General features: G+C 68.6%; 59 protein-coding genes and 6 pseudogenes (1 of these 65 running past the window's edge). 28 read left to right on the top strand and 37 right to left on the bottom strand.

What is annotated here, in order from left to right; all coding sequences use genetic code 11:
- The coding region (locus tag ACGFNV_RS35195) for an aldehyde dehydrogenase family protein (protein ID WP_393628201.1) at positions 1–980 on the bottom strand (980 nt) is incomplete at its 3' end.
- A 170-nt stretch (positions 981–1,150) separates the two neighbouring features.
- Between ACGFNV_RS35195 and ACGFNV_RS35200 the strand changes: the two genes are divergently transcribed.
- On the top strand, positions 1,151–1,504 hold the full coding sequence (locus ACGFNV_RS35200; RefSeq protein ID WP_389148599.1) for an ArsR/SmtB family transcription factor: 354 nt from the start codon (positions 1,151–1,153) through the stop codon (positions 1,502–1,504).
- 223 nt (positions 1,505–1,727) lie between these two features.
- On the opposite strand, the gene ACGFNV_RS35205 is transcribed toward ACGFNV_RS35200, so the two are convergent.
- A complete protein-coding gene (locus tag ACGFNV_RS35205) occupies positions 1,728–1,895 on the bottom strand; it encodes a hypothetical protein (RefSeq protein WP_393628203.1) in 168 nt (55 codons plus the stop codon).
- Positions 1,896–2,059: 164 nt separating this feature from the next.
- The gene (locus ACGFNV_RS35210) at positions 2,060–3,100 is read right to left on the bottom strand and encodes an NAD(P)-dependent alcohol dehydrogenase (RefSeq protein WP_393628205.1); all 1,041 of its coding nucleotides are present in this window, start codon (positions 3,098–3,100) and stop codon (positions 2,060–2,062) included.
- A 289-nt stretch (positions 3,101–3,389) separates the two neighbouring features.
- Between ACGFNV_RS35210 and ACGFNV_RS35215 the strand changes: the two genes are divergently transcribed.
- From ACGFNV_RS35215 to ACGFNV_RS35245, 7 genes are all read left to right on the top strand, one after another.
- Complete coding sequence (locus ACGFNV_RS35215) at positions 3,390–5,138, top strand: CocE/NonD family hydrolase (protein WP_393628206.1); 1,749 nt, start codon at positions 3,390–3,392, stop codon at positions 5,136–5,138.
- The gene (locus ACGFNV_RS35220) at positions 5,135–6,778 is read left to right on the top strand and encodes an AMP-binding protein (RefSeq protein ID WP_393628208.1); all 1,644 of its coding nucleotides are present in this window, start codon (positions 5,135–5,137) and stop codon (positions 6,776–6,778) included. Before ACGFNV_RS35215 ends, ACGFNV_RS35220 begins: the two co-directional genes overlap by 4 nt.
- Positions 6,779–6,783: 5 nt before the next feature.
- Entirely contained in the window at positions 6,784–7,563 is a 780-nt protein-coding gene (locus ACGFNV_RS35225) for an enoyl-CoA hydratase/isomerase family protein (RefSeq protein ID WP_393628561.1), read from the top strand.
- Positions 7,560–8,318 carry an SDR family oxidoreductase gene (locus ACGFNV_RS35230; RefSeq protein ID WP_393628210.1) on the top strand — a complete coding sequence of 253 codons (759 nt, stop codon included), beginning with the start codon at positions 7,560–7,562 and terminating at the stop codon, positions 8,316–8,318. The genes ACGFNV_RS35225 and ACGFNV_RS35230 overlap by 4 nt, the downstream gene beginning before the upstream one ends.
- Before the next feature lie 126 nt (positions 8,319–8,444).
- On the top strand, positions 8,445–9,413 hold the full coding sequence (locus ACGFNV_RS35235; protein WP_393628212.1) for an NADPH:quinone oxidoreductase family protein: 969 nt from the start codon (positions 8,445–8,447) through the stop codon (positions 9,411–9,413).
- Positions 9,414–9,619: 206 nt separating this feature from the next.
- A complete protein-coding gene (locus ACGFNV_RS35240) occupies positions 9,620–10,309 on the top strand; it encodes a TetR/AcrR family transcriptional regulator (protein WP_393628214.1) in 690 nt (229 codons plus the stop codon).
- Positions 10,310–10,403: 94 nt separating this feature from the next.
- Positions 10,404–10,592 (top strand): hypothetical protein, encoded by a 189-nt coding sequence (locus ACGFNV_RS35245; RefSeq protein WP_393628215.1) that lies wholly within the window; start codon positions 10,404–10,406, stop codon positions 10,590–10,592.
- 209 nt (positions 10,593–10,801) lie between these two features.
- On the opposite strand, the gene ACGFNV_RS35250 is transcribed toward ACGFNV_RS35245, so the two are convergent.
- The gene (locus ACGFNV_RS35250; protein ID WP_393628217.1) at positions 10,802–11,425 is read right to left on the bottom strand and encodes a TetR family transcriptional regulator; all 624 of its coding nucleotides are present in this window, start codon (positions 11,423–11,425) and stop codon (positions 10,802–10,804) included.
- Between the two features lie 220 nt (positions 11,426–11,645).
- Here ACGFNV_RS35250 and ACGFNV_RS35255 point away from each other — a divergent pair, with 220 nt between their 5' ends.
- From ACGFNV_RS35255 to ACGFNV_RS35275, 5 genes are all read left to right on the top strand, one after another.
- Entirely contained in the window at positions 11,646–12,734 is a 1,089-nt protein-coding gene (locus ACGFNV_RS35255; protein WP_393628219.1) for an alkene reductase, read from the top strand.
- 143 nt (positions 12,735–12,877) lie between these two features.
- Complete coding sequence (locus ACGFNV_RS35260; protein WP_393628220.1) at positions 12,878–13,363, top strand: (2Fe-2S)-binding protein; 486 nt, start codon at positions 12,878–12,880, stop codon at positions 13,361–13,363.
- The gene (locus ACGFNV_RS35265; protein ID WP_393628222.1) at positions 13,360–14,352 is read left to right on the top strand and encodes an FAD binding domain-containing protein; all 993 of its coding nucleotides are present in this window, start codon (positions 13,360–13,362) and stop codon (positions 14,350–14,352) included. Before ACGFNV_RS35260 ends, ACGFNV_RS35265 begins: the two co-directional genes overlap by 4 nt.
- Before the next feature lie 169 nt (positions 14,353–14,521).
- On the top strand, positions 14,522–16,705 hold the full coding sequence (locus tag ACGFNV_RS35270) for a xanthine dehydrogenase family protein molybdopterin-binding subunit (RefSeq protein ID WP_393628224.1): 2,184 nt from the start codon (positions 14,522–14,524) through the stop codon (positions 16,703–16,705).
- Positions 16,706–16,825: 120 nt separating this feature from the next.
- On the top strand, positions 16,826–18,016 hold the full coding sequence (locus ACGFNV_RS35275; protein WP_393628226.1) for an XdhC family protein: 1,191 nt from the start codon (positions 16,826–16,828) through the stop codon (positions 18,014–18,016).
- A 369-nt stretch (positions 18,017–18,385) separates the two neighbouring features.
- On the opposite strand, the gene ACGFNV_RS35280 is transcribed toward ACGFNV_RS35275, so the two are convergent.
- Positions 18,386–18,571, bottom strand: a complete 186-nt coding sequence (locus tag ACGFNV_RS35280) for a hypothetical protein (protein WP_393628228.1) — start codon at positions 18,569–18,571, stop codon at positions 18,386–18,388.
- Positions 18,572–18,694: 123 nt separating this feature from the next.
- Between ACGFNV_RS35280 and ACGFNV_RS35285 the strand changes: the two genes are divergently transcribed.
- The 3 genes and pseudogenes from ACGFNV_RS35285 (at position 18,695) to ACGFNV_RS35295 (ending at position 20,965) form a co-directional block, all read left to right on the top strand.
- Positions 18,695–18,892, top strand: a complete 198-nt coding sequence (locus ACGFNV_RS35285) for a hypothetical protein (protein ID WP_393628230.1) — start codon at positions 18,695–18,697, stop codon at positions 18,890–18,892.
- 393 nt (positions 18,893–19,285) lie between these two features.
- Positions 19,286–19,505: pseudogene (locus tag ACGFNV_RS35290) on the top strand (hypothetical protein); the annotation flags it as partial.
- A gap of 329 nt (positions 19,506–19,834) precedes the next feature.
- On the top strand, positions 19,835–20,965 hold the full coding sequence (locus tag ACGFNV_RS35295; RefSeq protein WP_393628563.1) for an amidase domain-containing protein: 1,131 nt from the start codon (positions 19,835–19,837) through the stop codon (positions 20,963–20,965).
- 690 nt (positions 20,966–21,655) lie between these two features.
- Here ACGFNV_RS35295 and ACGFNV_RS35300 read toward each other — a convergent pair.
- The gene (locus ACGFNV_RS35300; protein WP_393628232.1) at positions 21,656–22,537 is read right to left on the bottom strand and encodes a GNAT family N-acetyltransferase; all 882 of its coding nucleotides are present in this window, start codon (positions 22,535–22,537) and stop codon (positions 21,656–21,658) included.
- A 182-nt stretch (positions 22,538–22,719) separates the two neighbouring features.
- On the opposite strand from ACGFNV_RS35300, the pseudogene ACGFNV_RS35305 reads away from it, so the two are divergent.
- Positions 22,720–23,039 (top strand): annotated as a pseudogene (locus tag ACGFNV_RS35305) (hypothetical protein).
- Positions 23,040–23,262: 223 nt separating this feature from the next.
- On the opposite strand, the gene ACGFNV_RS35310 reads toward ACGFNV_RS35305, so the two are convergent.
- From ACGFNV_RS35310 to ACGFNV_RS35340, 7 genes and pseudogenes are all read right to left on the bottom strand, one after another.
- Positions 23,263–23,607: a hypothetical protein gene (locus tag ACGFNV_RS35310; RefSeq protein WP_393628234.1), complete on the bottom strand. Its 345-nt coding sequence runs from the start codon at positions 23,605–23,607 to the stop codon at positions 23,263–23,265.
- A 34-nt stretch (positions 23,608–23,641) separates the two neighbouring features.
- The gene (locus ACGFNV_RS35315) at positions 23,642–25,168 is read right to left on the bottom strand and encodes a hypothetical protein (protein ID WP_393628236.1); all 1,527 of its coding nucleotides are present in this window, start codon (positions 25,166–25,168) and stop codon (positions 23,642–23,644) included.
- A 251-nt stretch (positions 25,169–25,419) separates the two neighbouring features.
- Positions 25,420–25,833 (bottom strand): VOC family protein, encoded by a 414-nt coding sequence (locus ACGFNV_RS35320; protein WP_393628239.1) that lies wholly within the window; start codon positions 25,831–25,833, stop codon positions 25,420–25,422.
- A complete protein-coding gene (locus ACGFNV_RS35325) occupies positions 25,830–26,417 on the bottom strand; it encodes a dihydrofolate reductase family protein (RefSeq protein WP_393628565.1) in 588 nt (195 codons plus the stop codon). The genes ACGFNV_RS35320 and ACGFNV_RS35325 overlap by 4 nt, the downstream gene beginning before the upstream one ends.
- A gap of 175 nt (positions 26,418–26,592) precedes the next feature.
- Positions 26,593–26,766 (bottom strand): annotated as a pseudogene (locus tag ACGFNV_RS35330) (IS256 family transposase); the annotation flags it as partial.
- A 45-nt stretch (positions 26,767–26,811) separates the two neighbouring features.
- Entirely contained in the window at positions 26,812–26,904 is a 93-nt protein-coding gene (locus ACGFNV_RS35335; RefSeq protein WP_393628241.1) for a DUF6207 family protein, read from the bottom strand.
- 302 nt (positions 26,905–27,206) lie between these two features.
- Complete coding sequence (locus ACGFNV_RS35340) at positions 27,207–27,593, bottom strand: ArsR/SmtB family transcription factor (protein ID WP_393628243.1); 387 nt, start codon at positions 27,591–27,593, stop codon at positions 27,207–27,209.
- A gap of 93 nt (positions 27,594–27,686) precedes the next feature.
- Here ACGFNV_RS35340 and ACGFNV_RS35345 point away from each other — a divergent pair, with 93 nt between their 5' ends.
- On the top strand, positions 27,687–29,654 hold the full coding sequence (locus ACGFNV_RS35345) for a heavy metal translocating P-type ATPase (RefSeq protein ID WP_393628245.1): 1,968 nt from the start codon (positions 27,687–27,689) through the stop codon (positions 29,652–29,654).
- 384 nt (positions 29,655–30,038) lie between these two features.
- On the opposite strand, the gene ACGFNV_RS35350 is transcribed toward ACGFNV_RS35345, so the two are convergent.
- Positions 30,039–30,956 carry a hypothetical protein gene (locus ACGFNV_RS35350; protein WP_393628247.1) on the bottom strand — a complete coding sequence of 306 codons (918 nt, stop codon included), beginning with the start codon at positions 30,954–30,956 and terminating at the stop codon, positions 30,039–30,041.
- 102 nt (positions 30,957–31,058) lie between these two features.
- A complete protein-coding gene (locus ACGFNV_RS35355) occupies positions 31,059–31,418 on the bottom strand; it encodes a hypothetical protein (RefSeq protein ID WP_393628249.1) in 360 nt (119 codons plus the stop codon).
- Here ACGFNV_RS35355 and ACGFNV_RS35360 point away from each other — a divergent pair.
- Complete coding sequence (locus ACGFNV_RS35360; RefSeq protein WP_393628251.1) at positions 31,413–31,658, top strand: hypothetical protein; 246 nt, start codon at positions 31,413–31,415, stop codon at positions 31,656–31,658. The genes ACGFNV_RS35355 and ACGFNV_RS35360 overlap by 6 nt on opposite strands.
- Positions 31,659–31,745: 87 nt before the next feature.
- Here ACGFNV_RS35360 and ACGFNV_RS35365 read toward each other — a convergent pair whose 3' ends face one another.
- The 6 genes and pseudogenes from ACGFNV_RS35365 to ACGFNV_RS35390 all read right to left on the bottom strand — a co-directional run bounded on the left by ACGFNV_RS35365 (position 31,746) and on the right by ACGFNV_RS35390 (position 37,863).
- A complete protein-coding gene (locus tag ACGFNV_RS35365) occupies positions 31,746–32,261 on the bottom strand; it encodes a DUF302 domain-containing protein (protein WP_393628253.1) in 516 nt (171 codons plus the stop codon).
- A 52-nt stretch (positions 32,262–32,313) separates the two neighbouring features.
- Positions 32,314–33,192, bottom strand: coding sequence for an alpha/beta fold hydrolase (locus tag ACGFNV_RS35370; RefSeq protein WP_393628255.1), 879 nt, complete (start codon positions 33,190–33,192; stop codon positions 32,314–32,316).
- Between the two features lie 280 nt (positions 33,193–33,472).
- Complete coding sequence (locus tag ACGFNV_RS35375; protein ID WP_393628257.1) at positions 33,473–33,823, bottom strand: UBP-type zinc finger domain-containing protein; 351 nt, start codon at positions 33,821–33,823, stop codon at positions 33,473–33,475.
- Positions 33,820–35,298 carry an ATP-binding protein gene (locus tag ACGFNV_RS35380; protein WP_393628259.1) on the bottom strand — a complete coding sequence of 493 codons (1,479 nt, stop codon included), beginning with the start codon at positions 35,296–35,298 and terminating at the stop codon, positions 33,820–33,822. The genes ACGFNV_RS35375 and ACGFNV_RS35380 overlap by 4 nt, the downstream gene beginning before the upstream one ends.
- Positions 35,295–36,935: an FAD-dependent oxidoreductase gene (locus ACGFNV_RS35385; protein WP_393628261.1), complete on the bottom strand. Its 1,641-nt coding sequence runs from the start codon at positions 36,933–36,935 to the stop codon at positions 35,295–35,297. Before ACGFNV_RS35385 ends, ACGFNV_RS35380 begins: the two co-directional genes overlap by 4 nt.
- Before the next feature lie 113 nt (positions 36,936–37,048).
- Positions 37,049–37,863, bottom strand: a pseudogene (locus tag ACGFNV_RS35390) (oxidoreductase).
- Between the two features lie 203 nt (positions 37,864–38,066).
- Here ACGFNV_RS35390 and ACGFNV_RS35395 point away from each other — a divergent pair.
- Entirely contained in the window at positions 38,067–38,642 is a 576-nt protein-coding gene (locus ACGFNV_RS35395) for a TetR/AcrR family transcriptional regulator (RefSeq protein ID WP_393628263.1), read from the top strand.
- Between the two features lie 150 nt (positions 38,643–38,792).
- On the opposite strand, the gene ACGFNV_RS35400 is transcribed toward ACGFNV_RS35395, so the two are convergent.
- Positions 38,793–39,620, bottom strand: a complete 828-nt coding sequence (locus ACGFNV_RS35400) for a hypothetical protein (protein ID WP_393628265.1) — start codon at positions 39,618–39,620, stop codon at positions 38,793–38,795.
- A 398-nt stretch (positions 39,621–40,018) separates the two neighbouring features.
- Here ACGFNV_RS35400 and ACGFNV_RS35405 point away from each other — a divergent pair, with 398 nt between their 5' ends.
- On the top strand, positions 40,019–40,357 hold the full coding sequence (locus tag ACGFNV_RS35405) for a hypothetical protein (RefSeq protein WP_393628267.1): 339 nt from the start codon (positions 40,019–40,021) through the stop codon (positions 40,355–40,357).
- A gap of 28 nt (positions 40,358–40,385) precedes the next feature.
- Here the strand turns inward: ACGFNV_RS35405 and ACGFNV_RS35410 are convergent, their stop codons facing one another.
- The gene (locus ACGFNV_RS35410) at positions 40,386–40,559 is read right to left on the bottom strand and encodes a CsbD family protein (protein WP_393628270.1); all 174 of its coding nucleotides are present in this window, start codon (positions 40,557–40,559) and stop codon (positions 40,386–40,388) included.
- A 246-nt stretch (positions 40,560–40,805) separates the two neighbouring features.
- On the opposite strand from ACGFNV_RS35410, the gene ACGFNV_RS35415 reads away from it, so the two are divergent.
- Positions 40,806–40,976: a hydrophobic protein gene (locus ACGFNV_RS35415; protein ID WP_190177074.1), complete on the top strand. Its 171-nt coding sequence runs from the start codon at positions 40,806–40,808 to the stop codon at positions 40,974–40,976.
- A gap of 306 nt (positions 40,977–41,282) precedes the next feature.
- Here ACGFNV_RS35415 and ACGFNV_RS35420 read toward each other — a convergent pair.
- From ACGFNV_RS35420 to ACGFNV_RS35440, 5 genes and pseudogenes are all read right to left on the bottom strand, one after another.
- Positions 41,283–41,366, bottom strand: a pseudogene (locus tag ACGFNV_RS35420) (DUF3761 domain-containing protein); the annotation flags it as partial.
- A 230-nt stretch (positions 41,367–41,596) separates the two neighbouring features.
- Positions 41,597–42,226 (bottom strand): hypothetical protein, encoded by a 630-nt coding sequence (locus ACGFNV_RS35425; RefSeq protein WP_393628272.1) that lies wholly within the window; start codon positions 42,224–42,226, stop codon positions 41,597–41,599.
- Between the two features lie 93 nt (positions 42,227–42,319).
- A complete protein-coding gene (locus tag ACGFNV_RS35430; protein ID WP_393628274.1) occupies positions 42,320–43,948 on the bottom strand; it encodes an ISL3 family transposase in 1,629 nt (542 codons plus the stop codon).
- Positions 43,949–44,272: 324 nt separating this feature from the next.
- Entirely contained in the window at positions 44,273–44,413 is a 141-nt protein-coding gene (locus ACGFNV_RS35435; protein WP_393628276.1) for a hypothetical protein, read from the bottom strand.
- A gap of 12 nt (positions 44,414–44,425) precedes the next feature.
- Positions 44,426–45,205 carry an NAD(P)H-dependent oxidoreductase gene (locus tag ACGFNV_RS35440; protein WP_393628277.1) on the bottom strand — a complete coding sequence of 260 codons (780 nt, stop codon included), beginning with the start codon at positions 45,203–45,205 and terminating at the stop codon, positions 44,426–44,428.
- 139 nt (positions 45,206–45,344) lie between these two features.
- On the opposite strand from ACGFNV_RS35440, the gene ACGFNV_RS35445 reads away from it, so the two are divergent.
- Entirely contained in the window at positions 45,345–46,193 is an 849-nt protein-coding gene (locus ACGFNV_RS35445; protein WP_393628278.1) for a helix-turn-helix transcriptional regulator, read from the top strand.
- A 208-nt stretch (positions 46,194–46,401) separates the two neighbouring features.
- Here the strand turns inward: ACGFNV_RS35445 and ACGFNV_RS35450 are convergent, their stop codons facing one another.
- The 9 genes and pseudogenes from ACGFNV_RS35450 to ACGFNV_RS35490 form a co-directional block, all read right to left on the bottom strand.
- Positions 46,402–47,241 carry a class I SAM-dependent methyltransferase gene (locus ACGFNV_RS35450; protein WP_393628279.1) on the bottom strand — a complete coding sequence of 280 codons (840 nt, stop codon included), beginning with the start codon at positions 47,239–47,241 and terminating at the stop codon, positions 46,402–46,404.
- 43 nt (positions 47,242–47,284) lie between these two features.
- Complete coding sequence (locus ACGFNV_RS35455) at positions 47,285–47,593, bottom strand: hypothetical protein (RefSeq protein ID WP_393628281.1); 309 nt, start codon at positions 47,591–47,593, stop codon at positions 47,285–47,287.
- Between the two features lie 55 nt (positions 47,594–47,648).
- Positions 47,649–48,167: a hypothetical protein gene (locus ACGFNV_RS35460; RefSeq protein WP_393628283.1), complete on the bottom strand. Its 519-nt coding sequence runs from the start codon at positions 48,165–48,167 to the stop codon at positions 47,649–47,651.
- A 5-nt stretch (positions 48,168–48,172) separates the two neighbouring features.
- Complete coding sequence (locus ACGFNV_RS35465) at positions 48,173–48,496, bottom strand: helix-turn-helix domain-containing protein (protein ID WP_393628284.1); 324 nt, start codon at positions 48,494–48,496, stop codon at positions 48,173–48,175.
- Positions 48,493–48,684, bottom strand: a complete 192-nt coding sequence (locus ACGFNV_RS35470; RefSeq protein ID WP_393628286.1) for a tyrosine-type recombinase/integrase — start codon at positions 48,682–48,684, stop codon at positions 48,493–48,495. The genes ACGFNV_RS35465 and ACGFNV_RS35470 overlap by 4 nt, the downstream gene beginning before the upstream one ends.
- A complete protein-coding gene (locus tag ACGFNV_RS35475) occupies positions 48,639–49,568 on the bottom strand; it encodes a tyrosine-type recombinase/integrase (RefSeq protein WP_393628288.1) in 930 nt (309 codons plus the stop codon). The genes ACGFNV_RS35470 and ACGFNV_RS35475 overlap by 46 nt, the downstream gene beginning before the upstream one ends.
- Positions 49,569–49,645: 77 nt before the next feature.
- Complete coding sequence (locus tag ACGFNV_RS35480; RefSeq protein ID WP_393628289.1) at positions 49,646–50,233, bottom strand: transposase; 588 nt, start codon at positions 50,231–50,233, stop codon at positions 49,646–49,648.
- A gap of 296 nt (positions 50,234–50,529) precedes the next feature.
- Positions 50,530–50,715: pseudogene (locus ACGFNV_RS35485) on the bottom strand (transposase); the annotation flags it as partial.
- Positions 50,682–51,242, bottom strand: a complete 561-nt coding sequence (locus tag ACGFNV_RS35490) for a transposase family protein (protein WP_393628291.1) — start codon at positions 51,240–51,242, stop codon at positions 50,682–50,684. The gene ACGFNV_RS35490 and the pseudogene ACGFNV_RS35485, both read right to left, overlap by 34 nt.
- 296 nt (positions 51,243–51,538) lie before the next feature.
- Here ACGFNV_RS35490 and ACGFNV_RS35495 point away from each other — a divergent pair, with 296 nt between their 5' ends.
- From ACGFNV_RS35495 to ACGFNV_RS35515, 5 genes are all read left to right on the top strand, one after another.
- The gene (locus ACGFNV_RS35495; protein WP_393628293.1) at positions 51,539–52,624 is read left to right on the top strand and encodes a helix-turn-helix domain-containing protein; all 1,086 of its coding nucleotides are present in this window, start codon (positions 51,539–51,541) and stop codon (positions 52,622–52,624) included.
- 80 nt (positions 52,625–52,704) lie between these two features.
- Entirely contained in the window at positions 52,705–52,830 is a 126-nt protein-coding gene (locus ACGFNV_RS35500) for a DUF6233 domain-containing protein (RefSeq protein ID WP_393628566.1), read from the top strand.
- 97 nt (positions 52,831–52,927) lie between these two features.
- Positions 52,928–53,407 carry a hypothetical protein gene (locus tag ACGFNV_RS35505; protein ID WP_393628295.1) on the top strand — a complete coding sequence of 160 codons (480 nt, stop codon included), beginning with the start codon at positions 52,928–52,930 and terminating at the stop codon, positions 53,405–53,407.
- 103 nt (positions 53,408–53,510) lie between these two features.
- Positions 53,511–53,822: a hypothetical protein gene (locus tag ACGFNV_RS35510; protein ID WP_393628296.1), complete on the top strand. Its 312-nt coding sequence runs from the start codon at positions 53,511–53,513 to the stop codon at positions 53,820–53,822.
- A gap of 679 nt (positions 53,823–54,501) precedes the next feature.
- On the top strand, positions 54,502–54,926 hold the 5' portion of the coding sequence (locus tag ACGFNV_RS35515) for a transposase family protein (RefSeq protein WP_393628298.1). 325 nt of this gene lie beyond the right edge of the window; 425 of the gene's 750 nt are visible here — the first part of the coding sequence; it begins with the start codon at positions 54,502–54,504; the stop codon falls past the right edge of the window.

The raw sequence follows: 54,926 nt of genomic DNA on the forward strand, positions 1-54,926 counted from the left end.
TCGTCGCGGTCGTGCTGGCCTCCCACCGCCGCCCGGCCGGAATCCAGCAGACGCGTGAGTCGGTCGAAGTGCCGCTCGTTGATGATCCGGCCGAAGCCGGCCGAGGTCTGCGGGCTGGTGCCGAACTGAGCTTCGATGGCCGCACGCAGGGCGGGAACCAGCGCGGCGGCGGTGACAGGATCGGCCAGCACATAGTCGGGGGCTATGCACTGCTGCCCCGCGTTGCCGAACTTGGCGCCGACCAGCCTCTTCGCGGTCTCCTCCACGTCGGCGTCGGGCGCCACGAAGACCGGTGACTTGCCTCCGAGTTCGAGCGTGACGGGGGTGAGGTGCTGGGCGGCTGCGGCCATGACGATCCGGCCGACCGTGCCATTGCCGGTGTAGAAGATGTGGTCGAAACGCTGCGCCAGGAGGGCCGTCGTCTCCTCGGCGCCCCCCTCGACCACGGTGAGCACGTCGGCATCGAAGTACTCACGCAGGAGGCGTGAAGCGACCGCCGATGTGTGCACCGAGATCTCGCTCGGCTTGGCCACCACGGTGTTTCCGGCGGCCAGTGCGCCGATGATGGGGTCGATGAGAAGGTGCAGCGGGAAGTTCCACGGGGCGATCACCAGGACGACCCCGAGCGGGTCGTACGTGGTGTAGGCCGTGGTCGTGGGACCGAAGTGGGCGGGAACCTCCACCGGGCGAGGCTGAAGCCAGCTCTCCAGATTCGCCAGCGTCTCGTCGATGTCAGCGACGGTGAAGTCGATCTCCTGCGTCTTCGCCTCGGCGGCGTTCTTCCTCAGATCCGCCCAGAGCGCTTCGATCAGCTCCTGCTCGTTCTCGACCAGCAGCGCCCGCAGCCGCCGCAGTTGGTCGACGCGCCAGTCCAGTGGGCGGGTGACGCCGGTGTTGAACGTCGCACGAAGGCGGCCGACCACCTCCGCGGCCGTTTCGCTCCGGTGCGTCCTCGACTCGGTCCCCTGTGTTGCGGTCATGGGGTGTACTCCGTTCCTGATGCAGGCCGCGCCGTCAAAGGCGTTGGTGGCATGCCGTGGTACCGGTGATGGGCAACCCGGTGGATGACGGATGAAGGGTCGATCCGTGCCTTCACTGTAGCCCTATGTACGCGCTAACGCGAACATGGGGCGGGGGTTATTCTTTCCTCATGGCCAGTCGCACCTCGTCACCCCTCGTCCACCCCGACACGGACGACCTCGACCTCTTCAAGATCATGAGCGCGCTGACCGACGAAACCCGGCTCACCATCGTCGTCACCCTCTCCGTCTCCCCTGGCCTGGCCTGCAGCGGCTTCACGCAGGACGTCACCGCGTCCGTACTCACCCGCCACTTCCGCGTCCTGCGCGAGGCCGGCCTCATCCGGCAGCACGACGTCGGCACCCGCCGCATCAACACTCTGCGCAAGGAAGATCTGGACCAGCGGTTCCCCGGACTGCTCGACCTCGTCCTCAAGGAGAGCGTCGGCCGCGTGGAGCCCTACGTGAACGCCGAGTGCGCCTGACGCTCCGGGGCACCCCTCCGTGGCCGCGATGAACCGGACCCACCGCAGCCAGGCATCCAGCTTGCGGTCGGCTTCGATCACGTCGAACGACACCCCGGACACAACGCCGACCAGGCCACGGCCGAGTTGGGTGAGGGGGGCCTCCCGCCCGCCGAGTGACCGTAACCCGTGCACCAGCAAGGCGACAGGCCACCCACCCCGCCGTACCACCTACACAGACCGGTCACTGACCGCCTAAACGCACATGCGGATCGGACCGGATCGACTCCACCGGCACGAAGACCTGGATCTCGAGGGCCTTCGCCGTGTGCAGCGGCAGCTCCCGCAGCAGGTGGCGCGGCGCTTTCGAGGATGGCGAGCTGAGCGGGGCGGCGAAAATCGTCAGCCCCACTGCCTACCTACGGCAGCTTCGGGAGAACAGGGCCGTGTTCTCACGCGTCGTCGATCACCACCACCGCGGCGACAACCCGGTGTCCCAGACGCTCACCTGGACGGTGCCCACGGTCGAGGGCCCCGGCGGATGATCCGCCGGGGCCTTTGTGCGTGCGACGGGTCTCAGATGGTCGCGTTGTCGATCACGAAGCGGTAGCGCACGTCGCTCGCCAGCACCCGCTCGTACGCCTCGTTGATCTCGGAGGCGGCGATCCGCTCGATCTCCGCGCCGATGCCGTGCTCGGCGCAGAAGTCGAGCATCTCCTGGGTCTCGGGGATGCCGCCGATCATCGATCCGGCGAGGATCTTGTTGCCGCCGATGAGGGAGAACGGGTGGAAGGTGATGGGCTCTTCCGGGACGCCCACGTTCACCAGTGCGCCGCCCGTCTTCAGCAGGCTGAGGTAGGCGCTCAAGTCCAGTGGCGCCGACACTGTGGAGACGATGAGGTCGAAGGAGCCGGCGAGTTCTTCGAACGTCTTCGGGTCGCTGGTCGCGTAGTAGTGGTCGGCGCCCAGCTTCAGGCCGTCGTCCTTCTTGCGCAGCGACTGGGAGAGGACAGTGACCTCGGCGCCGAGCGCGTGCGCGATCTTGACGCCCACGTGGCCGAGACCGCCCAGACCGACCACGGCGACCTTCTTGCCGGGGCCAGCGCCCCACTGCTTGAGCGGCGCGTACGTGGTGATGCCCGCGCACAGCAGCGGCGCGGCGGCGTCCAGGGACAACCCGTCGGGGATACGGACGACGAAGTTCTCGTCGACGACGACGTGCGTGGCGTAGCCGCCGTAGGTGGGCTCGCCGTCACGGCCGATGGCGTTGTACGTCTGGACGGCCCCTCGTACACAGTGGTGTTCCTGGCCGGCCTTGCAGTTGTCGCACTCGCGGCAGGAGTCGACCATGCAGCCGACGCCCACGCGGTCGCCGACCTTGTACTTGGTGACGCCGGGGCCGACCTCGGAGACGACGCCCGCGATCTCATGGCCGGGGACCATCGGGAAGATCGCCTCACCCCAGCCCTCGCGGACCAGGTGGATGTCGGTGTGACAGATGCCGGCGAACTTGATGTCGATCAGCACGTCGAACTCGCGGACCGCACGACGTTCGATGGTGGTGCGCTCCAGTGGAGCCTTGGGGGCGGGGGCGGCGTAGGCAGCAACAGTGGTCATGCCGTGGTTCTCCTAGCGGGGGTTGCGTGCCCGGCTGTCTTCTTCCGGCCGGGTGCGGTTTCACAGTAACCCATGTTCGCGTCAGTGCGAACATGGGCCCATCACCCCTTCATCACCCCTTCCCTCGCAGACAGGGGGCGACGTCGGCAGCGACCGGCCCCGTCGCCGACACCGTTGCCTACGGCGAATCACCAGAGGTCGGCCTTCGCCTGGTAATTGACAGGGTACGAACGTACCTCATAACGTACCCGCATCCTGGGCAACCCAGCCAGCTCGACGAGGAGCACCGATGCAGCACCTGTACGAGATAGATGTCCGAGTTCCGATGCGTGACGGCGTAGCCCTCGCCGCCAACGTGTGGCATCCAGTCGATGGGAAGGCTCCGACGCTGCTCGTACGCATGCCCTACGGCAAAGACGTGTTCGGCATCACCCTGGGCGGGGTCATGCCCGACCTCATGGCTTTGCTGGAGGCCGGCTACGCGGTGGTGGTGCAGGACTGCCGGGGCACCCACCGCTCGGAAGGCGAGTTCGTTCCTCATATGGCCGACCGGGCAGACGGCGAGGACACCGTCGCCTGGATCGCCGATCAGCCGTGGTCGGACGGCACGGTGGGCATGTACGGGGCGTCCTACCTCGGAATGGTCCAGTGGGAGACCGCCGTGACCGACGCCCCCGGTCTCAAGGCGATCGCGCCGGCCTTCACCTCGATCGACAACTACGAGGCGCCCTGGTACGGCCCGGGCGGTGCGCTCTCACTGAGCCTGGTCACGCTGTGGAACGCCATGATGTACATGGCCGACGCCCAGCGGTCCCTGGCGGCCGGCGAGGGCTCCGTGCCCCAGCTGCAGCAGCTCGGTCAGGCTCTCCTGTTCCCGGAGCCGCTGAACGACGTGCTGCCGACGGCCGAGGTTCCGGTCCTGGCGGAGTACGGGAAGTGGTGGGACGACTGGATGGCCCACCCCTCCCACGACGCCTACTGGGACGCCATGGAGCTCACGCCCGAGCTCAAGAACGTCACCGCCCCGGCGCTCAACATCGGCGGCTGGTACGACCTCTACATCGGGCAGACCGTACGCACGTACACCACCGCCCGCCAGAAGGCAGGAAGTGCGCAAGCACGCGAGGGGCAACGGCTGATCATTGGTCCGTGGGACCACATATCCCAGACCGGCGTCTATCCCGACCGCTCCTTCGGTCCGCTGGCCAGTGCCCAGATGCTGGGCCTGACCGGCCTGCACGTGAAGTTCTTCGACCGCTGGCTCCGCGACGACATCGCCGCACTGGACGACGTGGCACCGGTGAAGATCTTCGTCATGGGCATCGACCAGTGGCGCGACGAGCAGGAGTGGCCGCTGCCCGACACGCAGTGGACCGACTACCACCTCACCAGCGCCGGCCATGCCAACACCGCGGACGGCGACGGTGTGTTGACGACCGAGCCACCGACCGGGTCCGGGCGCGACACCTACCTCTACGACCCGCGCCGCCCGGTTCCCACGGCCGGCGGGGCGTCCATGCCGGTGACACTGGAACTCTGCGGCCCGGTCGACCAGCGGACCGTCGCCGCCCGCGAGGACGTCCTGTGCTTCGCCGGGCCGGTGCTCGAGGAGCCCGTCGAGGTCACCGGCCCGGTCAGCCTGACCCTGTTCGTCTCCTCGTCGGCGGTGGACACCGACTTCACCGCCAAGCTCGTCGACGTCTTCCCCGACGGCAAAGCGATCAACCTGTGCGACGGCATCCTGCGCGTCCGCTACCGGGGCGGCCTGGCCACGGAGGAACTGATGGAGCCCGGCACGGTCTACGAGATCACCGTCGACATGACCGCCACCTCGAACGTGTTCCTCCCGGGCCACCGCATCCGCGTGGACGTCTCCAGCAGCAACTTCCCCCGCTACGACCGCAACACGAACACTGGCGGCGTCATCGCCCGCGAGAGCGAGGAGCAGATGATTCCGGCGATCAACCACATCCATCACGGGCCCAACCACCCCAGCCGTCTGATCCTGCCGGTCATCGACCGGAAGGACCAGCGATGAGCGCCGCCGACCGGGTCGCCGAACTGACCGCGACCTTCACGGCTCCGTCCCTGGACGTGGCGCGGCTGCTGTGCGACCGGCACCCCACCGACCGCGTCGCGTTCACCGTGCTCGACGGCGCCGGGACGGCTTCCACGCTGTCCTTCGGCGAGCTCGCCGCCAACTCGCACCGCTGTGCGCGGGCGCTCCAGGGACTCGGCGTCGGTCCGGGTGACCGGGTGGCGACCCTGATGGGCAAGGGCACCGACCTGGTCACCGTCATCCTGGCGATCTGGCGGCTGGGCGCGGTCTACGTCCCGCTGTTCACCGCGTTCGCACCTCAGGCCATCGCCCTGCGCCTGGAGGGCGCGGGTGCGCACGTCGTGGTCGTCGACCCGGACCAGCGCCACAAACTCGACCCGGGCCCTGACATGCCGGACGACCCCCAGCGCCGGATCGTCGTCACCGGACCCGGCACGTCGCGCGGTGACCTGTCGCTGGCCGACCTCGTCGCGGCCGCGTCGCCCGAGCCGGCGCCCGCCGTCACCACCAGCGGGGACGGGCCCCTGGTCCACATGTTCACCTCCGGCACCACCGGCAAGCCCAAGGGCGTCATCCACCCCGTCTCCTACATCGCGGGATGGCAGATCTACCTGGAGTACGCCCTGGGCGTCACCCTGGACAGCAGCTACTGGTGCGCGGCCGACCCCGGCTGGGCCTACGGGCTGTACTCCGCGATCGTCGCCCCGATGGCCGCCGGCATCCCCAGCCTGCTGCTGTCCGGCGGGTTCTCCGCCGAGAGCACCTGGTACACCCTCGTCGACCACCGGGTCACCGACTTCACCGCCGCCCCCACCGTGTACCGGGGACTGCGCTCCTCGTCGGTGCCGGTGCCACAGGGGCTGCGCCTGGAACGGGCGTCCAGCGCGGGCGAGCCCCTGACGCCTGAGGTCAACGAGTGGGCCGGAGCCGCGCTCGGCCTGGCCGTGCACGATCACTTCGGCCAGACCGAGGTCGGCATGCCCCTGGCCAACCACCACCATCCCGAACTCGCCCGCCCCCTCAAGACGGGATCGATGGGCCGGCCGGTGCCGGGCTGGAGCCTGACCGTCCTGGCCGACGAGAAGGACGAGCCGGCCGGAGAGGGCGTGCTCGGCCGGGTCGCGATCGATGTCGCGGCGAGCCCGTTGATGACCTTCCACGACTACCAGGTCCCCGGGCAGAGCGCTTCCAAGTTCACTCCCGACGGCCGCTGGTACCTCACGGGCGACGCCGGGCGCGTCGACGCCGACGGCGACTTCTTCTTCTCCTCCCGCGACGACGACGTCATCATCATGGCCGGTTACCGGATCGGGCCGTTCGAGATCGAGAGCGTGCTCGCCCAGCACCCCGCGGTCGCCGAGTGCAGCGTGATCGGCGCACCCGACGACGTCCGCGGCGAGGTCATCGAGGCGTACGTCGTCCTGCGCGACGGCGGCGACGGCTCGCCTGAACTGGCCACCGAGCTCCAGCAGTTGGTCAAAACCCGCTACGCCGCCCACGCCTACCCGCGCACGATCCACTTCATCGACAGCCTGCCCAAGACACCCAGCGGCAAGACGCAGCGCTACCTGCTGCGCAAACGCCGACGCACCGAACTCACCACCCCGGAGTCACCTTGACCGGCATGGAACCGCTGCTCGTCGAGCAACGCGGCCCCGTCCGATGGCTGCTGCTCAACCGACCCGAGCGACGCAACGCCCTCGACGCCACCCTCGTAGAAGCCCTGGACAAGCAGATCACCAGCGCCGAGGCCGACCCCGGCACCGCGGTCATCGCGGTGGCAGGCAAGGGACCGAGTTTCTGCGCCGGCGGGGACTTCCACCAGTTCCTCCAACTGCACGACCGCGGCGACAACCCGGTCGGTTTCCTGACCGATGTATCGGCCTGCTTCAGCCGTATCGCGGCCAGCCCGAAGCCGTGGGTCGCCGTGCTGCACGGTCACGCCGTCGCCGGGGGTCTCGAACTCGCACTGGCCTGCGATGTCGTCGTCGCCGCCGACACCACGCTCATCGGCGACGGCCACCTCAACCGGCGCCTGGTACCGGCCGGCGGGTCGAGCGTCCGGCTGCCCGACGCGGTCGGACGGGGCCTTTCCCGCTGGCTCCTGCTCACCGGCGAACTGCTGCCCGCGACCGCCTTCGCGAACACCGGTTGGATCCGCGCGATCGTGCCCGAGGCCGACCTCGACGCCACCGCCACGCGTATCTGCCACCAGTTGGCCGACCGCCACAGCCCTGCCCAGGAACAGCTCAAAACGCTGCTGGACCGGATCGACGGCATGGCCCCCGAGCAGGCCCTGCGCGAGGAACTGGCCACCTTCGCCGACAACTGGACGGCGAGCTCGGTGGCCGACGCCCTGCGGGACTTCCTCGCTCCCCACACCACGAAAGCGGACATCAAGTGAATCGCTACCAGGGACGCGTCGTCGCCATCACCGGAGCCGCACAGGGTCTCGGACTCGCTATGGCGACCCGGTTCGCCGCGGAGGGCGCCACGGTCGCGTTGGCCGACGTCAACGAACAGGCCCTCACCGACGCCGCCGGGACCATCACCGACACCCACGACGCGAAACACCGCACCGACGTGGTGGACGTGACCGACTCGGCCCAGGTCAACGCCTGGATCGACAGCGTCGTCGCCGATCTCGGCCGCCTCGACGTGCTGGTCAACAACGCCGGCATCATCCGCGACAACCGCGTCGAGGACATCACCGACGACGACTGGCACGCGGTCATCGACGTCAGCCTCACCGGCGGCTTCCACTGCGCCCGCGCCGCGTTCGGCCCCATGAAACGCCAGGGTTACGGCCGTATCGTCAGCTTCTCCTCCATGTCCTGGCGCGGGAACTTCGGCCAGACCAACTACGTGGCCGCCAAGGCCGGCATCGTCGGCATGACCCGCACCCTCGCGCTCGAGGGCGCCCGCCACGGCATCACCGCCAACGCCATCGCCCCCGGCCTCATCGAGACCCCCATGCTCGCCTCCATGAACGGCCCCGCCCGCGACAAACTCACCAACAAGATCCCCATGCGTCACACCGGCAGGCCCGAGGACATCGCCGAAGCCGCGGCTTTCCTCGCCAGCGAGGCCGCCGGCTACATCACCGGCGTCGTCCTGGACGTGGACGGCGGCATCTCCATCGGATCCTCGATCCGGTGACCGCGAGCCCCGCAAACGAGTGACCCGTAAGAGGAAAACGTTGAGGACAGTCACACAGCCGACCCGGTTTGCAGATGTGCAGGCACCTAGTGGTCACGAAACGGTTCTTGGGACCGGGAGGTACTGATGCGGGGAGCACTCGTCACCGCGTTCGAGGGTCCTGATGCCCTGGTCGTACAAGAGCTTCCGGAGCCGGAGACCCAGGAGGGCCAGGTTCTCATCGACGTCGAATGGGCGGGCGTGGTCTTCCCGGACGTACTGCAGACTCGCGGGGAGTACCAGACACGTCCCGAACTGCCGTTCGTCCCCGGCTGGGAGGTGTCCGGAACGGTCCGCACGGATGGTGCCGGATTTCGCGCCGGTGACCGCGTGGCAGCCCTGCCGGTCACTGGTGGCTTCGCCCAGGCCGTCGCTGTCGACGCAACGATGGTCTTTCCTCTCCCGGACAACGTCGACACCCGCCGTGGTGCGGCCCTGCCCCTGAACTACCTGACCGCGCATTTCGCGCTCGTCCACCGGGGTGCTCTCCGCCCCGGCGAGGTCGTCCTCGTCCACGGAGCCGCGGGCGGAGTCGGGAGCGCGGCCTGCCAACTGGCCGCAGCACACGGCGCCCGCGTCATCGCGGTCGTATCCACTGAGGAGAAGGCCGAACTGGCCAGGTCCGCAGGAGCACATGAGGTCGTACGTGTCGGCGGATTTCTCGACGAAGTCAGGACCCTCACCGACGGCCAGGGCGTCGACCTCGTGGTCGACCCGGTCGGCGGGGATCGCTTCCCGGACTCGCTTCGCGCGCTGCGGCACGGCGGGGGGCGCCTCCTCGTCCTGGGATTCGCGGGCAGGGGCATCCCCACGGTCAAAGTGAATCGTCTGCTGCTGACCAACACCTCCGTGCTCGGAGTGGGGATGGACGAGTACTGGCGACAGGATCCGGACGCCGCCCGTGCCTATTGGCGCGAACTCTGGCCCTTGCTGAAGTCCGGCCGGCTGGACCCGCCCCTCACGTCGGTCTTCCCCCTGGAACAGGCGTCGGCTGCGCTGAAGCACCTGGACCAGCGAAGGGGACTCGGCCGCACACTGCTGCAGATCGGTTCCTGACGACGAGCAAGAAACGCGGCCGCCTCGCGATTACGGTGCCCCGATGCTGCTGCGGACGTCGCTACGGGCCTTAACGTCGCTCACGGGGGGCATTTCCCCGTGGGTACGTTAGGGGGTACGCTGGTACCCCTTTGCAAGGGATCGGCCTTTCGGCCCGGACGACCACTCGCAGCTTCAGGCGGAGATCATCATGGGAGACTGCTGCGGTGACAGCCCCAACTGACTCGCGTGACCGACGCCCGCGCCGAACGGCACGCAGGCGGGTCGTCGACACACGTCGACGCGACGAACTACTGCGGCAGGCCGAGGCGATCATCCTGGCCGAAGGCTTCACCGCGGTGACCATGGACGAGCTCGCCCAGCGACTGGGGTGCTCCAAGGCGACGCTGTACAGCCTGGCCTCTACGAAGGAACAGCTGGTGCTGGCGGTCACCCGCGCCTTCTTCCGTGAAGCCACAGCCGAGATCGAGCAGGCGGTCCAGGCCGAGCCCGACCCCAGGCAGCGAATCCGGGTCTACCTCGCCGGCGTCGGCACGGCCATGCGCCGGCATTCCCACGCCTTCTACGACGACATGGTCGGCTACGAGCCGACGGCACAGATCTACCGCAAGAACTCCGCCGCCGCGGCGCACCGGGTCCACGAACTGATCGAGGAGGGCGTACGGACCGGCGTCTTCCGCGCGCTCAACGGGCACTTCGCCGCCCAGGTCGTGGCGGTGACCATCGACGCGGTCCAGTCGGGGGCCCTCTTGGAGAGCACCGGGCTGACCGCCGGCGACGCCTTCTCCGAACTCGGGGACCTCCTGCTGGACGGGCTCAGTTCGGGTCAGACCGCATCCGAGCCTCCTTCCACAGCGGTCGGCCCGCCCACGGTTCAGGTCTCAGCTCCCAAGTAAAACCCGACTCTTTCGCCGCCCCCGTTCGCGTGACCAGAGGCACTGCTGTCTGTGTGCAGGCTGTGAATTACGTTGGCGATGCCGCACCGGTCGCGTGCACGTCTGCGACACCCTCGTGCGGCTGACGGCCGTGGTGACCGCGCCGTGCCTGTGCCGCACAGCGCGCGGCGCGTCGCCGACCGGCGGGCTGCCAAGGGCGATCTGCCGGCAGATCTTCAAGATCTTCGAGCGCTTCGACCGGAACCGACTCGGCAACGTCGAAGAACTTGCTCAAGCGGCTTGACCGACATAGCAGCCCCCGGGGGATGAAGTGCGGCTGGCATGAGAGCCGCGGCGCCTGTCGTGCACTAGATGATCCGGTTCTTGTCCGGGTGCAGTTCCCGGCGGTCCTGCCCCACGGACCCACCCCCAGGCGACGTGCCACTCGGCACGGAACAGCCGCGGCTCGCTGCCCCGGTCGTCGAGCGCCGGTCGCCCGCCTTGGGCGGGCGGTTACTCGGTCAGCGCGCCCATGGCCCGATCGAGCAGGACAGCGAGGGAAACCGTGCCATCGCAGGCCACCCACCCGCTCGCGGCCGCGTCCAGGCAGGCTAGGGCGGCTGCGACCAGCGCGGTCGGCCTGGGATCCTCTGGTCGGCCAGGACCGGCTTCCAGTCGCCTGGCGATCTCCGGCACCATGTGTTCCTGCCACTGCAACTTCTTCTCGAAGTGCCGGGCGCGCAGTGACGGCGTCTCCTGCAGCAGGCGCAGAAAGCTCAGCGTCTGCTCGGGTTCTGCCTCGTTCACCCGTACCAGGACGTCGAAGGACCGGCGCAGCGCCACCCAGGGCCGCTCCTCGTCGGGGCGTGCGGCGAGGGCTTCCGCAACGTGCTGGCCATCGCCCTCCAGACCGCCCAGCACGATGTCTTCCTTGGTCCCGAAGTACCGGAACAGGCTGGCGCGCGACAGACCCGCTTCGGCGGCGATCTGGTCGGCGGTCGTCCGGTCGAAGCCCTGATCGGTGAAGAGCCGGAGCGCCACTTCGGTGACTTCCGCCCGGACTGTCGCCCGCATGCGTTCACGCAGACCGGGCGGCTTCGGCGGGGTGTGGTTGGCGGTGCTGGCGGAGTCGGTCATACGAGGAATCTTACCGCCACGACTCAACTTGAGACTCCGTCTCGATCGGGAGTCGCATCTCACTTGACCATAACCGGACGGAAAATCATCTTGAGACTTAGTCTCATGCGGGTATAGAGTCTCCAAACGGATGTTCATTGCGAACGGAGTGCTGCGAACCGGCACACACCAGGCTGCCGCCTGCCTCTCTCACCCGACCCATTCTTTGAAGGAAGCTGCTATGACTACCGCGTTCGACCCGATCGATCTGAGCGGCAAGGCGCTGGCCAACCGCGTCGCGATGGCGCCGATGACCCGCAGCCGCGCCGACGCTCCCGCAGCCACGGCGACGGAGCTGATGGCCACCTATTACGCCCAGCGCGCGAGCGCCGGCCTGATCATCACCGAGGGCATTCAGCCGTCGGTCGTCGGCCAGGGCTACACCAACACCCCCGGCCTGCACTCCGCGGCGCAGGTCGACGCCTGGCGGAAGGTGACCGACGCCGTCCACGCCCAGGGCGGCACGATCTTCGCGCAGCTGATGCACACCGGCCGGATCAGCCACCCCAGCCTGCTGCCCGACGGACTCATCCCCGTCGCCCCCTCCGCCGTCGCGGCGACGGGCCAGGTGTTCACCTACCAGGGCCCTCAGGACTACGTCACGCCGAAGGAACTGGACCCCGACGACATCACCCGGACGATCGCCGACTACGCCGACGCAGCGCGCAACGCGATCGCCGCCGGTTTCGACGGCGTGGAGATCCACGGGGCGAACGGCTACCTGATCCACCAGTTCCTCGCCCCCAACACCAACCGGCGCACCGACAGCTGGGGAGGCGGTGCCACGGGCCGGGCGCGCTTCGGTATCGAGGTCGCCACGGCCGTCGCGGAGGCGATCGGCGGCCAACGGACCGGCTTCCGCATCTCCCCCGGCAACCCCTACAACGACATCGCCGAGACCGACCCGGCGGACGTGCTGGAGACCTACACCACCCTGACCGCCGGTCTCGCCCGGCTGGACCTCGCCTACCTGCACCTGGTCGAGAGCCCGGACCGCGACCTGACCGCCCGGCTGCGCAAGGACTGGCCGACGGCGTTCATCCTCAACCCCTTCACCCACCCCGAAACCACCGGCCCTGGCGCTCTCGCCCTCATCGAGGACGGCACCGCGGACATCATCGCCTTCGGCGCGCTGTTCCTGGCCAACCCGGATCTGCCCGCCCGCCTCGCAGCCGGCGGCCCCTACAACACCCCCGATGCGGCCACTTTCTACGGCGGCGACCACCGCGGCTACACCGACTACCCGGCGCTGCCCGCCGACAGCGCGTGACCTGGAAAAAGATCACCATTCGCGAGCATGGCAAGACAGGACGCGGGTTCCAGGCTGCAAGCCAGAGTCCTTCTGATCCAGCCCTGTGCCTGATGGCGCTCTCCTAGAGAACGAGCCCTCGGGTGAACCGGAGGAATGACACGGTGGAGATCGAGCTGCGGATCAACGGATCCGCTCGAAGACTGGACGTCTCGCCGCAGGTGAGCCTGCTCGACGCGCTGCGCGAGTACCTGGGCCTGACCGGCACCAAGAAGGGCTGCGACCAGGGCGCGTGCGGTGCCTGCACGGTGCTGGTCGACGGCCGGCGGATCAACGCGTGCCTGGCGCTGGCGGTGCAGTACCAGGGCCGTGACATCACGACCATCGAAGGGGTCGACCATCCGCTGCAGGCGGCGTTCGTACGCGCGGACGGATTCCAGTGCGGCTACTGCACGCCGGGCCAGATCTGTTCGGCGATCGGCATGCTCGCCGAGCACAAGGAAGGCGCGCCCAGCGCGGCGACCGAGCATCTCGCCGACACCGGCGGGGAGCTGGACGAGACGGAGATCCGGGAGCGGATGAGCGGCAACCTGTGCCGCTGCGGCGCCTACAACGGTATCGTCTCGGCGATCAAGGAGGTCGCGAAGTGAAGTCGTTCTCCTACCTCAGCGCACCGGACACGGCCACAGCGCTGCGCACGATCGCCGGCAGCGACGACGTGAAGTTCCTCGCGGGCGGGACGAACCTCGTCGACCTCATGCGGGAGGGCATCGAACACCCGGCCACGGTCGTCGACATCACCCGCCTGCCGCTGACCGGGATCGAGGAACTCCCGGACGGCACCCTCCGTGTCGGGGCGCTGGTGAGCAACAGCCGGCTCGCCGCGGACCCCCTCATCAGGACCCGTTATCCGGTCCTGGCGCAGGCGATCCTGCTGGGAGCCTCGGCCCAGTTGCGGAACATGGCGACCGTGGGCGGCAACCTCCTGCAGCGCACCCGCTGCATGTACCTCTACGACGAGACCGCAAGCTGCAACAAGCGCGCACCCGGCAGCGGTTGTGACGCGATCGGCGGGTTCTCCCGCGGCAGCGCGGTGCTGGGGGCCAGCGAGCACTGCATCGCGACGCATCCCTCGGACATGGCGGTGGCGCTGGTGATGCTCGACGCGGTCGTCGAGGTGGAGAGCGTGCGCGGCATCCGGCGTATCCCGGTCGCCGACTTCCACAAGCTGCCCAGCGACACGCCCCACATCGAGACAGTGCTGGCCGCCGACGAGCTGATCACGGCCATCGAGCTGCCGCCGCTGCCGGTCGCGGCGCACTCCCGCTACCGCAAGGTCCGCGACCGCGCGTCCTACGCCTTCGCCCTCGTCTCCGTCGCCGCGGCGCTGGCTGTCGAGGACGGCTTGGTCACCGAGGTCCGCCTCGCGCTCGGTGGAGTCGGCACCAAACCCTGGCGCGCCGCCCAAGCCGAACGCGCGCTCCTCGGCCGGCCGGCGACCGAGGAAGCCTTCCGGCAGGCGGCGGAAGCCGAACTCGCCGCCGCAGTGGGCGGACCGCAGAACACGTTCAAGATCGAGCTCGCGCAGCGCACGATCGTGGCGACCCTGCGGCAGCTGACCGACGGGAGCGCCGCCTGATGCCGAGAGGAAGTGGGAAAACGCGGTTGCGGCTGCTTCCGCCCGCGGCGGCGCAGAGGGATCAGTCCCCTGAGCGATCTGGGGCAGTCATCGTGAAACCCATACCTGTCCGGTTCGCGCGACTTCCGCGCGTCGAGCGACTGGTCCGTACGGAAGAGGGCAGTGCGGTATGACCACGATCGGACAACCGCTCGACCGTGTCGACGGCGGCGTCAAGACGACGGGCGCCGCGAAGTTCGCCGCCGAGCACTTCTATCCCGGCCTCACGCACGCCGTACTCGTGCACGCCACCATCAGCCGCGGCCGGATCACCGCCCTGCACACCGCCGAGGCCAGTGCGGTGCCGGGAGTGGTCGCCGTCATCACTCACCTCAACGCGCCCGCTCTGCAACCGGCTCCCAAGCCCAGCATGTTCAACCTCACCACCACGTTCTCCGGCACCTCGGTGAACTACCTGCAGAGCGACGAGGTGCACTGGGAGGGACAGCCGATCGCGGTGGTTGTCGCGGAGACCTCAGCCGCCGCCCGCGAGGCAGCCGCACTGGTGCGCGCCGAGTACATGGTGACCAAGTCCGTGGTGGACTTCGAGGCTGCCGAGAAGGACGCCCGGCCTCAGCCGAACGACTCGTTCTTCCCCCGAGGCGCCGAGAAGGGCGATGCGGAGGCCGCACTCAAGGCCGCCGCGGTGGCGCTGGACCTGCGCTACACGACTCCGCCGCAGAATCACAACGCGCTCGAACTGCACGCCACCACCGCCGTCTGGGACGGCGACCGGCTCACCGTCCACGACGCGACGCAGACCATCGACTGGTTCCGCACCCACCTCGCGCTGCGGTTCTCGGTCCCCATGACCAACGTACGGGTGCTGGCGCCCTTCGTCGGCGGCGCCTTCGGCGGCAAGTCCGCGATCTGGCCCGGCACCATCATCGCCGCGCTGGCAGCGCGCGCGACCAGCCGGCCCGTGCGGCTGGTGCTCTCGCGGGAGGCGGTCTACCGCACGGTCGGTGGGCGCACCCCTTCCGTCCAGCGAGTCGCGCTGGGGGCGGACCGCGACGGCAAGCTGACCTCGCTGGTACACACCAGCATCATCCGAACGGGGCGGATCGGCGGTCCCTTCGAGCAGGTCACCTCCGCGTCCCAGCATCTCTATGCTGCCGACAACATCCTCGCGCGACATGACCTCATACGGCTCGACCTGTTGGCGAACGCCTTCATGCGGGCGCCGGGTGAGGCGATCGGGACCTTCGCGCTGGAGTCCGCGATCGACGAACTGGCCTATGAGCTGGGCATGGACCCGATCGAGTTGCGCCTGCGCAATGAGACCTCGGTCGACCCGGTGGACGGGAAGAAGAAGTTCTCGCACCGCAGGCTGCGAGAGCTGTACGCGCTGGGCGCGGAGCGGTTCGGCTGGCACGAGCGTAGCCCCGAGCCGCGTTCCAGGCGCGAGGGCCGGTGGCTGGTCGGGACGGGTGTGGCAACGGCGTTCCACCCTGCGTTGATGATGCCGGTCAACGTCACGGTCCGCCTGTCGGCCGACGGGAGCGTGCTGGTGCGCTGCGGCTTCAACGAGATGGGCATGGGCGGCGCAACGGCCCAGGCCCAGATCGCGGCCGATGCGCTGGGTGTGCCGTTCGACGCCGTCCGCGTGGAGTACGGCGATTCCGATCTGCCGATGGGGCCGGCCGCCGCCGGATCCGTCCAGACCGCGAGCGTCGCGGCCAGCGTGGTCCAGGCGTGCGAGGAGGTGAAGCAGACGCTCAAAACCCTGGCAGGCAAGACGGGCGGCGTGAGCAACGAGGAGATCCTCCGGCGCTCGAAGGTGCCGCACGTCGAGGCCGTCGTCGGGTCGGAGACGCGGCTCGGCCGGATCGGCGGGCGGGCGCGGTTCCTCCCGGGCTTCCTCCTGGGGGCCCAGCGATGGGTGAAAGCTGCGACGGGTGTGCAGTTCTGCGAGGTGAAGGTCGACGCCGAGACCGGCGAGACGCGGGTGTCGAGGTGGGTCGGGGTGTTCGACATCGGCAGGGTGATCAACGCGAAGACGGCGGCCAGCCAGCTGCGCGGCGGCATCGTGATGGGCTTGGGTCTGGCTATGGCCGAGGAGACTCTCGTCGACCCGCGCAACGGACGCATCATGAACCCGAGCCTGGCCGAGTACCACGTCCCCGTGCACGCGGATGTCCCGCCGATCGACGTGTCCTTCCTGGACGACCCGGATCCGAAGATGCCGCTCGGCATCGTCGGCGCGGGCGAGGTGGGCATCACGGGTGTCGGTGCGGCCGTGGCGAACGCCGTGTATCACGCGACCGGCAAGCGGGTGCGGGACCTGCCGATCACATTGGACAAACTGCTCTGAAGCGACGGCGGTCAAAAGCCCTTGTCGCGCCGGGCCCGTTCGGGCGCCTGCGGCGCGACGAGGGACTGAGCCGCCTCATGGCAGATCCGCGCCATCCGACCACCACAAGAAAGAAACACCATGCTGGACATCGCGGACGAGCTGAACCGGTGGCTCGAGGAAGGCCGGGACTTCGCCGTGGCCACCGTCGTGGCCGTCAGCGGCAGCGCACCGCGCGGGCCGGGCGCCGCGCTCGCCGTCGACGCCGACGGAACGGCCATCGGCTCGGTCTCCGGCGGCTGTGTCGAAGGCGCGGTCTACGACCTGTGCACCCAGGCGCTCGCGGACGGCGAGGCGGTGCGCGAGCGGTTCGGCTACAGCGACGAGGACGCCTTCGCCGTCGGCCTGACCTGCGGCGGTGTCCTGGATATCTTGGTCACCCCGGTGCCCGCCGACGCGCCCGGCAGGAAGACATTCCAGACGGCGCTGTCGGCCGCCGCCCGGGGCGAGGCGGTGGCGCTCGCCCGCGTGGTCCGCGGCCCGGCAGAGCTCCTCGGGCGGGCGCTGGTTGTCCGTCCCGACGGATCTTACGAAGGTGACCTCGGCGGACGTCCCAGCCTGGACCGCGCCGTCGTCGATGAAACCCGCTCCCTGCTGGATGCCGGCCGCACGGGCACCTTGGACATCGCGCGGGACGGATCCCACTGCGAGCCCGGCCTGAGCGTGTTCGTCGAGTCGAGCGTGCCGCCGCCGCGCATGCTCGTCTTCGGCGCCATCGACTTCGCCGCGGCGCTGGTACGCATGGGCAAGTTCCTCGGCTACCACGTCACCGTGTGCGACGCCCGACCCGTCTTCGCCACCCGGTCACGCTTTCCCGAGGCCGACGACATTGTGGTCGACTGGCCGCACCGCTACCTACGCCGTACGCGGACCGACGACCGCACAGTGGTCTGCGTCCTGACCCACGACGCCAAGTTCGACGTACCCCTCCTGAAGACGGCCCTGCGGCTGCCGGCCGCCTACATCGGCGCGATGGGCTCGCGCCGCACCCACGAGGACCGCGACCGCAGACTCCGCGAAATCGGCCTCACCGAAGCCGAACTGACCCGCCTGCACTCACCCATCGGCCTCGATCTCGGCGCCCGCACACCCGAGGAGACCGCTCTGTCCATCGCCGCTGAGATCATCGCCGCCCGCCACGGCGGAACAGGGCGGCCCCTGAGCGGCTCGCACATACCGATCCACCATGACCGAACCGACTTCCAAGTCACCGGGAACACCTCACCCGCCCTGACGGCAGGGGTCGCATCTGCCGGTGCGCTGTCCGGCTGAGGGCCCTGCCGGAACATCCGCCAGGGCTCTCGTTCGCACGGCCGATCTCAGTAGGTTGCGGTGTCGATCACGTACCGGCATCACTGGCGCCCTCGTCGCCTCGTCGAGCCCTACATCGAACGAAGAGGCCCCGGTGTCCACCCCGTCAGACGGCCTGAAGGGTGTGCTGATGCCCGTTCTCATCGTGCTGGTCATCGGCTCCATCTTTGTAAGCGTGCACCTCGCAGCTTTCCATGCACCCGAGCCGCACGACCTGCCGGTGGCCGTCGTCGGCACCACACAGCAGACCCGGCGGACAGCCGCCGCCCTGGAGCGCGGCCTACCGGGCGGCTTCGAAGTGAAGCGGTATGCCGACGAGAGCGCCGCCCGTCACGCCGCACCGCGCTCAACGACTTCGGTGACCAGGTCGGCGAGGCCGAGCAGGTAGACCGTCTCGGTGGTGGCGCGCAGCTCAGCAACGGGCCACCAGCGGTATTCACGGATGGTGGCCGGCTGCGATGCCCGGGCTGGGTCGACGTCGGCCGCTGAAACGCGGGGGAGGAAGTACTTCTCCACCTGGCGGACCTCACGGCCGCCGACCGGGGAGGTCCTTGCTGCGCTCCGCAAGCTGCGCCCCGATTTCGACCGCGCTCGTCGATCCCGAGTCCGGCACGTCGCCTACAGTCCCGCTGTTTACGAATGATCATTCTCAACGCATCCCACCCTTATGCGCCCCGCCTGGACTCGCTGGAGCGCGTTCACGATGGCGGCACGGAGGAGAACCGCACGGCCGCAGCTCTCAATGAGGCGGTGTCCGCCATCGTGCTGGCGCTCGAATCAGAAAACCGCGGCCCCAACAGAGGGCGGCCGAGCCACCACTGGTCCCATTCGCCTTGATAGGGACTGGGGGCATGGCCGCCGATCCGGCCATGCCCTCCCTGCCGCTGGAGCCGGGGGAGTGGGGCATTCTGCGCGTGCCGCTGCGCCGCGACCGCGCCGTCATCGCCAGCACCGTGCGCACCGCCTGGCTGCCTTCCGCGCACCGTACCAACTGCCCCCTGTTACGGCGCGGCCGCGCACCAGCCGACCAGCTACTCCTTTTCGCCCAGAAGCGGCAGCCCACGGTGGCCCGCCCGGCGGTCGACCTCGTGGTGCGCACGGAACGTCGTCTCGCCATCCCGCGCGACGTCAGTGCCGAATCCATCCGCACTGCGCTGGGCCTCGACATCACACTGCCACGCCAGGTACGGCTCGAGTTCCTCGAGCGCGCTGCCCCCAGCCGCCCTCATCCGGCCCCTCTTGGCCAGCGAGGAAGCCGACAACGAGAAGCAGCGCCGGATCCGAGTGCGGATCGAGCATGCCTGCGCCCGCATGAAAGTACTACAAGATCCTTCGTGACTGTCAGCAGCGCGGCGACGGACTCCACCAAGCCGTCGCACACATGCCCAACCTCCCTCGACGTCCCTGGCCGACCCGCTGCGCGGCGAGCCGGAATTGTCGGCGCACCTGACCCAGCGGTGGTCCGGGGCCGCCGCACCGGGACTCGCCACGTTCCTCGCCGACGCCGGAGTCAGGGGCAATGAGTACGCGGACGACCGTACGACCGCGGCCGTTTGGGGGGGCGTGAGGGCGTTCCCTGTGAATGTGCCGCGTCCCTGGCAACCTCAACACGGCGGGGACGGCGGGTTGTCGGCACCCTGGCGCGTGGCGCTTGACGTGCGAGTCTCGTCAACCGGCCGACCGTGGTGGCGTGTTGGCGAAAGTTGAGGAGGACATGTAAAGATGCCCTCGCCCGGTGTCCGACCAACCCGGGCAAGGAGAATCCCAGTGAGATCAAGAATGCTGCGCCGTGGCTGTCCGGCCGCGGTGGCGGTGGCCGTCTCCACAGCGCTGCTGCCTCTGTCGGCCGCGCACGCCGCCGCACCGGCACCCACCGTGAACCGGGCGACCGTCGACGCCTTCGGCCGCGTCGCCGACGCCGTGTTCACGGATCGCACGAACGCCCTGCTGGACCACGTCCGGACGGCGCGCACGGCGGTGAAGCCCGTGGGCGGGGTGCACCTGACCGCAGGCCTGGCCCGCACCGAGTACCGGGCCCTGTCCGCTCTGCACGGCACCCGCTCCCGCCTCGCCGCGCTGGACGAGGCCTACACGGCCGGCGACTCCCGGGTGACGGTCGACTCGACCCGGATACGGGGGCGGAAGGCGACGGTCTCCGTCACGGAGACCACCGTACTGACGTACAAGAGGGTCAGAGGTGACGAGCCGCCGACGACGGGCTTCACGGCGCACCACGACCTCACCTTCACCGCGCAGCCGGACGGCACCTGGCAGTTGTCGGGCATCCGGCTGACGGACAGTGGGCCCCGCCCGGTGAACGAGCCTGCCCCGGCCGCCGCGTCGGTGCCGGTACGGCCGGGCGCCGTCATCGACGCTCCCCGTGCGTCCACCGCCTACCCTGCGCCGGCCAAGCCCAAGAAGCTGACCGGCCGCGCGTACGACTACAAGGCGATGGCCCAGTACGCCGAGAAGTACTGGAAGAACTACAACCGGTCCTACCGGAGCTTCGCCCGGGCCCGGGGAGGCGGCGATTGCACCAACTTCCTGAGCCAGTCCCTGAACGCGGGAGGCTGGAAGAAGATCAACAGCTCTCGCGAGTCCTACGGGACCTGGTGGTACGGCTCGAGGGACCAGTCCGACACCTGGGTGGGCGTCAACGAGTGGTCCTGGTTCGCCCAGACGGCCAAGCGGACGACCGCGCTGAAGTATGCCTACCAGATGGACAAGGGTGACGTCCTCCAGATGGACTTCAACCGGGACGGGGAGAAGGATCACACCCTGATGACCACGTACCGGGGCTCCACCGGTGTCCCGTACCTCACCTACCACTCCCTGGACACCTACCGACGGTCGTTGCCCAGCATCGTGGCGTCCAACCCGAACTCGTTCTACTACGCCTACCGCACCTGAGCGGCACTCGGCCCGGCCGAGGTAGGAGCCGAGGTAGGAGCAGTGGGGGCGGCCGAAGGTGAACGAATGGTTCATCGAACGAAGGGCGCTCGAGGACGTACCTGGCTGGGCTGAACGCCATCGGGAAGCTCGGGGACGACCCGTACGCCGAAACTCTGCTTTACGTTGAGGTACTGGGCTACTGCGCCGAGCCGAACCCGAGAGCGACCGCAGTGCGCAAGGCGGGTCCACGGACTCTCCGCGCACTGCGGTTGACATGCGTTCGGCGACTTCACCCGGGCGCGAACTGGGTCAGCGCCGTATGCCCGACATGCGGGCGGGACGACGGAGCTGGCGTTGACGCTATGCGCGAGCGACCGGGTGCCGGCCTGTCCGACTGCCGGACTGGTGGCGGTTGCCAGATAAATGCTGCTCAATGATGTCCCCGGGTCAGTACATCCAGGCATGACGGGAGCACAACCGGTCGACTCACCGGTGCTGGGGCCATCGGCGCAAAGTGCCTCGGCGCTGGTCGCCCCCTGCAACTCCAGTAGGTGCCTGAGGGTGTCGCCGCGGGCTCTGAACATCGAGACCCAGGCGCTTCCCACCCTCATGGCTCTCCGCACTCACGGGGCGTTCGAATAGGCCGTGTGTCGAAAGCATGGACGGGCCGGACGATGTGATGTCCAGATCCGGCCCGTCCGTCCGCCGCTAAAGGTCGAGTTGGTACTGGTGTGTCGTGTGCGTGGGCGTGTAGCCGAGACTGTCGTTGATCTGTCTCATGTGCGTGTTGCTGTCGGCGGTGTCTGTCAGGAGGCCGCCGAGGTCCGGATAGCGCTCATGGGCGTGTCGGATCGACTCGGCCTTCATCCATCGGCCGAGGCTGTGTCCACGGTGCTCGGGCAACACGCCGGTGCCGTAGTGCTGGCCATCACCTCTGCCGTCGCCGGGGACGACCAGCTCGGTGAACCCGGCGATCGAGCCGTCGGAGGCGTCGACGGCAACGACGGTGTGCAGGTGGTCCCCACGCTGTTCGACAGCCTTCGCCGCGGCCCGGACACGGCCCACGTCCCAGGTCACCGTGCCGTAGTCGGTGTCGTCCATGGGCATGTCGTCCATGGCGCGACGCGAGGCGGCGAACGTCTCGGCGAGGCCGTCGGGCACGGTTCCGTGCCATGACATCAGCCGGTAGCCGGGATGCGGACGCTCGATGATGCGGGCGAGGGTGGTGGTGTCCGCGTCGGCGAGCGGCAAGCGGGAGAACCTCAGGGTGAGGACCTTCCTGAAACCGCGCGCCGGCAGGAAGTGGTCGCCTGGCGATCCGGCCTCGGCCTGCGCGATGACGCAGCGTCGGGCATCGGCCCGGGCAGCGGCCACGGCGGCGTCGACGAGCCGGGAACCGACGCACTTGCGTCGTTCCGCGGGATGGACACCGAGGGTCAGTTCGGCCAGGTGCTCCTGTCCGGGACTGTTGAACAGGCGCAGAAAGGCGGTTCCGATGGGGACGGAATCAGCGTCGGACGCCAGCCATGCAAGACGCCGGCTGTTCGGGCCGTGAACGGGGTCGGTCAGTGGGGTGATGCGAGACGACAAGGTGTCTCCGTCGTGAGGAAGTGGCAGAGGTCAGTACGCGGACTCAACTGCTGGGCACTCCTGCGCATGTGCTCCACACCTCCTTGTCGACAGCGCCGGTCCCGAACAACGTCGGACGGCTGGGAGAACTTAGCTGGCCCATCGGCTCCTCGGCAAAGGGTTAACGAAAATCCGGTGCGAACGTGCGGCCACAGCCACTCGTTGATGGCCGCGACCAGCACGGTTGCCATCCCGGCCCGCGGCCGGGACGGCGCTATGCCGAACTGGTGGGCGGGCCGCTGGACGGACTGCTGCTCGACATCACCGGCTGGAGGCCGGAGGAGATCGACGACGGTGTCTCCTTCCCTCACCGAGCTCGGGCAGTTCGGCCCCGGGGCCCGGGCGCTGTATGACCCGCGCCCCGGCGACCCGGCCCGGGGACTGGGGCGGCGACAGCCCTCGACCGTCCCAGCCTGGCCCGCAGCACGGAGACATACAAAAGTGGCCACCGCGCTGGTGTTGATGCGGTCAGTGTTGCGTGAAACGCCTCATGGACCCCGTGAGGTGCGGAGCACTCCCTGTGGCCGTACGGACGCCAGAGCATCGCAGGCCAGAGGGGGTGCGCTGGAATCTGAGCATCGACGCCACTGAGCGTGCGGCGCTGGCCGAGACGTTGAGCCACTGCTCCGACGTACCCGTCACCGTCACCCTGGCCGCCGCACAGCGGTGTTCACGTACTGCGGGGCTCAGCGGCGGTACATCACGTAAAGCTTGCTGTTGTGGGAGGCCGCTGACGGTTCATCCATGGGCTTCGCCAGCGCTTGCCGGCTGACAGAATTCAAGGCGCCCCAGTGTTGGGATTCTCGGCAGAAGCGCAGCGTGCCCTCCGTATCGCGGTGGAATACCCACAGGTCGTCCTGGTGGACGGCGAGGGCAGGGCCGTGCGTGCCGGGCCACGATTTGATGGTGCCGGCGCTGGTCCAGTGGGGCCGCATCTGAGTCCCGTAGAGCTTGTTCGTCCCGGTGGCCGCGTACATGCGCTGGTCAGTCCCGGTGGCCACTCGCCACAGCTGGCCCTTGTACCTGGTCATGGCAGCGGGCCGGGTGACGATCCAGCCGAGATTGTCAGCCCAGCTGCCACCCCAGGAGGTCCCCGTCTTGTGCAGCCAGTGGGTGTTGAGCCGACCGTCCGGACCGGAGTGGTTCATCCACAGGTACACGTCCAGATCGCCGACGGCCAGGGCCGAGGCCCTCTCCGCTTTCGAAGGCACCGACGTCACCTCGGTCCAGGAGGTGCCGTTGCTGGTGGTCGCCCACCGCAGTACGTCGTCCATACCGGTCAGGGCGAGGTGGAGCTTGCCGCTGAACTCGCACAGCGCGACGGCGTAGAGGGAAGCCCACCCGTGGATCTGTTGGGGCTCGCTCCAGGTCGTTCCGTCCAGGACCGTCCACATCACGGCCCTGTCGGGCCGGACGTACACGCAGTGGAGCTTGCCCTTGAACGACGCCAGCGCGGGCGCGGTCATGCTGTCCCACGGAAGCGTGACCGGCACTGACCAGCTGGCAGTGAGGCCGCTGCCGGTACGCACTGCGTACTCCAGGGCTCCCACGGGGAAGGGCGACCATGTCGCCGCTGTACTTCACGGTCAGCAGGTGGTGGCCATCGCCGTTGAAGTCCCAGGTGCGGAGCTTGCCGCGGGCCATCAGCGCCAGATCGTACTGGTCGAGGAGGATGACCCGAGCGCACGAGAGGTCGTCCTCGTTGCGGACATGGTTGACGACCCAGGCGAACATGCCGGCGATTTCCGCCGCCAGGCCGACAAGCATTTCCGTGTAGCCGCCGGGCAGCATGCCGGCCAGAGCCCACCCCCAGTGGCTGAAGATCCGATCGCTCATCTCGGTCAGCGCGGTTTGCAGGGCCCGGGCCCATGCCGGGGGGCTCTGGTCCGCCTCCCAGCAGGACAGGGACAGCACCAGGCCTTCGCTGACCAGCCCCTCGAAGACGGTCCGGCGCGAGGCGTCGAAGGTGCCGGTCTCATTGACCTTCATCTTGCCGAACTCCTGCGAGATGAAGCCCACGCCCGACTGCTTGTCACTGCCGGTGGAAGAAGCCCAGTAGATTTCGTCCTTGCCGCCCCCCGCCCGCCTGCACCGGAAGCTTTCCAATTCCAGCTTCACCCGGAACGTCGGCGCCGGTGCCCGCTCCGCCCCGAGCTGCGACTGGTCCCCGGGGTCGTGAGCTGCGCTCGACACGCGCCGAGGCCGCTGGAAGACGGTGGCGCCGAACCCGTACGAGGGGAGCGCCTGCACGAACGAGGAGCTGTCAACGTTCTTGCCGGCCGCGATTGCCTCCCGGTCCACAATCGAGGTATTGGGCAGCGCCGCGTGCTCCTGACCCACTGCGGGCAGGACGAGTCCCAGATCGGTGAGAGCGAAGCCGGTGCCCACCGGCCGACCGGAGATGACCGGGGGCACCACGGCCACCTGTTCGCCCAGCGCCTGCACCGCCTCCCGGTACACCCGGCCCCAGTCCTTGATCTCCTGCTCGGGCAGTGCCGCCCTCAGCACATCCAACAGCCACCGCTCCAGGTCGCTGACCGCCTTGCCCTGCCGCAACCGGTCCGCGGCGTGCAACGAGACACCGATCAGCACGTTCCTGTGCCCCTGCGTCGCAAACCGCTCCGCCCGCGCCCTGGTGGATGTTCCCATCAACGAGTTGCGTAGCCGCTCCCGCCACGCGCTTCCCACCAAAGAGGCGGCTCGCAGCCTCTCCGTCAACCTCATCCGCACCGCGCTGGAGAGCGAGTAATCGTCAAGACCTGTGGATGGGGTGGGATGTCGCCTCGCGTTGCGCCGCGGCAGCGCCGAGGAGAAGCTTCGTCACTTTGCAGACCGTGGCCGCCTCAGGCGAAGTCTGCGGCGGTGATGCCGCCGGGATGTCCGGACGGCCACTCCACCAACTCGATCCGGTAACCATCCGGGTCCGTGAGCCACGACGTCTTCGGCCCGTGAGGGCCGCCCGGGTACTGGACAGGTCCCGGCCTCAGGCCGGCTTCGGTCAGCGTCTCCAGGGTGGTGGCGAGCCTCTCCACCTGGATCGCGAGGTGGTCGAAACCGCTGCCCACGTCGACCGGCCCGTCGCCGAGGCGGTGGACCAGTTCGAGCGAGGCCACCGGTTCGTCGGGGAACTTGAGGATCACGAGGCGAGCCCCGTCGCCGCCCTCGACCCTTCCCAACTCGGCGTAGCCCAAGGCGGTGTAGAAACCGAGCGAGCGGTCCAGGTCGGTGACGCGGTAAGAGACGAAGAGCGTCTTCACCCGGCGGCCTCCTCGGGCCGGTGCACCCGGTAACGAAGGTGCGTGACGTCTCGATCCTCGAGCCGTCGGACGAGGTCGAGTTCGATGTGTTCACTACCCAGGTGGTCGAACAGCCGTCGGCCGCCCCCGAGGAGGACCGGAACCAGATGGATCTCCATCTCGTCCACCTGCCCCGCTCGCAGAAGTGCTTGGGCCGCCCCCGCCCCATGAACCATGACCGGCCGGTCCCCTGCGGCTGCGCGAGCCTGACGGGCGCAGTCCTCGACATCGGTGACGAAACGCGCGTGGCCGGGTGGCACGTCCCGGTCATCCACCTGGTGGGTGAGGACGAAGATCGGCACGCCGTCGTGGTGATCGCCCTGCCAGCGCCCGGCGAGTTCGAAGGTCCGACGCCCGGAGATCACCGCGCCGGTGCCCGTCGCTTCGCGGTAGACCTGGCCGCTCGGACCGTCGGACTCCCGGTCGTCGAGCCAGTTGAAGAGCCGTCCACCGTTGCGTCCGAGTGCCTGCCCTGGTCGATCGTCCGGGCCGGCGATATAGCCGTCGAGCGACATCGACATGTACAGCCGAATCGGATTGTTCATCCTGGCCTCCATCTCTCCTCCATGACACCGGATCCGGCGTTTCCTGATCCGCCGACGGGGCGGGCTTGTCACAAGGAAGACTTCAGGCAACCGGCAAACTCATCGGCCCGACGCGCCGGCCCTGCTGCCGGGCTGAAGGGTCAGGGGTCATGACCGGTGGTTCAGCTGCGGTGGTTCAGACCGCGTGGGCCTCGGAGCGTTCGACGAGGTGGCCGCGCTCGAAGCGGGTTCCGGCACGGACCAGGGCGGCGAGGTGGTGTGCGTTCACGGCCCGCCACCGCTGTTGGGCGGACTCGACGAGCTTGGAGATCATGGCCGGGGCGGCGGCCGCGCTGCCCGCGCCCCGTGTGGCACACCTCCAGGGCCCCGAGCGCGGCCGGCGCCCGCCACGGGCCTACGCGCCGGAGTCCTGGTGCAGGTCCAGGAAGAACCGCAGCCGTACGCCGGGCTCGCCGGGTTCCCGGGTCGTCCGGTCCGCTTCCGCCATCCCGTCCGCTTCCCGCGGCTGCGCGACGACCTCACCGTGCAGCAGGTCCCGCCCTTCGGCACCTGACCGAGCGCCGCGTGGCGGTCATGCGGAGGCATGGATACCAAGGTCGCCGAGCGGGCCGCGCACTCGCTGCCGGACGACGTCACGGATCGGCCGGACGGACTCGACCCCCCGGCCTGCGGGGGCGTCCAGCTGCCACATCCGAGGACTGATCCGCCTCCGTGGCGAGGACCTGTGTCGATGCCGATCTCCGGCCACCCGAGGGCACCCCGGACTCTCCCGGCGGCGGCGCGCCGGTCTCACTCTGCGGAGGCGGGCTCAGGTAGTGAGGCCGGGACGTCACGGACGCCCAGGCGCAGGTGCTCGACGTGGTAGAGGGCCTGGTCAAGGAGCTCGGCGACGTGGTTGTCGTAGAGAGCGTAGATGATCGAGCGGCCGTGCCGTTCTCCGGTCACCAGGCCGAGGTTGCGCAGCAGGCGCAGTTGGTGGGAGCAGGCGGAGGCTTCCATGGCGACGGCTTCGGCGAGGTCGCCGACGGAGCAGGGCCCTTCCTGGAGCCGGGCGAGGATGTGCAGCCGGGAGGGGGTGGCGAGGGCCTGGAGGGTGGCGGCGACGTCGGCAGTGCCGACCGCGTCAAGGCGCTCGCGTGTGGTGGCGCTGCGGGTGGCGTCGGTTCCGTGGCCCATGGAGCCATCATACCGACGACACTTGAAGACCTATTCAGATGTTCCTGTATGGTGAGGGTGTTGCCCCCGTCTGCCCGTGAAGGGTTATTTGTCATGTCTTCAGTCCTGGAACAGCGGGCCGCGCCGGCCGCCGCCGGGCCGCGGCCGGCCCTTCCGCGCCGTCGCACGCGCGTCCTGGCGCTGCCGGAAGCCCGGTGGGCGCTCGGGGCGCTGGTGCTGTTCCTGCTCGCTCTGCCGCCGTACCTGCTCGGGTCGCCGGCGTGGCTGTGGGGGACGCTGTTCGCCGCCACCTACATCACCGGCGGCTGGGAGCCGGGCTGGGAGGGCCTGAAGGCCCTGAGGGACAGGACGCTGGACGTCGATCTGCTGATGGTCGTCGCGGCGCTCGGCGCGGCCGCGATCGGCCAGGTCCTCGACGGTGCGCTGCTGATCGTCATCTTCGCCACCTCAGGCGCCCTGGAGGCGCTGGCGACCGCCCGGACCGCGGACTCCGTGCGCGGCCTGCTCGATCTCGCTCCCTCCACCGCGAACCGGCTTCTGCCCGACGGCACGGAGGAGAGCGTCGACGCCGAACGGCTCGTGGTCGGGGACACCTTCCTGGTCAGGCCGGGCGAGCGCGTCGGCGCCGACGGCCTGGTCCTCCACGGGGCGAGCGACGTCGACCAGGCCACCATCACCGGCGAGCCTCTGCCGGTGGCCAAGCAGGTGGGGGACGAGGTGTTCGCCGGCACCGTCAACGGCACGGGTGTCCTGCGCGTGCGCGTCGCGCGGGACCCGGCCGACTCGGTGATCGCGCGGATCGTGAGGATGGTCGAGGAGGCGTCCGAGACCAAGGCCCCTACCCAGCTGTTCATCGAGAAGATCGAGCAGCGGTACTCGGTCGGCATGGTCGTCGCGACCCTCGCGGTCTTCGCGCTCCCGCTCATCTTCGGCGACGCACTGCAGTCTGCCCTGCTGCGCGCGATGACCTTCATGATCGTCGCTTCGCCGTGCGCGGTGGTGCTCTCCACGATGCCGCCGCTGCTGTCGGCGATCGCCAACGCGGGCCGCCACGGTGCGCTGGCCAAGTCCGCGGTGGTGATGGAACGCCTCGGCCAGGTCGATGCCGTCGCGTTCGACAAGACCGGCACCCTGACCGAGGGCACCCCGCACGTCACCGAGATCCGCCCGCTGCCCGACAGCGGCCTGGACCAGGACAGCCTCCTGGGCCTGGCGGCCGCGGCCGAACACCCCAGCGAGCACCCTCTCGCTCGCGCCGTCGTGGACGCCGCCCGCGAACGTGGCCTGGCCCTGGCCGACGCCGACGACTTCATCTCCACCCCCGGGCAGGGAGTCACCGCCACCGTGAGCGGCCACAGCATCCAGGTCGGATCCCCCGCCTGCATGCTGCCCGGCGCCGGCCACGAGAAGGTGGTGGCCGAGTTGGAGGACGCCGGGCGTACTGCTGTAGCCGTGCTGCGCGACGGCGTGCTCGTCGGGCTGCTGGGCATTGCGGACCGGCTGCGGCCGGAGGCCGCCGCGACCCTCACCGCGCTCACCCGCCTGACCGGCCGCACCCCGGTGCTCGTGACCGGCGACAACAAGTGTGCCGCGCAGCACCTGGCTGCCGAGGTCGGCATCACCGAGGTCCGGGCCGGACTGCTGCCGCAGGACAAGGTGACTGCCGTGCAGGGGTGGCAGGCTGAGGGGCGCCGGGTGCTGGTCGTCGGGGACGGCGTCAACGACGCCCCGGCCCTGGTCGCCGCCCACTGCGGTATCGCCATGGGCAAGGCCGGCTCCGACCTCGCCCTGGAGACCGCCGACGCCGTCGTCGTCCGCGACGAACTCTCCGTCATCCCCGCCGTCCTCTCCCTCTCGCGGGCCGCCCGCCGCCTCGTGGTCCAGAACCTGGTCATCGCCGGAGCGTTCATCACCGTCCTGGTCGCCTGGGACCTGATCGGCACCCTCCCGCTGCCTCTCGGTGTCGCCGGCCATGAGGGCTCCACCATCATCGTCGGCCTCAACGGCCTGCGCCTGCTTCGCGAGAGTGCATGGCCCCGCCCCACGAACGGCACCACGTGACGATCTCGAAAGCCACCGCACCGTTGAAAAGCGCGCCCTTGCGCAGCAGCGGGCGGGCCAGAGCCCCGGCGTCGTAAGAGGCAGGACAAGGCGACACATCCGGGCCCGGTCGCAGACGGCCAGAGCCCGGGGCCGGTCGCCGTCGAGCAGACGACGGACGTGCGAACCCCGACCTGAACGAGGGCGGACACAGCGGAGCCCAGGACCAGGTCCCAGGCGAACTCCCAGGTCATGGACCTGCATCGACAGCGCGTGCCGTACCGCGTGCACCTGTGAAGCCTTCCCTCCCGCGTATGGGCGTGCGACCACGCCCATACCCACTGCCAGGGAGCCCTCCAGCGGGCGGGGGGTGTGGGAGGCCGCTGCTGGGGCGCCCCACAAGGGTCAGCCGACGCGCAGGGTCAGGGCGGCGGTGTGGAGCGTGCCGCCGGTCTGAAACTGCAGGAACAGCCGCCAGTTGCCGGACGCGGGCAGTTCGGCGTGGAAGTTCAAGTCCGGGCCGCCACGGTCGCCGGTCACCTCGGTGGTCGGGTGGAGGTGGGCGAACGCGGCGTCGCCTTCGTGGAAAGCGGTCAGGTGGGCGTAGGTGTCCAGGTAGGACTGCAGGTCGGTGACGGGCTTGCCGTCCTTGGCGATGGAGACGGTCAGCGGGTGCGCCATCCCCGCCATGGGCTCGCCCTTCAGCGTCACGGTGTACCCGTCGACCTGCGTGCTGGCGGCTGGTGCGGGCAGCGGGGCCTTCGTGGCGTTGCCGGGCACGGTGAGGGTGCGCGACAGCACGAAGTCCTCGCCCTTGCCGGCCCCGGCGGCCGGGGTGAAAGAGGCGAACATGCGCCAGGAGCCCGGGGCGAGGGATGCCAGGTCGGCGCTCCAGGTGCCGTCGGCGGCCATGGTGGGGGGATGTGCTGGAAGCCGGTCAGGTCGGAGCGGATGGCGTAGAAGGTGCATCCGCTTGGTCTGGTCGAGGGCGAAGCCGGTGACCGGCCTGCCGTCCGGGCCCGTGACCGAGAACCGGTAGGCGGCCTGCTTGCCCGACAGCAGGGTCGCGTCCTTGGAAGTGAGGCGGTAGCCGTCCTTGGTGTCGGACAGGCCGTTGTCGGTGGCCGCGTGGTCCATGCCGGGCATGTCACCCATCGTTTGCGATGCACTGGGCGAGGAGGACGTGGCGCGGTGGTTCATGCCAGGCATCGACGAGGAGTCGCTGGAGGAGCCGCAGGCGGCCAGCGTCAGCGCGAGAGCAGCGGCGGCACCGGCCGCTGCGAGGCCGCGACGGCGCGCGGAGGAACGAGAAGCAGAGAACATCGAAGCAGGGTCTTTCCGGGTGGGCACACCACACCGGTGGTGCGCGGAAACGAACAGGGCACGGTGCTGACCTGGGCCAGGCCCGGGTCCGGCGCATGGCTGTCACGTCCGCGCGATGCACGCCCGAAGCAGGAGATCTCGCCCGCCGCCCGGCGGCCCCTGCCATCCCGTCCCGCCGGCCGCCGCCCGCAGTCGGGCCGGCGCCCACAGGGCAAGCACTCCGGCGCCTGCTACGGCGCACAGGGCGGGCGCGGACAGGGAGGTCCGCTCGTGGGCCGGGGTCGAGACGCACAGCATCCCGGGCATTCCGTCGGCAGCCCGGACAGCAGGGCCGAAACCGTGCACGTTCAGCGCAGCCGGGTCCATCACGGCGGCGTCGTGGCCGCCGGCCATCGGTGCGGCCGACGTCGCGGGCATGGCCCCGTGGCAGCCCTCCGCGGCCGTGGCGGGGGCGCCGTGCATGAGGAACAGGCCGAACAGCCGATCCGCAGCTATCAGGACGCGCTGAAGCTGTTCTGCGACTACATCACCTCGCCGTACTACCAGTGGCCAGAGGTGTGCGAGGCCCGCTTCGGCACCCACCCGGTGCAGGTCTGTCATGAGTGGAACACGGTCGCCCATCTGACGGACTACGAGGGACGGCCGGGCCGCCGGCGGCGATGCCCCTCATCGGAGGGGGCGGTTCGGCAAGGCCGCCCCTGATGGGCCACCAGCCCACTACACCCACTACACTCCCGACGATGCCTCTGACCAGGTCAGACAGCGAAAACGGTGCTGGAGTGCCAAGGGTCAGGCCGTGATCAGCTCCGGTGGTACCGGCAGTGTCATGAGGCGGAGCAGTTCAGCGACTTTGGCGTCGAGTTGTGCTCCGACCTCGGCGATGCGGGGATCGCCGAAGCTGGCGAATTTGCTCGACGGCTGGTCGATGCTCATCTGTACGTGGCCGGAGGCGGTCTCGTAGATCGCGGTGCGCAGCGGGGCGTACAGGATGGTGCCGGGGTCGTGTCGGAACATGGTTTCCGCGATGACGTTGTTGCCCATCATGTAGGTGACGGCGCGGTGTTGATGTCCCGACAGTCGCATCACCGGCATCGGGTCCAGCGTCCAGTAGATGGCAAACGAATTAGGTGTGTGTTCGGCGATGTAGGCCTGCAACGCCGCGAGGTCGCCTGTGCCGGCCACCTCGGTGAGTTCGGCGAAGTCGATGGCGGGTACCAGCGATTCGTAGCGCCGGCGGACGTTGTCGAAGGTGTTCTCGGTGTCGATGACAAGGCGGTTGACGAGGTGGGGGACGGCCTGAGTCATGGGGTTTCCTCATGTCTGGACGGGGATGGGCGGGGGGTGCCGGTCGTTTTGCTCAGGCGGCGTCGAGCAGGATGCGTGCCATGTCGTCGGGGCGCTCCAGTGCGGAGAAATGGCCGGTGCGGGGCACGGTGATGCGGTGGACGTCCGTCAGCGCGTTGGCCACGCGGTCTCGTTCGGCGGGCCGGGACCAGTCGTTTTCGCTGTAGACGAGGGTGACGGGTGCTGACACGCGCGGGTAGCGCTCGCGGGCCCGGTCGAATCCCTTGAGGCTGCGGAAGATCCCTCGGGACACCTTGTCGTAGCCCTTGCGGCGGCCGCTCCTCAGTAGCTCGGTGATGAAGTCCTCGGGCAGCCGGGTCTTGTCGACGTAGCCGCCCTGCAGAATTGCCCGAAAGACGGGCCGCGGCTCGAGGGGGGCGAAGACGGGGCCCAGCACGGGCATCCGCACGCTGGAGATGATGAAGCGGGCGATCCAGTTTCCGCGTTCGCCTCCCTGGGGGTAGTCATAGCTGTTGAACGCCACGACCCGGCTGACCCGGTCCTTCAGGTCGATCGATGCCGACAGGGACAGGGCGCCCCCGAGCGATTCGCCCGACAGGGTGACGTCGTGAAGGTCCAGTCCGCGGACGAATTCGACGACCGCGGCCCGCAACTGCGGCTCCTCGTACTGTGCGCCAGGGACGATGTCGGACCATCCCATCCCGGGCAGATCCAGCGCGTAGACCGTGTAGTGGTCCCACAACTGCGGAATCACCCGCTGGAAGTAGTCGAGCTGGCCGCGCACGGTGTGCATCAGAACGAGGGCGGGGCCGGTGCCCACCGTGTAGTAGCGGAGCCGCGAGCCATCGGCCCGGGTGAAGAACCGCACCTCGCCGCGGCCGTTGCTCCAGATCCTCGCGTACGTCGCGTCGGGAGACTCGTTGCGTTCCATGGTTCTGTCCTTTCAGGTGAGGAGAATGCCGCAATACGGGCATTTTCCTTATTTCGTTGGTATGTGAAGTTGATCAGGGTTTGGATACTCGGTATGAAGAACCGCGCGTTCTTGAACTAGGAGTCAAAATCAGGGTGCCCCTGCCGGATACGGGCGGCGAAGAACTCGATCACGCGAGACGGGTCAGATCGTCGTCGCGGCCGATGCGTGGAGTGCCGAACAGGTTCTGCGGCGCAGATGAATCCTGACATCCACCACTGGCAGCCCTGGTCGGCCAGGCTCAGCGCAGCGTGTCCGCCCAGTTCGCCGGCACGCGCCCCGCCGGTCCCGGCGTGGGCTGGTCGGCAGGGTGGGCGGCTGGGGGAGTCAGGGCCGGACCGGAGTCGTACAGCTCGGACGTCTCGAAGTTCCAGAACCAGGCCTCGCTCGGCTCGTAACTGCGGATCACCGGATGGCCGGTGTCCCGGAAGTGGCCGGTGGCGTGCTTGGCGCGTGAGTCGTCGCAGCATCCGATGTGGCCGCACCGGGCGCAGCGCCGCAGATGGAACCACCAGCCGCCGTCGGCGTCGCACTCGACGCAGCCGGCATCGCTGGGCGGGACGCTGGGGTCGATTCCGGTGTCCTTGGTCATGAGGGCTCCTGGGCCGGGTCGGGGACGGTATCGGGCTCGGGGTCGGTGGCGGTGAGGGGGAGCAGCACCTGGAAGCGGGTGTCGCCGGGTACGGACTCGACTTTCAGGTCACCGTGGTGCTTGTTGACGACGATCCGCCAGGAGATGTCGAGTCCCAGCCCGGTGCCCTCGCCCACCGGTTTGGTGGTGAAGAACGGGTCGAAGATCCGGCCGCGGATCTCGGCCGGCACTCCCGGTCCCGTGTCGCGGAACTCCACCAGCAGCCGGTCGTGCACCAGAGCGGTGCGTACGGTCAACGTCCCTTCGCCGCCCGCGCTGTTGATGGCGGAGACGGCGTTGTCGATCAGGTTGGTCCACACCTGGTTCAGTTCGGCCGGGTAGGCCGGAATCCTCGGCACCGAAGGGTCGTACTCCTTCACGACCTTGACCTGTGGACCGATCTTGCCCGACAGCATCAGCAGCGTGCTGTCGAGGAGTTCGTGGACATCGGCGACCTGGTACGGCGCGCGGTCCAGCTGCGAGTACTGCTTGGCGGCGTCGACGAGGTGGGAGATACGGGTGGTGGAGTCCTCGATCTCGGACATCAACAGCTCGGTCTCGACCGTGTAGGTGAGGCACTCGATGGCACTGGGCAGGATTTCCTGCTCGCCGACGGCCGCCGCGATCTGCTCCAGCCAGTCGACGTCGAGACCGCCCTGCACGAAGGTCGGCGCGATCTGCCAGCCGTTTGGGACACCGTGGTCGTCCAGCCAGTCGGCGAGTTCGTCCTCCCGGTCGGACGCTTCGAGCGGGCTCAGTGCCGGCGCCTTGGAGACCCGCTCGGCCGTACGCTCCTGGAGGTCGACCAGGGCCTTCAGAGCGTCGCCGTGGTAGGGGCCCGAGGCGATGACGCCGAGCTTGTTGCGCATGTGCGCGACCCGGTCCCTGAGCGAGGAGGTGGCCCGTACGGCCGCCGCGGCCGGGTTGTTGAGCTCATGGGTGAGACCCGCGGACAACGAGCCCAGCGCCAGCAGCCGTTCGCGCTGCCCGACGGCCCGCTGAAAGGTCTGCGAACCGAGGAAGAGCCCCTCCAGGAGATGGATCGCCATCGGAAACCACTCGTGCATGAAGGTCGCGAACGATTCGGCGGGCAGCACGAAGAACCGCGTCGGCTCCGACACCCGCAGCGAGTTCATGTACCGCTGCGGTTTCCCGTCCCCGAGGTAGGCCATCACGGCGCCCGCGTACACCCCTGGCTGGGACGTGCGGCTCACCTCGATGTCGTCGCTGCCCACCCGGCGCGACATGACGACCTTGCCCTCGATCATCACGTAGAAGCAGGTCGCCGGGTCGCCTTCGGTGAACACCGGCCCCGGGTCGAACAGTTCGACCCGTCCCTCGCTGCACAGCCTGCCGAGCTGCTCGGAGCTGAGCTTCTCGAACAGGAACAGCGAACTGATCTCCGCCGCTCTGCACGGCATCACCCGCCCGCTCACGACTGCTCCAGATACCGGTGTACGAGCATCACGGCCATGGCTCCCTCTCCGACGGCGGACGCGACCCGCTTGGCGGACTCCGCGCGCGCGTCCCCGGCGACGAACACGCCGGGGATGTTGGTCTCCAGGTGGTAGGGCGGCCGGTCCAACTCCCAGTTGGCCGGTGGCCGCCCGTCGGCGGTCAGATCGGGCCCGGCGAGGATGAACCCGCGCTCGTCCCGCAGCACCGTGCCCTCCAGCCAGTCGGTCAGCGGGGCCGCGCCGATGAACACGAACAGCCACTGCGCGTCGACCTGTTCGGTCTGCCCGCTCGTCGTGTCGCGCAACGTCAGCTGTTCCAGGTGGCCGTCGCCGTGCGCGGCCTCGACGACCGTGTGGGCCCGGACCGAGATGTTCGGCGACTCGGCGATCTGCTGGATCAGATAGTGCGACATCGACGCGGTCAGGTCCGCTCCGCGCACCAGCAGGGTGACCGACTTGGCGCCCCTGGACAGGTACATCGCCGCCTGCCCGGCCGAGTTGGCGCCGCCGACGATGTACACGTCGTGGCCCTGGCAGGCGGCGGCCTCGGTGAGCGCGGACCCGTAGAACACCCCGCGGCCCGACAGCTCGTCGGCACCCGGCGCCTGAAGCTGTCGGTACGACACACCGGTCGCCAGGATCACGCTGTGCGCCGCGATCTGCGACCCGTCCGCGAACCGTACGAGCCGTGCCGCCCCGCTGCTCTCCAGACCGGTCACCTCCCGCGCGGAGAGGATCTCGGCGCCGAACTTCGTGGCCTGGCGTCGCGCCCGGTCGGTGAGCTGGCCGCCGGACACCCCGTCCGGGAAGCCCAGGTAGTTCTCGATCCGCGAACTCTGCCCGGCCTGCCCGCCGGTCGCCGACCGCTCCACGAGCACCGTACGCAGGCCCTCCGAGGCCCCGTACACGGCCGCGCCCAGCCCGGCCGGCCCGCCGCCGATGACGACCAGGTCGTAGAAGTCGGCCGTGGGTGTCGTCGCCAGCCCCACGTGCGCGGCCAGTTCGGGCACCTCCGGCTCGACGAGCGCCGTACCGTCCGCCGTGATCACCACCGGCAGCCGCTGTCCGTCCTGCCCGCAGGCCGCGAGCAGCCGCTGCCCCTCGGGTTCCTCGGTGGAGTACCAGCGGTACGGCACCTGATTGCGGGCCAGGAACTCCCGTACGTCCGACGAGCGCGCCGACCACCGGTGACCGACGACCTTGGTGCTCGGCACCGGCCGGAAGTCACTGCACCGCCACGCCTCCAGCAGGTCGTCGAGCACCGGGTAGAGCTTCTCCTCCGGCGGGTCCCACGGCTTGAGGAGGTAGTGGTCGAGGTCGACGACGTTGATCGCGTCGATCGCCGCGTTCGAGTCCGCGTATGCGGTCAGCAGTACACGCCGGGCGCCCGGATAGACGTCCAGGGCCTGTTCGAGGAACTCGATGCCGTTCATCTGGGGCATGCGGTAGTCGGCCAGGATCACCGCGACCAGATCACCGCGCAGCTTCAGCTCGCGCAGCGCGTCCAGCGCGGACTCGCCGGACTCCGCGCGCACGATCCGGTGCGACTCGCCGTAGCGCCGCCGCAGGTCACGGGCGACGGCCCGGGACACCCCGGGGTCGTCGTCCACGGTCATGATGACGGTCCGCGCAGCGTCCAAGAGCGGTCGGACGAGAGATGCTGATGCTGGCTTCGGTGTCTCTGGTTCGGACATGTGCGTCTCCTCGGGCGCCGCCCCGTACTGCGGGGTCAGCCGGCCAGCCGGTTGAGCTTGCGGATCTGTCTGTCGAAGGTGCGCGAGGGCACGATCCGGCGCAGGACGCTGACGGATTTGGCCATCGAGCCGGCGGTGTACCGGAGCTTGGGCTTGGAATCGGTGGAGGCCGCGACGATCACCTTCGCGACAACGTCCGGGTCGTCGGCGTTGCGCACGGCCGTGGCCAGCACGTCTCGGGAGACCTCCCGCTGTGCGGCGTAGACCGGCAGGTGCGAGTCGGGTGCCATGCTGCTCGCCTCGAAACTCGTGCTTGTGTAGGCCGGCTCGACCAGCAGCATCCGGACGCCGTGCTCGCGAAGCTCGTGATCGACGGACTCGGAGTAGCCCTCGACCGCAGGCTTGATGGCGGCGTAGACGGCCATGAAGGGGGCTGGGATCAGACCGAGTACCGAGGAGACGTTGACCACGCGGCCACTGCCCTGGGCGCGCATGTGGGGCAATACTGCGTTTGTCATCCGAATCACGCCGAAGACGTTGATGTCGAAGACCTCCTTGGCCTGGCTGATCGAGCTCTCCTCGCCGGCGCCGACCGCGCCCACGCCTGCGTTGTTGACCAAGACGTCGATCCGGCCGAACCGCTCGATCACCTCCCCGACCAGGGAGCGGACCGACTCGTCGCTGGCCACGTCGAGATCGAGGAACGTCACCCCGGCGATCGGCTCGGCGTTCGCCCGTGGCGGCTCGTGCCGACCACCGCGAAGCCGGCGCCCACGAGGGCGAGCGCCGCCGCCCGCCCGATTGCGGAGGAGGCGCCCGTCACGAGGGCCACGGAGGGAGCCGTCTGCATGGTGGTTCCTTCGGTTGTGCTCATGACTTCGTCGGGCGCTGTGCGGGGTCGCCTGTGCTCAGGTCGGCACGGTCCGCACCGGTCCTGCACGTCGGACCAAGCCTGTCCGGTGAGCTCAAGACGGTTGTTTACTGAACAGTCCGAAACCTAGGCAGTTCTGTACTGAGTTGTCAAGAAGGGTGGGTCGGCTTTGCCGTCTTTATATGGCCAGACCACGAAGCTTTGACCGCGACAACGTCCTCCATGCCGCCGAGCGGCAGTTCCGCGCCTCGGGCTACAACGGCACGAGCGTCGACGACATCAGCGCCGCCACCGGCCTGGGCCGCGGCAGCCTCTATGCCGCGTTCGACGGCAAGCACGGCGTGCTGCTGGAGGCGATGGCCGGCTACCTCGCCCGGCTGGGGCAGGGTCCGCGGAAGATGCTCGCCGGACCGGACGAGGGCGCCCTGGAACGACTGCACGCCTACTTGCTCCGCGCCGTCCACGGGGTGCCACTCGCCGCCGACGTACCCCCCGCCTCTGACCGGGCGGGGGCGGCCTGCTTCGCCGCCAAGATGGCCCTGGAGATCGGCGCCTCCGACGCCGAGGTGAAACGCCTGGCCAACGACTGCTTCTCCGTGGTCGCGACGGCGGTGGCCGAGTGCGTGCGAGCGGCGCAGCGCAACGGCGACATCGACCCCGACGCGGATCCCGACGACCTCGCGTACCTTCTGCTGCTGCCGAAGACCAAGGCCGATCGAAGGCAGCATGGATCATCCTGCGGTCGATCGGCTGGATGATGAACGCCCGCCGCAACGTGAGGGAACCGGCACCGCGCTCCAGACGGTGGGCAGCAAGGGGCACGACGGCTTCGCGCTGGCGCGCGTGCTGGGTAGCCCCTTCCCGCGGCCCCTTCCCGTGGCCTTCCCGGTCGTCAGCTCTTCAGCTCTTCAGCTCTTCGGGGTGAGTTGGAATTCGGGGAGGGACGGTGTGGACGGGCCGAAGCCGGAGGACGGGTAGCCGGACGGGGCGGGGGACGCTGTGGGGACGCCGTTGTCGTCGCAGAGTTGGGGCCCGGAGGGCGCGAACACGTGGTAGTCGACGACGCGCTTGGTGGGGAAGGTGACGGTGTCGCCGAGGATCGAGTTACCCGTGTCGATCTTGGTCGGCAGTTCGTGGGACTTGAGCGGAGCGCCGACGTAGATCGCCTCCAGGAAGCCGTCGCAGGGGCTGGCCTTGGTCGAGGCGAAGCCCTTCGGCGGCTTCATGTCGTGGACCGCACGGCCGTCGATGTGCAGTTCGCTGCGCTTCAGGGACTTCATGGCGAAGTCGTAGTTCACCTCCCTCGCAAGAGGGTCGGCGGCCGAAGTGGCGGAGGACGGCCGGTAGTTGATCCGCCAGTACTCGACCTGGACGGTGACCTTGGCACACAGGGGCCCGTCGAAACCGGGCGTGGACTTGCCGAAACGGACCTCTCCCGGGCCCAGGGCGGGCTGGCCGATCTGCCCCCAGTCGACCCAGTCCACCGCCTTCGCCGTGCTCCACTTCGCGTTCGGGTGGCAGCCGTCCGCGTTCGTGGGATACACGTCCGACGGCGAGACCACCGGGGTGGGCGAGGCGGTCGAGGGGGTGCCGGCCGGGTCCGCCGCGGTCACGGTCGTGCTCGTGGACTGACCGGACCCGGCGTCGTCGTCACCCCCGCCCGAGCAGCCGGCGAGCGACAGCACGGCCGCAACGAGCCCCACCCCGAGCCGAACCCGTCTGTGCGTAGTGGTCATTCCGCTTCCCCCGTCCGTTCGGTGGATCACCGATGCTCCCAGGGGAGGTTGCCCTTCGGCCATGTCGGAAAACACACGTTCGGCGGAAGTGTCGGGGTCTCAGAACTCGTGGGGGCGGACGCCTGGCTTTGTGCGCGCGAGCGGGCTCTGGGGCGGCTCGCCGTGCACGACTTCGACGAGCTCGGCGTACCGGAAGGAGCCGATCGCTGGTGGCGTAACCGCATGACCGAGATGTGGGTGCGTCGTGCGCTGGAGAACCAGGCCCATGGAGTCGACCTCCTGCTGACCGGGCAGTCCCGCTGGGAGAGGTCCTGGCCAGCCCGTCCGCCCCCTTGCTGGACGGAATCGCGGTGTGTCTGGTCGACGTGTCCGACGAACTACGGCGCGACAGGCTCACCATGCGCGACTCGGGCCGATCGGACGCTCAGGCGATTGACACCTTCCTCGGCTGGGCCGCCTGGCACCGCAAGCATGCCGAGGATCCCCGACCCCGACCCGACGTCATCATCGACGACAGCTGGCCCGAGACGGCCTGGCACCGCTGGACCGGGTGGACTGCTGACGACCGGCGGTGGTCCACCCCTGTGCTCAACACCACGGACCGGCCCGTCGCGGAATCCGTAGATCAGGTTGAGCAATGGGTGACCGAACAGCGCGACGGGTTCCGATCTGGCCGCCTCACCCTGTCGCGAGGCTGGTCGGCCCAGACTGCCGCCCGAGCCGACCACGACTCCTGATCCACTTTCGCAACGGGCCATAGAGCGGTCAGCACTGGCCGGTGTCCTTGAGGGACTCCTTGGACTCGCGGGCTTTGCCCGCGGCCTGGGCCGCGCGGCCCTTGGCGATCAGCTTCTCGTTGCCCGTGGCGTGTCCGGCTGCCTGGGCGGCCTTGCCGACGGCCTGCTCGGCCTTGGCCCTGGCCTTCTCGCTGGCGGACATGCTCTCACCTTCCTTGGGTGCCGGTATGAGGTGCTGGCTGTGCGCATGACCGCTTACCGTGCCGGCAAACCCAAGGCCATGACCATGCATTGGGTGATCGTCGCTGCATGACTGCGGTGCATGCGATGCCAGAGAGGGGGAAGCGTGAACGGCGCGTACATGCCCTTGATCCCATGGAATTAACTCCTCTTTTGTGTGCTTGTAGGGGTGATGTAAGGGCATTCGGTGGTCAGGAGGTTGATAACGATGGTTCCCCTGCTTCTGGTTCTTCTTCTGGCCCTGATCCTCTTCGGTGCGGGCTTTGCACTGAAGGCGCTGTGGTGGATCGCGGTGGTTGTGCTGATCGTGTGGCTGCTGGGCTTCGTCGTCCGGTCCGCGGACGGCGCAGGCGGCAAGGGGCGCTGGTACCGCTGGTAGACGCAGATCGTCAGTGTGAGGAGCGCTACCTGTAGCGGAGATTGACGTGGGGCCCGGCCGGGCAGGCCGGGCCCCACGTCATGCATGAGGACACATCCCGTTTCGATGGTGGGGATAGATCGGGCGTACCGGGCGCATCAGGGGGTACGTGTGGCGTGCACCGGCCCCGCAGAAGTAGCAGTGGAACACTGCGCCTCCTGAATTCTGCGGGGCTGCTGCACCAGCTCCCGCCTTTTCGGTGCCCGGCATGCGACGAGCACGGACCTGTCCACCGCCGTAAGAACGCGACGAGGTGGCCTACTTGAATCAGTAGCGGACGCCGTGATGGTGGGAGCAGGTGCCCTGCGAATGCCGCGAGTACGACAGGGATGCGTCTACGCACTTCGCAGTCTCGTACTTGTCGGGGGGCTTCTTGTGGTGCGTTCAGCCGCACATCCCGGTGGTGTGGTGGATGCAGTGGTGAGCGATGTTGGTGGACGGCAGCGTTGCCGCGGAAGCGGACGGCGCGCTGAAGAAGACGCCGGCGACGGCGACAGCCACGGCCGAGTGGCTTTGTCCACGAGAACGGGCTCTGGCTCAACTTCCGTGCACCGAATGCGAAGAGTTAAATGCTTGCCGTTTCATGTTGCCTTTGCCGATGGCGGCTGCCCATGCTGTGCCTGTCGGATGCGCTGGGCAAACATGCGGGTGACAGAGTTAAGAACCTTGGGATCGGCTGCGGCTGGACCGTCTGTGTTGATGTTCACGTAGGCAAAAACAGAGTCCAGGCGGAGGGTGATCGAAGTGCTGCAATGGTTCTTGCCGATGCAGTAGGAGGCGGTGAACGCTGCGTCGACGTCCGGGATCTGCGCGGGCCCAACTTGGGCGCTTGCCATCTGAGATTTGCTCTCGGTGTACCGGCCGATGGCCTGAGACCGGGTCCGGAAAGATTGGAGACCGAATCCAACAGTGCCTTCGAGGTCAGTCGCAGCGTAACCCTGGGTGCCGTAAGCCAAGGTACCGCCGTCTTCAGGGTTGGCACCGTTGAGACGGAGCGTGCCAGATTTCTCCCACCCCGGAGGCACGTCGCCCGAGTCCGGTAACACCGCTTCTACTTGATCTTCGCCCAGGGCTATGACGACTTGAGACGAAGGCGCATCGCTCCGGGTGGGACTGTGCTGTTCAGCACCGGTCCCGGTCGCGCATCCGAAAAGGAACGAAATTGCCCCAATCGCACATAGGCCCTGAACTGTCCCCTTGGCGCGCATCACGTTCCCCCCTCTATGGCAAGCGATCAAGCCCGACGATCATATGGGCCCCGGAGTGATACGCACACATCACAGTCGTGGGATCACGGCTGCTCGTCACGACAACAGGACCCTTTTCCGGAGGAGCTGGACCCCTGCGCGACCGAACATCTGGCGCTTGAGCATCTTGATCCGGTTGACATGTCCTTCGACGACACCTGAGTTCCAGGGCAGGGTGAGGCCGGCGATGACGGCGTCGCGGTCTCGGTCGATGCCGGCGGCGAGGGTGTGGAGGCTCGGCAGGTCGTCCTGCCGGACAGCGTCGAGCCAGCCCGGGAGGCGCTCGCCCTGGCGCTCGGTGAGCATGACTGCGAAGGACCGGACGTGGCGGGTGAGAGCGTCGAGTTCGGGGCAGTTGGTCCGGACGGCCTTGAGCTGGAGCTGCTCGGGCTCGGCGAGGGTGTCCGGGTGTCGGAGGATCCATCCGGCGACGGCGCGGGGTGAGGGTGGCCGGGCGGTCACCGGTCGTGGTGAGGTGCGCTTCTCGCGCAGGTAGGAGCGAACGCGCTGGTAACTGCCCTTGTAGCCGAGCGGCACGATCTCCTCCCACAGCTTCCACGCGTTGGTGGAGCCCTCGTTCCAGCGGTCGTCCAGGTAGGGCTTGTAGTCGTCGAGGACCGAGGACCGGTTTTGCCACTGGCCGGTGAACAGGTCTTCCGGCTTCGCAGCGTCGGCGAACCGTTTGACGGTGTGCCAGGCCATGCCGAGCTGTCGCTGGACCGAGCGCCGGCTGTGGCCTGCCTCCAGCAGGGCGTGGACGGCTGCGTGCCGGGCCCGGGTTCGGTCGGCGAAGCGGTGACCTGTTGGCCATGGCGACGCGGACGGGTCCGGGGCCGGTGCGGGGCCGGTCTCGGGGGCGGGCTGAGGCGCTGCGGGCGTCAGGACACGCAGGCAGCGGCGGTGCTGGGCGACACTCCGCTCGGCGGCCTCGCTCAGGTTATGCCAGAGATGCCACCTGTCGGCGACCTGCACCGCCTGCGGTGCTCCGGCAGCGGCGCCTTCGGCGAAGAACGGTGCGCGGTCCCGGCAGACGACCTCGACACCAGGTCGCTGGGCGAGCCAGGCGGCCAGACTTGATGCCTCCCGGTCCGGGAGCAGATCGATCGGCCGACGGGTTTCGACGTCCACCAGCACGGTGCCGTAGTGGCGGCCTTTGCGGGTGGCGTACTCATCGCCGCCGACCACCCGCGGCGCGGGCACCTCCGGCTCGGGCAGAGCGTCGACCATGCGCAGTACCGTGCTCCGGCTGACGGACATGCCGAGGACGGCGGCCAGCCGGGCGCCGGCTCGTCCGGCCAGGGCAAGACCGACCGCGGCCAGAGCGGAGCGCAGCCGCTCGGTGCGCTGGCCGTACCTGCGGGTGAGGCCGGGTATCTGTTCCACGAAGGTCCGCCGAGCGCACACGGTGTCGCGGCAGCGGAACCGCCGAACCCGTAACCGGAGCACGACCCTTCGTCCGGCGCTCGGTACGTCAGCAGGAAACCTCAGGTAGGAGCTGTGCACCCGGGTCGACCAGGCTCCGCACCCCGGGCAGGCGGCACCGACCCTCGTGCACTGCACGTCAACGCGTACTATCTCGATATTTACGTCTACCGACAGCACCTCGATGTCCGCGACCGACGGGAACAACAGCTCCTTCAGCCGGAGCACGACCTCTTCCACGGCCCGGACTTTCAGCCCAACCACCCTCGTGGCGGCTGATTTTCGGGCGACTTCCGAGGCTGTCCAGAGACGCCCGGACGTCACTCAGAGTGGCCGCTGCACGGAAGTTGAGCCAGAGCCCGAGAACGGACAGCACATGTACACCACTTCCGCAGGCACCCCGATCGGCGGCTGTTCGATGTTCACGAGAATGAGCAGCACGCTGTGTTCACCCGGCAGGCCCGCCAGCAAGCGTGCTTGCGTCCGGGGAGGGGAGCCGTCGCGCTCATCTCCCAACTGGAGGCGCAGGGTGAACCGTCCCGAAGTAGCGCGGCGCAGCCCGATTGCGGTGACGGCCGTGGCGGTCCGTCAGGCGAGGCTCGGGGCCGGCTCCGGCTCGGTCTGCAGAGCAGGGGTGCCCAGTGCCGAGAGCACGTAGCTGGCCGCGTCGGCCGCCAACGCCGCCACCTCCCTCGGGCTGCTCCTCGGTTTCGCGCCCCAGTTGGTCATGCCATCGCCCGGTCAGCCGCGCACGTGCAGCCCGAAACCCGTGCGGCCCGCGGGCTCCAGTCCCTCCTTCAGGTGCAGCGAGGGAATCTCGTAGTCGCCGAAGTTCTGTCGCCGGAACGCGATTGGCTTGGTCGACTCCAGGGTGAGCAGGCGCTGCTCCCAGGCCTTGGCGACGTCCGGGTAGTCCTCGCCGGTCATCCGGTCAGTGCCATACAGCACGAACGGCGGCAGCACCTCGATGCCCGGGTAGTAGAGGATGCCGTGGTGGATCGGGAACAGCAGATCGTCGATCGGGCCGTTGATCCCGCGAGCGGCGTAATGCGACTCCGGGCCGCCGGCGGTCACCGACAGCAGAGCCTTCCTGCCCGCGAGGGTTCCTTCGCCGAAGCGCTCGCCGTACCTGGTGTCGCTGTGCTCGCCGACGCCGTACGCGAAGTGGTAGGTGAACACCCGGTCCACCCAGCCTTTGAGTATCGCGGGCATCGTGTACCACCACAGCGGGAACTGGAAGATGATCGTGTCGGCCCACAGCAGCTTCTCCTGCTCGGCGAGGACGTCCGGGGTGAGCGTCCCGGCGTCGAAGGCCCGGCCCGAGTCCAGGGCCACCTTCAGCGGACTTGAGGCGTCGGGGCCGTAGTCCGCTGCGTCCACGACCGCCTTCCAGTTCATCGCGTACAGATCGCTCACCCGTACCTCGTGTCCGGCGTTTTCCAATGTGAACACCGCGAGGTCCTTCAACGAGCCGTTGAGCGACTTCGGCTCCGGGTGGGCGTAGACAATCAGCGCCTTCATGGGAACTCCTTCGGATCGGGTGCCTTCGATCCTGGGTGCCGCGTCGCGCGGCGTTCAGGGGCTCCTCTTCCGTCGGACGGGACTTCCTGGTACTGGCAGGACCACCTTCACGGGCATCACCGAGCCCCATACTGGGGGCATGGACGATCTTGCGGGCTTCCTTAGGACCCGGCGTTCCCGGGTCGACCCGGCGGCCGTCGGCATCCCCACCGACAGCCGCCGCCGGGTCGAAGGGCTGCGCCGCGAAGAGGTCGCGCACCTGTCCGGAGTCAGCGTCGACTACTACGTACGCCTGGAGCAGGGCCGCGCAACCCAGCCCTCCGAGCAGGTCCTCGACGCGCTCGCCCGGGTGCTCGCTCTCGACGAGACCGAACGCGGGCACCTCTACCGGCTCGCCCGGCAGCGCCGCCGCCGCGCGAAGGCGCCGGGCGGGCGGGTCCGGCCGGAGCTGCAACGCGTCCTCGACCTGGTCGCCGACGCACCCGCACTGATCATGAACCACCGTCTGGACGTGCTCGCCGGGAACCGCCTCGCCGGGCTCCTCTACGGCCGGCCGATGCCGGGCCTAAACACCGCCCGGCACATCTTCCTCGAGGAGGCCGAGCGCGGCCTTTACGCGGACTGGGAGAATTGCACCCTCGACGTGGTCGGGCACCTGCGCCTGGCCGCCGGCAAATACCCCGAGGACCCCCGCCTGGCCTCACTCATCGGCGAGCTGGCGATGGGCAGCGAGCGTTTCCGCCGCCTCTGGGCCCGCGCGGACGTGCGCGCCCGCACACATGGACGCAAGGCATACCGGCACCCGCTGGTCGGACTGCTGGAACTGCACCAGGAGAACTTCGCACTACCGGACGAATCAGGCATGGAGCTGCTAGTACTGTCCGCGGCCCCAGGCAGCCCCGCCGAGGACGGGGTGCGCCTGCTCGCGGGCCTGGGCGCGGCCAGCGGTGACGCGCATCTCACAGTGAACGCTCAGGTCCGCGAGTAACTCAACGACGCCCACCCGCCGCCGGGAACGCCTCAGCGCTGACAGCTTTCCGGTCCCCGGCCTGCCTTGCGGCTAGTGACATGTTCCTTACGGAACAGTCGGCCGTGGGTTCAGCGTGACTGAGGTGCTTTCACTGGGAACCCACGGCGTTTCCGGCAGGCAGGCGTGAAAGTGCGGTGGGTCCGTTGCCGCTGAATCGGCAGGTCCTTCACCACTGGGCTGACTGGGCGCGCTGTCCGACACGGAGGACGCTCAGGTAACGGCGTGATGCTCGGTCGCCCATCCGCGTGCGGATGCGCTCGGCTACTGCGTCGAGCAGGGGCTCACGGACGTCGCGGTCGAGCCTCCGGTACAGCGACAACGAGCGAAGGTGATCGGCAAAGCCGTCTCCGTTGAACCACTGAACGGTCGGGTACCAGCGCACGATCGTTGGGCCGAACAGTCCTCCGGGGTCTTCGACCAGGCCCCAGCCCTCGTCGGTGGTGCGCACGTCGTCCTCCAGGGGAGGATGACCCCAGTCGGGGTTCCCGGGGCAGAACTGCTCGTGGAGATCGGCGGTCTCGGCGTACACCTCCGGCTCTCCCAGCCGGCGGACAACGACGTGGCCGAGCAGCGCCATCCAACCTCCGGGATGGAGCACGTCGTGCGCCCGCTGCCAGCCGATCAACGGGTCGACCCAGTGCCACGACGACGCAGCCACGAGAGCATCGAAGCGTCGACCGCGGTCGTCCCACTCCTCGAACGTCGACGTCTCGACTGCGAGGTTACGGAAGGAGGCCATCCGTTGGCGAGCGAGTGCGGCCATGTCTGCGCCCGGCTCGATGGCGGTCACTGAGCATCCGAGTGCTGCCAGCGAGCGCGTCGCCTGACCGGTTCCGCAGCCCACCTCCAGCACCGACGACCTGTCGGCCACGCCGGTAACGGCGACAAGGTCCGCGAACAGCTCGTCGGGGTATCCCGGCCGGACCCGGTCGTAGAGCTCCGGCACCTCGTTGAACACCCGGCCGAGGTCGTGTGGATTCGGGCGCATCTTCGGAGCGTCAGTCACGAGTGCACAAGCTATGAGGTTCGTCGACGGGGACGCCACTGGTTTAGGGCAGCTCCTCGACAGCAGCCGTGTCGTCGAGCAGGCTCTGGGCGATGGCCGCGTAGCTGCTCGCGGTGGTGTGGGACAGGTTGAAGACCAGGGCGAGGCGCAGCGGGTCGGCGCCGACGGTCAGTGCTTCGTACAGGACCCGGTCGCCGCGGATGCGTTCGAGGTAGACGCCCTGGTGCAGTAGGTGCCGCTTGAGGTATTCGGGGCTGACGGGCCCGGTTCCCAGGGCGGTCTTCGCGTTGATCAGGACGTGCCGGTTGGGGGTCTTCGACCAGGTGGCCCGGCGCTGGTCGAGCCAGGCCACCAGGGTCTGGTGGGGCAGTTCGCCGAGCCGTTGGCCGTGTCCGGCGATGGTGATCCTACGGTTGGGCAGGTCGAGGTCGTCCAGTGTGAGGCGGCGGATGGCGGTGGCGGACCAGCAGCCAGGCGCGGACGTCGCTGGCGAACCCGGCGGGCAGCTCGGCGGTGCGGTTCTCGATCCAGGTGCGGACCGCCAATACGCTGTCGTTTTCCAACAGCTCCAGGTCGGTGAGGACCTCGGCGACCCGAAGGCTGGAAGCGTGTCGCGGTATTCGCGTACGGACTTCGGTGAGCTTCACGGGCTTGCCGGGCGGGCGGTCGGCAAGCACCGCGGTCAGGCCGTCCATCGCGCACCGCACGAGTGACGGCGACCATCCGTTGGCCTCGCTGAGCTGCTTGGCATGTGCTGCGACCGACCGCAGCACTGGGTTGTCCGAGGTGAGGGCGGGGTGCTGCCAGTGTCGTGGGGGTGGGACACCCGCCTTGCGCCGGTAGTAGGAACCCAGGCCCCGGCACTTGTTGTCGCAGTACGCCCGGTCCCGCCGCGATCCTTCGGGCAGCGGCTTGCCGCAGTGCACGCAGGTCATCGTGGCGGCAGGGACCGGCCGGTGCGAGGACGCGGGGCGACGGCACGTGGCTGGCCCACCGCAGTGGCCTGTGAGTCAGTTGCTGGTGTCGGCTCCGGCACTCGCTCCGGCTCGGGCAGGAGCAGTTCGTCGACGCCGCAGGCGAGCACCGCGCAGATGACGTCCAGCTCGTCGAGCTTGACGGTGTTCGGCTGACCGGACCACAGGCCTGACATCTTCCCCGCGCTGATCACCACGCCGCGTTCGGCGAGCATCCGCTGGAGTTCGCTGGCCTTCCAGATGCCGCGGTTGGCGGCCGCCAGGCGAAGATTCCACTTCACTGGGCCAGTCCTTTCCATCGGTCGGTAGCGCGCTGCTGTCCGGCGACCCAGGCGTCTTCGACATGGGTGCCGTGGACGTGGATATACCGGGCCGTGGTCCCGGTCCAGGTATGTCCGAGTAGCTCCTGGATGGCGAACAAGGTCATGCCGGCGAGATAGAGCTGGGAGGCGCAGAAGTGCCGCAGCACGTGCGGGGTGAGCTTCCCGGCCCAGGCGGGCAGGTGCTGGGCGGCTGCTTCGGCCCGCGACCGGCGGAAGACGTCGGCGTCGCCCGCGAGCACGAGCCGTCCTGGTTCCTGCGCTCGGAGGGGAACAGCGGGGCGCCCGGCCGGGTGTGGTCGGCGTCGAAGTGGCCCCACACGTCCTCGATGAACCACCGCAGGTTGCGGTCGGCGCCGTTGATCAGCGGCACCAGCCGTGGCTTCGGCCCACGCCTCCGGGACCCCTTGCCATGCCGGACGTTGAGCTTCCCGAACCGGCCCAGCTCCCACCGGACGTCGTCCAGGTCGAGCATCCGTGCCTCGTTGATCCGCAGCCCCACGTCCGCCGCCAGCCGGGCCACCGCGCAATTGCGGGCGGCCGGACCGAACTTGCGGCAGGTCACCAGCTCCTCGCGCCACCCCGCGAACAACTCCTCGATCTCTGCTTCGCTGGGCGGGATCCGCAGCTGCGGTTCCACCGAGGCCCGCGGCCGGTTCATCTCGTCCAGCGGGCACTCGACCACACGGCCGGTGAGGTTGTGCAACTCGACCTTGTGCCGCAGCTCAAGGAATTGGAAGAACACCGCCAGCGCGCCAGCCCGGCCGCTCCGGGTCGACGGTTTGGCGTCGCGCAGCACCTTGCCGAAATAGACGTCGGCGTCGGCCGGCTCCATCTCCCACAGCGGACGGCCGAACCAGTCCCGGATCAGCTCCAGATGGTTGGTGTCGTTGCGAATCGTGCTGTCGACCAGACCGGCCGAGGCCCGCGCGAGAACGAACCCCGCCAGCACGTCGGTCTCGAACTCGGCGAGCTCCTCCTTGCTCACCGGCGCCCGGTACTCACGCAGATCGCGCACTACGGCCAGAGCCAACCCACGCCTCCACGACTTCACCCAGACTGAAGGAATCCCGACAGGGATGAGGGTCGCGCACTACGGATGAGGTTGGGTCAGAACAGCCGGAGGACGCGTTTGCGGAGGAGTTCGAAGCCTGCGCGGCCGAACATCTGGCGCTTGAGCATCTTGATCTTGTTGACGTGGCCCTCAACGACGCCGGAGTTCCAGGGCAGGGTGAGGCCGGCGGTGACGGCGTCGAGGTCGCGCAGGAGTTGCTGAGCAAAGTGTCGAAGGCTTGGCAGCTCGGTGGTGGCGCTGGCCGCTTCGATCCAGTCGGGGAGCAGGTCGCCGTGCAGGTGGGTGAGCATGTGGCCGAAGGAGCGCACGTGCTCGGCGAGCGCCGTCAGTTCGGGGCAGTTGGCCAGGGCGGCTTTGAGCTGGATCCGATCGCTTTCAGATAGGGCGTCGGGGTGGGTGAGGATCCAGCGCGTGACCGCGCGGGCCGATGGCGGCCGGGGGCCGACCGGTTGGGGCTTGCCGCGAAGAGTCCTGCTGACATAGTCGCGGACGCTGGCGTATCCGCGTGGATAGCCCTGTTCCTTGATCTCTTCCCACAGTTTCCAGGCGTTGTGCAGCCTTCCCGCCAGCGCTGATCGAGGTATGGCTTGTAGTCGTCGAGCCTGGTTGCACGGCTTTGCCACTGCCCGGTGAACATCTCCTCCGGAGTCGTGGCGTGGGAGAAGCGCAGGATCGTGTTGAGAGTCATGCCAAGCTGCCGGGCGACGGACCGCTTGCTGTGCCCGGCGGCGAGGAGAGCGTGGATGGTGGCGTGCTTGGCGCGGGTGCGTTCAGCGAACCGGTGCCCTGTCGGCCAGGGCGATAACGCGGCCGTCTCCGCCTCTTCCTGCGGTTCCTCCGGCTCCGGCGGCGTGGGCCGTAAGCAGCCTCGGTGCCGGTAGATGCATTTCTCGGTGGCTTCGCCCAGGTTGTGCCAGAGGTGCCATCGGTCGGTGACCTGGAGCGCCTGTGGGGCGCCGCGGGTGGCGCCTTCGGCGAAGAAGGTGGCCCGGTCACGGCAGATGATCTCGATGCCGGGCCGTTCGGCGAGCCAGGCCGCGAGCGTGACTGCCTCCCGGTCCGGAAGGAGGTCTATCGGACGCCGTGTTTCGACGTCGACGAGCACGGTTCCGTAGATACGGCCTTGCGCTGGGCGTATTCGTCCACGCCGACCACGCGGGGTGTGGTGGCGGAAGGGTCCGGAAGCGAGGCGATCAGCCCCAGCGGGGTGCTCCTACTGACCGAAACCTGGGAGGCATCCGTCATGCGGGCCCCTGCCCGGCCTGCGAGCGCGAGGCCGACCGACACCAGCGTCGATCGCAGCCGCTCGGTCTGTCGTCCGAACCGGCGAGTGAGCCCGGGGACTTGCTCAGCGAAGGTCTTGCGTGGGCACGAGTTCTCCGCGCAGACGAACCGCCGCACCCGAAGCGACACCACGACAAACCTGCCCGCTGCTGGCAGATCACGAGGAAATCGCAGGTAGGAGCCATGTATTCGCCCTGACCAGCATCCGCACTCCGGACAGGCCGCCCGCCCTGCGGTTGTATGAGCCTGGACCCGGACGACCGTGTCGGTCACCTCGACCGACTCCAGCAACACGCCCTCGACCGAGGAGAACAACAGCTCCTCCAGCTGTGGCAGCACTTCGTTCACGGCGAAGGACTGTCGACCACACCACCCTCCAGCCTGGCGCTTTTCGGGCGAACTCAACCGGCATTGCGCGAAGATCAACGGTCACTCTGCGTACGCGACCACGCGAAGTGGACCAGAGCCTGACAACCGACTCCAGTCGTAGATCTGTTCCGACTCCACTTGAGGGGTGCGCGGCCAGGGCCCTTCTCTTCGGAGGGCAGCCGTCGAGGGATTTCTCAGCTGAACCTCACCCTTCTACATTCATGTACAGGATCACGACGGGAGTGCCCGGCGGGGGAGTCGGCGAGAGGGGCGGGATGATCGGGACGGTGTTCCGGAGCGAGGACGTACCAGCGGCAGACAGGTTCGACTACTGGCGGGAACTGATCGCCCGAACGCGCTCAAACGACTTCATCAGCACCCACTCCGCCGAATTCTGGGGAGAGCTACGGCTGTTGGAGCTGGGTTCGGCGACCGTGATGCAGACGTCGTTTCTGCCGACGCGTTTCCGGCGGAGCCCGAGAATGGTGCGCCATTGCGACCGCGAGCTGTATCACCTGACGCTGATGCACGACAGAGGGATGGCTCTCGACCACGCCGGGCGGACCACCGCGTTCGGCCCCCATGACCTGCACCTGGCCGACAGCTCGCGACCCTACGATTTCCGGCCTACAGACGGCCGGGAACGCCGGGTCGTCAGGGGAGCTGGCGTGGACATCCCCAAGGCGCTGCTGCCCCTGCCGCCGCACCGGGTACGGGAGTTGCTGAACCGGCGCCTGTCGGGGCACGAGGGAATCGGCGTCCTGCTGACGGACTTCCTCGCCGGACTCGACCGGCAGGCCGACACCCTCCAGCCCATCGACGCACCCCGCCTCGGCACGGTCGTACTGGACCTGCTGGCGGCCTGGTTCGCCCAGATGCTCGACGCGGAGGCGGCCCTGCCGCCCGAGACCCGCCAGCAGGCCATGATGGAACGTATCCGCGCGTTCGTCCGGCAGAACCTGCACGACCCCGAGCTGACGCCACCCGCGATCGCCGCCGCACACCACATCTCCGTCAGCTACCTGCACCGCATCTTCCAGCAGCAGACGCGGGGCGAAACGGTTGCGGCCTGGATACGCGGCCAGCGTTTGGAAGGCGCCCGCCACGATTTGGCGAACCCCGCCCTCCACGCCACCCCGATCCACACCGTAGCCGCCCGCTGGAACTTCCCCCGCGCTGCCGACTTTACCCGCGCCTTCCGTGCCGCCTACGGCCTCTCGCCCAAGGAATACCGGCTCCAAGCACTCTCCGAGCGGGAGCAGAGGTTCAGCCGACTTCCTCCCGGTCGCGGTGTAGACGCAACCGCAACGAAGTGTGCACCGATTGCGAACGACGATCGGACGACGCGGGGGCATTCTTGATCAAGCGGTGATCGTTTTCTATCAAGGAGGAGCGATGAGATCGCACCTGCTCCGTACTGGCCGTCGGGGTGCTGCAGCAGGTGCGCGGCGGCCACGGCCCGGCCCAGTCCGTCCTGCACGCACTGGACTGCGATGAGGTACCCCAGGGCGCGCCATTGCTTGGGTGGGAACGTGCGCTGGATGCGGCAGAGCGCCCGGGCACCTGAGTGCAATACCTCACTAACAATGAGTTGAGATCGTTTAGATTGCCGTCGCTGCCCCGTACCTCATACGACGGGGTGGCCCGGTACCAGGAAGGCGCCCATGAACATTCGCCGAATACTCAACTACGCGGCTGCGGCGGTAACGGTCACTGCTCTGGTTCTCTTCGGGGCTTCTCCAGTGAGCGCTTATCCGAACTGGCAAACGTACAAGTCGAACTCGAACTGGGACTGTGGCATCACCAGTCTGACAAGGGTCTCCGACAATGTCGTGTTCCAGACGTGCTGGGTCATCACCCCCGACAAGACCAAGGGGCAGGTCGTACTGGTTGTCTCCAACAGAGGAACCAAGGACGTTGTGCTCAGGCAAGGGCACGTTTGGTCTGACGAGCTGGAGTGGGGCGTTGGCTATGTATGCAACGAGTACACCCTAGCTGGCGGACAGGCCCGCGCCTGTTTCGGCAAGACCAGGGAGTTCGAGGGCTGCGGCGTGTACGTCGGACGAGGCGCACTGTATGCCAACAGCCTAGATGTGGACTACACCCTTGGGGCTCCGTACGCTTTCAACGGCCCCTGTCCCTGAGTGGTCGGTTCGTGAGCCTTTGGGTGGATCTGCTGTCGCCCGATGGTGTGGCGGCGGGGCGCAATCTGCCGGTCCGCGGTTGGTGATCTGGTGATGTGGCCGGGTGAGTGAACGCAAGCCGTATCCGAGTGACTTGTCGGACGGGCAGTGGGCGTTGATCGGTGCGACACGAAGTCGCGCATTTCGAGTGAACTCGCAGATCGGAGGCCGGTTATTGCTGCTGCCCAGCCCGGCCAGCCTGTGGCCCCGGGCTGGGCAGGCGGAAACAGATCGGCGCGGGGACGAGAATGTGGGCGGCAGCGACTACCTCGAGCTGCTGCCCGTGCGCTGGCAGGCCATCACCCCCGCCGGCATCACAGAACTTCCCGTCGGCGGGCAGCGCCCGCGGCCGCCCGGCACCACTGTCCACGTCTAAAGGGGAACGTCATCCTGGTGGGTGTCTTCGCCTGACCGGGCTTCGGCGTCCTGTCGGACAGCGGCCTCGGCGAGTTGGCAGGCACTGAGCATTTTCAGCGTGACCACCTATCAGGTGACAGCTCAGGCGCCTCTGGCGTCAAGCACTTGCCGGGGAGGCAGTCAGTTGAAAGCGTCGGTCATACAGTCCACCAGGCAGTCAGCAGCCTCATAGCGCTGGCGGAGGGCGGCAGCTGCTTCTTCGCGCTCCACAAAGAGGTACCCGTAGTGCTGGCGCGCCACCCTGGTCACGTCTCCAACCGTGACGATGGCCGGTTCGCCGTGTGCGGCCCGTCGACGCGCTCCGGCGATTGCCATGTCCGCAGAGCGCAGCAGGTTTCTGGAACGATCCCGGATCACGGCTGCCTGGGCGCGTTTCGCCGAGAGGGGACGCAGGACACGTCCCCTCCAAACGTAGCCGGCGGCGACAAGGAAGAGACCGAGCGCTACGAACAGGAGTCCGCCTGGGGCGTGAGGTCGCATCTATCCAGTCTTCACCACTCGCGTGGTGATCGTCATGCCCGCGTCGGCGGCCGATTGTCGGAGCGACTTGGTGTCAGTGAGCCCTTGCGCGACGCACCAGGCTCCCGTGCCGTTGAGGGAGGTGTTTGAAGTCTCAACCCACAGACACAGGAGCCGCGTTGGTTCCGTATTCTACCGCACTCGACCTGCCTCACGCCCTGGTCGAGTGGGTCACCATGCTCATCGTCACCCGCGAGGGTGACCGCCGCTGCAAGCTCCCACCGCACCAGCGTGCCCTGGTCGGCCTGGTGTACCTGCGCCGGCACGACACCCTCGCCCAGCTCGCTGCCGGGTTCGGCATCTCCGTCGGCACCGCCCACGCCTACACGACAGCCGTTGTCGACCTGCTAGCCGACCGGGCTCCCGGCCTGCTGCGTGCTTTGCGCGAGACGGACCCGGGCTACGTCCTGCTCGACGGCACCCTTGCCGAGTGCGACCGGGTCGGCGACAGCCGGGCCGACTACTCCCACAAGCACCGCCGACACGGGGGGAACGTGCAGGTGGTGACCGACCCCGCCGAGCGGCTGCTGTGGATCTCGCCGAC

The sequence above is a fragment of the Streptomyces sp. NPDC048751 genome, from assembly GCF_043198595.1.
Classification (GTDB): domain Bacteria; phylum Actinomycetota; class Actinomycetes; order Streptomycetales; family Streptomycetaceae; genus Streptomyces.

What these genes read in the sequence shown, in the direction of transcription:
- ACGFNV_RS35200 (WP_389148599.1), top strand. Translation starts at nt 1,151, where the DNA reads ATGGCCAGTCGCACCTCGTCACCCCTCGTCCACCCCGACACGGACGAC.
- ACGFNV_RS35210 (WP_393628205.1), bottom strand. Translation starts at nt 3,100, where the DNA reads ATGACCACTGTTGCTGCCTACGCCGCCCCCGCCCCCAAGGCTCCACTG.
- ACGFNV_RS35215 (WP_393628206.1), top strand. Translation starts at nt 3,390, where the DNA reads ATGCAGCACCTGTACGAGATAGATGTCCGAGTTCCGATGCGTGACGGC.
- ACGFNV_RS35220 (WP_393628208.1), top strand. Translation starts at nt 5,135, where the DNA reads ATGAGCGCCGCCGACCGGGTCGCCGAACTGACCGCGACCTTCACGGCT.
- ACGFNV_RS35225 (WP_393628561.1), top strand. Translation starts at nt 6,784, where the DNA reads ATGGAACCGCTGCTCGTCGAGCAACGCGGCCCCGTCCGATGGCTGCTG.
- ACGFNV_RS35235 (WP_393628212.1), top strand. Translation starts at nt 8,445, where the DNA reads ATGCGGGGAGCACTCGTCACCGCGTTCGAGGGTCCTGATGCCCTGGTC.
- ACGFNV_RS35250 (WP_393628217.1), bottom strand. Translation starts at nt 11,425, where the DNA reads ATGACCGACTCCGCCAGCACCGCCAACCACACCCCGCCGAAGCCGCCC.
- ACGFNV_RS35255 (WP_393628219.1), top strand. Translation starts at nt 11,646, where the DNA reads ATGACTACCGCGTTCGACCCGATCGATCTGAGCGGCAAGGCGCTGGCC.
- ACGFNV_RS35270 (WP_393628224.1), top strand. Translation starts at nt 14,522, where the DNA reads ATGACCACGATCGGACAACCGCTCGACCGTGTCGACGGCGGCGTCAAG.
- ACGFNV_RS35275 (WP_393628226.1), top strand. Translation starts at nt 16,826, where the DNA reads ATGCTGGACATCGCGGACGAGCTGAACCGGTGGCTCGAGGAAGGCCGG.
- ACGFNV_RS35285 (WP_393628230.1), top strand. Translation starts at nt 18,695, where the DNA reads ATGATCATTCTCAACGCATCCCACCCTTATGCGCCCCGCCTGGACTCG.
- ACGFNV_RS35295 (WP_393628563.1), top strand. Translation starts at nt 19,835, where the DNA reads ATGCTGCGCCGTGGCTGTCCGGCCGCGGTGGCGGTGGCCGTCTCCACA.
- ACGFNV_RS35310 (WP_393628234.1), bottom strand. Translation starts at nt 23,607, where the DNA reads ATGACCAGGTACAAGGGCCAGCTGTGGCGAGTGGCCACCGGGACTGAC.
- ACGFNV_RS35325 (WP_393628565.1), bottom strand. Translation starts at nt 26,417, where the DNA reads ATGAACAATCCGATTCGGCTGTACATGTCGATGTCGCTCGACGGCTAT.
- ACGFNV_RS35335 (WP_393628241.1), bottom strand. Translation starts at nt 26,904, where the DNA reads ATGGCGGAAGCGGACCGGACGACCCGGGAACCCGGCGAGCCCGGCGTA.
- ACGFNV_RS35340 (WP_393628243.1), bottom strand. Translation starts at nt 27,593, where the DNA reads ATGGGCCACGGAACCGACGCCACCCGCAGCGCCACCACACGCGAGCGC.
- ACGFNV_RS35345 (WP_393628245.1), top strand. Translation starts at nt 27,687, where the DNA reads ATGTCTTCAGTCCTGGAACAGCGGGCCGCGCCGGCCGCCGCCGGGCCG.
- ACGFNV_RS35350 (WP_393628247.1), bottom strand. Translation starts at nt 30,956, where the DNA reads ATGTTCTCTGCTTCTCGTTCCTCCGCGCGCCGTCGCGGCCTCGCAGCG.
- ACGFNV_RS35355 (WP_393628249.1), bottom strand. Translation starts at nt 31,418, where the DNA reads ATGCACGGCGCCCCCGCCACGGCCGCGGAGGGCTGCCACGGGGCCATG.
- ACGFNV_RS35365 (WP_393628253.1), bottom strand. Translation starts at nt 32,261, where the DNA reads ATGACTCAGGCCGTCCCCCACCTCGTCAACCGCCTTGTCATCGACACC.
- ACGFNV_RS35370 (WP_393628255.1), bottom strand. Translation starts at nt 33,192, where the DNA reads ATGGAACGCAACGAGTCTCCCGACGCGACGTACGCGAGGATCTGGAGC.
- ACGFNV_RS35375 (WP_393628257.1), bottom strand. Translation starts at nt 33,823, where the DNA reads ATGACCAAGGACACCGGAATCGACCCCAGCGTCCCGCCCAGCGATGCC.
- ACGFNV_RS35385 (WP_393628261.1), bottom strand. Translation starts at nt 36,935, where the DNA reads ATGACCGTGGACGACGACCCCGGGGTGTCCCGGGCCGTCGCCCGTGAC.
- ACGFNV_RS35395 (WP_393628263.1), top strand. Translation starts at nt 38,067, where the DNA reads ATGGCCAGACCACGAAGCTTTGACCGCGACAACGTCCTCCATGCCGCC.
- ACGFNV_RS35400 (WP_393628265.1), bottom strand. Translation starts at nt 39,620, where the DNA reads ATGACCACTACGCACAGACGGGTTCGGCTCGGGGTGGGGCTCGTTGCG.
- ACGFNV_RS35405 (WP_393628267.1), top strand. Translation starts at nt 40,019, where the DNA reads ATGCGCGACTCGGGCCGATCGGACGCTCAGGCGATTGACACCTTCCTC.
- ACGFNV_RS35410 (WP_393628270.1), bottom strand. Translation starts at nt 40,559, where the DNA reads ATGTCCGCCAGCGAGAAGGCCAGGGCCAAGGCCGAGCAGGCCGTCGGC.
- ACGFNV_RS35415 (WP_190177074.1), top strand. Translation starts at nt 40,806, where the DNA reads ATGGTTCCCCTGCTTCTGGTTCTTCTTCTGGCCCTGATCCTCTTCGGT.
- ACGFNV_RS35435 (WP_393628276.1), bottom strand. Translation starts at nt 44,413, where the DNA reads ATGACCAACTGGGGCGCGAAACCGAGGAGCAGCCCGAGGGAGGTGGCG.
- ACGFNV_RS35440 (WP_393628277.1), bottom strand. Translation starts at nt 45,205, where the DNA reads ATGAAGGCGCTGATTGTCTACGCCCACCCGGAGCCGAAGTCGCTCAAC.
- ACGFNV_RS35445 (WP_393628278.1), top strand. Translation starts at nt 45,345, where the DNA reads ATGGACGATCTTGCGGGCTTCCTTAGGACCCGGCGTTCCCGGGTCGAC.
- ACGFNV_RS35495 (WP_393628293.1), top strand. Translation starts at nt 51,539, where the DNA reads ATGATCGGGACGGTGTTCCGGAGCGAGGACGTACCAGCGGCAGACAGG.
- ACGFNV_RS35505 (WP_393628295.1), top strand. Translation starts at nt 52,928, where the DNA reads ATGAACATTCGCCGAATACTCAACTACGCGGCTGCGGCGGTAACGGTC.